This is a genomic window from Tateyamaria sp. LSS28 (assembly GCF_059611725.1).
In genome coordinates this window covers 574008-630672 of the sequence record NZ_JCAPFI010000002.1, presented here as the reverse complement: position 1 = coordinate 630672, position 56665 = coordinate 574008, and the positions used below count along the sequence as shown (strand labels likewise).

Genomic DNA, 56665 nt, shown 5'->3' with positions numbered 1-56665 from the left:
GGGGCAAACCCCGCCGACACCAGCATGACATCATGTTCCGCCGCCGGCATCTCAAGGGCTTCACAAATCTGCCTGACTGCATACCGACTGGGCTTGGAGCGGCCGGTTTCGAGAAAGCTGATATGGCGTTGTGACATGCCAGCATCCATCGCCAGATCAAGTTGACTTACGTGCCGTCTGTTCCGCCAGGATTTGAGCAGCGGTCCAAAGGCATCCTGTGGTCTGTTCATCAGAATTGTCATGCCTCCTTTTCGCAGAACGCTTCCGTCTTTCCTATTACCTGGGGCGTAATTGAGACGCATGCAGCGTGGTGGGAAGGATGGTCCCAACTATGGACCATCAGAGGTAAAATTATGCCACGTTCCGCCACTGCCCGCATATTTCTCAAACTAAACAGTCAATTCTCTGCCCTGAACGGTGTCGCCCTGTTGGTTGCCGCCGGTTTGATCGCCCCGATCCTGATTGCCAATCCGGTCGACTGGGCCGCTTTGGGGCTACGCGGCCTCGGGCTCGGGCTTCTTGGGTTTGCACTGGTTTTGTACCTGTTATCGAAGAACAAATTTTTGTCTCGCTCTGCGGTCAGTGAGATCGTCTTTCTTGATGCACTCTGGGTTCTGGGGAGCGTGGTGCTGATCGCATTTTTTGGGGACATCCTCACGACGAACGGGATCACCGTGGTAACGATTGTTGCGATGGTCGTGGCATTCTTTGCCATTGCGCAGTTTGCCGCCGCCGCCAAGATTAAGAAACCTCTGCCAGAAGCCTCTGTGGAAACACGCGATGGAAAGCTTTATGCGACCGTCAAGCGCAGTGTGAGGGCACCCAAAGAAACTGTTTGGGACGTGATGACGGACCACCCTGCCTATGCAGATGTTGCGGATAACATCTCAAAGGTCGAAGTTCTGTCCGGTGATGGCTTGGGGATGAAGCGCCGGTGCTATGGGCCCAAAGGTGAAAGCTGGGAGGAAACATGTGACCGCTTCGAGCCCGGACACTCCTACGGGTTTCGCATTCACACGGAAGCAGATGATTACCCCTATCCGTTTGCAGATCTCACCGGTCGCTGGACGGTCAATGAGCATTCCGTCGGATCGGAGTTCGACATCGAGATTGTCGCGACCTTGAAGGGCAGTGCCGCGTCGAAATGGCTGTTCGCGACGATGGCAAAACCGCAGTTCAAGGCCATTCTGATCGACCTCGCAGATGCCTGGGCGGACCGTATGGAGCGCGAAGCGAAATGAGCGTCCTTTGGTGCCACTTAAGCAAGGCACACCGCCAACATGGTTTGGGAGTCTGACATGTCGTCCAAAAACTCAAACGTCGGGCCCGACGTGATCCTCAATGAACTGGCCTATCTATCCCCATCGGCGCAGCTCTTTGGAAAAATCACCGTTGAACACCAATCTTCCATTTGGTCAAACGTTGTGATGCGTGCTGAGGCTCAAGAGATCCGCATTGGCCAACGCACGAATATTCAGGACTTTGTCATGATACATGTGGGCGAACAGACGCCAACGATTGTAGGGGATGATTGTTCCATCACACACCACGCAACACTTCATGGCTGCACGATCGGGGACCGGTGTTTGATTGGCATCAACGCGACCATCATGGATGGCGCAGTGATCGGTGAGAACTCAATTGTCGCGGGCCACTCTATCGTTACGGAACTCAGTGTCTTCCCTGAGAACTCTGTGATCGCGGGTGTTCCGGCAAAACTGGTGAAGCGGAACGACAATTCCGAAGCAAACCGTTTCAATGCACGGATGTATGAAATGAACGCAGAGAACTATGCGGCCGGTATCTACCGGATTGACCCTCAAAAACTTGCGAGCCTTAAAGGCTGAATTCGAACAGGGGGAGCCAGTCTTCCGACGTTTCAGTCTGGGTCCAACTCAGCTTTGAGTTTGCCAAAGGGATCATAACACCGGGATATTGCCCAAATCGAGGAAGCAATTCTCCAACACTTTGGAGCCGAAACGGAGCGTAAACACGATGCCCATGCCCTGGACTTACCGCCACGCAACCAAGGAATGGCGTGCCTTCCTTGCCGATGCAAAGGACCAAATGGCATTGGAGTCAGACAATATGGCCTACACAGCTGTCGATGCCGTCTTGCAAGTGTTTCGCCGTCGCTTGTCAGCGCAACAGGGTTTGCTCTTTGCCAGCGTTCTGCCTTGCGTTTTGCGAGCGATCTTTGTGAAAGACTGGGATGTATCCGCACCTCCCCTGGCCTTTGCTGATCGAGACGATCTCATCCGAGAGGTCAAACGCATTCGGCCCGATCACAACCTTACGCCTATCAATGCGATTGAAGCCACAGCCTGGGCTGTCCGCAGATGCACGAACAAGTTGGATTTTGACCGCGTATTGGAAGAGATGCCTGAAGGCGCTCGCGAGTACTGGCATGTCGAAGTGGCGGATCCTAAGGAACTGGAACAGCGGATCATCTAACCCCGATCGACCGGTCCACGGATGCAATCGCTGCAACCCGCAAGAATAAGCTCAGCCAGCGTGAACCATCCCGCGTCTGACTAGTGCGAGACGTTGCGTCTCGATTAGCGAACAACAAGTTAGCAGATGGAAAGGCTCCTTGACATGTCTCAAAAAGCGCATATGTAAAGCAAGCTTTCCATATTCAAGGAGAAACAAGGTGACAACAGAACTGGCAACCCGCCGCTATTTCAAGGTATTTTTCCCCTCTATCGTCGCGTACCTGGTAGGTTCGGTGGGCACAATATGGGCTTCCGAAAACCTGGTCCTGTCTCCACATGCGCTCTATGGTTTTGCCGTCGTTCCCATTGTTGCAATGGTTGCGATTTTTTGGGCCCACTGGCGCTTCATCAATGAGATTGACGAATTCTTGCGCCTTATCCAGATCAAGGCTGTTCTTTTCGGCATTGCCGGTGTCATGGTTGTGGCTACGGGATGGGGAACATTGGAGATGTTGGCTGACGCGCCAAAGCTACAGGTATTTTGGTTGATGCCCATCTTCTGGACCACTTACTCCGCTGCGGTGGGCCTCATATCCAAAAAAGAAGGCACGTTCTGATGAAGAACGTTTTGAAAGCTCTCCGTTCGGAGTTTGGTTGGTCACAAGCTGTACTAGGAGAGAAACTCGACGTGTCTCGCCAGACCATCAATGCAATTGAGGCGGGACGCTACGATCCATCGCTACCGTTGGCATTCAAGATTGCCAATCTGTTTGAAAGACAGATCGAGGATATCTTCGACGGAAGTCCCGATCGCGGCCAAGATCACCGTTTGGACGCTTGATGCATTGTGTTTGCGCAGGCTCAACTGCGCTGCTTGAAACAGCGACGTTGTCATGACGCTAAGGGCTCACCGAAAAGTCTGACATTGATCGCGTCTTCCAGGGCTCTTGCAATTCCAAAACCGGTAGTCTCGCGCCACTGAATGAGGTCCAGACGCCTCTTGGCCCGCTCTGACGCAAGTTTTCGCCGAATTCACATTGCAGTCTCTGGATGGATTGCCTTCCACGCAATCAGGCAAAATATGCTCGCCACTGCCAAACAAGAACAGATAGGAGCTTTGATTGGAAGATAACAAGCACTTGCTGGACGGCATGGTGCTGTTCTGCGCAGTTGTCGAGTCGGAAAGCCTTACTGCAGCAGCAAGCCGTCTGGGGCACACAACCTCCCATGTAAGCAAGGAGCTTACGCGCCTTGAGACAAGGTTGCGCTCCCGGCTGCTTCACAGAACCACGCGTAAAATTGGTCTGACTGAGACAGGCCGGGTCTACTATGAAACCGCGCGACGCATCTTGTTGGACGCGAGGATCATAGAGACCAAACTTCAAACCCTCGGCGACCGCCCCTACGGCGAGTTGAAAGTGAGTGTTCCGGTGATCTTTGCGCAAGGGTGTTTCAGTGCCTGGATGCCAGAATTTTTGGAGAAATTCCCAGACATCACACTCAATGTCGACGTATCAGACCGGCATGTCGACATGGTGGCCGAAAGCTATGATCTGATCGTGCGAATTGGCCAGCTGCCCGACTCAAGTTTGATCGCGCGCGAGCTTTTTAGGACTTCGTTGCCGACAGTCGCCACGCCGGGTTACCTGGCCGAACATGGGGTGCCCCAGCACCCGTCTGATCTGTCCGAGCACCATTTGATCACGTTCGCCAGCCACGACATTGCGAATAACTGGGACTACTCGCAAGTCGATGGCCGGTCGATCAAAGTCGACGCCCCGATGAAGGTGAGATGCAATGAAGCACATATGGAAAGAATGCTGGTCATGGGTGGACGGGGCATTACGCGGATACCGGAATTCGCTTATGTCGCCGAACTGAACTCCGGTGAGCTTGTCCGCGTCTTGGAAGAGTTCGAGGTGCCCCCACTTAGTGTCCATGCGATGTACCCAAATCGGGAGTACCTTCCACCTAAAACACGCGTGATGAAGGACTTCCTTGTGAATAAAGCAAAGTCGGCGTTTCAGACGTGACAAGTTGATGCGGATTTTCGTCAGATATATCCTCGAAGAAGCCCGCATCGGGTCATTTGCGGGAGAGAGTGAAATCCTCCGTAGTGCCATAACTTCCGTCTATACGACGCCCAGTTAAGGTTCTGGAGAGCCCAGATTGACAGATGCTGCGCTGCGCACCAGTGTCGGCAATCGGTTCCTATTCTATGATTCTATGGGCTGTGATGCAAAACGGCTTTGCGCTCTTCGCCTTTGATGTCCCGTAGAGCATAGAGCGTAATTTTACTACTCACACCCATCCTTCTGAGATCAACGACATAGGGCAGAATTTCTTCTCTATGCCATCGCATAAGATCACGCAGGCACCAACCAACGCCGGTTTGCACCAAGTGTTCAGCATCATGGATCAAGACATCGCAGTGGCGAAGCGCGACGTCTTTGAACAAGCCCGATTTCGCTACTTTGCGCGTGAATAAAACGACGCTCGCTCGGCGTAACCATCGGTCACCGTGGGCATTCCAGTTGCTCAAGAGTTCGATCATTTCACGCTCATGCCGTTGTAAAATACTTGGCAAAAACAACTTGGTAACACCGTCGATTTTGCTCCAGCCATGAAGGCCGCTCACGAGGTCTTCCAACTGATCAAATCGCCCCGGTGTAAAGTATTCAGGCACCTCCTCAAGGAGAGCCAAAGCTACACTCTTTTGTTCGCCATACCCCGAAGCTATGAGGTTCGTGGCCAAATTAACCTTCTGTTCTGTGTCCAAGGCGGCAAAGTCAGACTTCAGACTGGTCAAGAAACGCTTCATCTCGGGCGCCCTAACGCCGTATCCAAGATAGCGCGGGTCAGGTTCATTCGCATCGGCGGCATAGGGCGTTGTCTCTCCCAAACAACTCAGTTTGGAAGAGATCGCATGTTGCAGTGCATCGATGTTTACCAATGGCGGGCGGCTCATGATTTCCCAAAGTTGATTTCAGAGTAGATCTGGTCTTCTTCGACCTGTGCCAAGACCGGGGCATTCCCTTGCAAGTCGATAGACTGGCAGCCATCAGCTTTCGAGACGCGGCCGCACCCGATCAACATGTTTCACAAACGGTCAACCAAGTGACAACGAACATGCTGCCCACCGCAGGATTTCACGTTCTCCTGCATTCGACTCCCTAGCGCTCCTTGCTGTACGGGATCCCTCCGGCAGCAGGCGGAGTTGCCTTGCCAACGAACCCTGCAAGCACAATGACCGTCATGATGTAAGGAAACGAGGCTTCCAGGAACTCAACAAGTGTTGTGAGCCAACGATTATCGAATTCCACGACTCCTTGAATTTGGAAGCCGGTTGCCTGGACAAGTCCGAACAACAGGCAAGTGAACAGCGCAGCAAAGGGGCGCCATTTCGCAAAGATCAGCGCGGCCAGCGCAATAAATCCTCGGTCTGCAGTCATGGCTTCCGTATAGCCGGCTGATAGAGCGATCGATAGATAAGCTCCCGCGATACCGCAGAGAACACCAGCAATTGCGACCGCAGAGTATCGAACGCGAGCAACGCTGATGCCCGCTGTCTCGACCGCATCGGGAGCCTCGCCAACGGCCCGCAGGCGCAAGCCAAACCTTGTTTTATGAATTAGCCACCAGGTTCCCAAGACGCATCCAAAAGCGAAGTAAACAATGAAACTATGGCCCGAAATGACATCTCGATAGATGACGCCAAGGTCATTGTGAAATGGCAGATTGAGGTTCTTAAAGCGCTGTTCGCTGGCAAGGCTCGGTGTGTGGCCGCCCAAGTCGAAAAGAGCTGAGCCAATCAAGCCCGCGGTGCCAAGAGCAAGTATGTTGATCGAAACCCCTGATATCAGCTGATTTCCTCGTAGCGAGATCGAGGTGAACCCATGTAATAACGCGAAGGCGAGAGATGCAGATATCGCTGCGCACAGGCCAAGCATTGCGCTTCCAGTCAGGCTCGCAATTGCGGCAGCGGCGAATGCCGCAATCATCATTTTCCCTTCAAGGCCAATATCAAGAATGCCCGCCCGTTCCGAAAACAATCCAGCAAGGCACGCGAGCAGGATTGGAGTTGACAGGCGCGTTGCCGATCCAAACACTTGCGCGATCAGATCTAGATCCATCGACCGTTCCCGGTTCTGAACATCGTAAACACCGCGACCGTCGGAAAACGGATGAGGTTTTCCATTGCGCCAACAAACAGGATCACCAAGGCCTGAATCACAATAATCATTTTGGTCGGGATGGCCGGTATCTCGAAGGAAAGCTCTGCTCCTCCCTGGAACAGGGCACCGAACAACAATGCCGCAAAAACGATACCCAAGGGATGCGACCGCCCGATCAAGGAAACCGCGATGCCCGTGAAACCGGCCCCGCCGACAAACCCCAGCGAGAGTTGATGCTGTTGACCCAAAACGGCATTGGTTGCCATCAGACCTGCCAGACCACCTGAGATCGCCATCACGATCATTGTGATCTTGAATCTTGATTGTCCCGAATAATCGCTGACGGTGTTACTATGCCCAAACACACGGACCTCGTAGCCGAGCCGAGATCGCCAGAGAAACAGCCAAACTCCCACTGCTGCAAAAAGCGCAACCAGGAAGATGACATTGGCCTCTATGCGGGCAATGTCAAACCCCCACCAGTTAATAACCTGGTCCAGGCGCGGAACGTGGGATTCTTGGGCAAACTGGCGTGTTCGAGGAGCATCCAAACCCGTAGGTTTCAGGACATTGCTCAGCAGAGCGACCAACAGGCCTGCAGCAATGTAGTTGAACATGATCGTCGTGATGACAAGGTTCGATCCGCGCTTTGCCAAAAGGAACGCCGGAACAGCCGCCCAAAGAGAACCGAAGGCAATTGAGGCTCCCAGGCCAAAAATAAGAACGATGATCCAGTTCGTGCTGTCGAGCCAAAGACCAGCCAAGGCCGCCCCAACGCCTGCCAACAAGGCTTGGCCTTCTCCGCCGATGTTGAACAAACCGGCGTGAAAAGCGACTGACACAGCCAGTCCCGTAAAGATGAAATTCGTAGTATAGTAGAGCGTAAAGCCAAAATTGTATGGATTGCCAAACGCTCCATAGGACAGGATCTGCACAGCTTGCAAAGGCGACTCTCCAATTGAAAGAACCGCCAGAGCCGAGAATAGAACTGCCAACCCGACGCTCAGGATTGGTACGAGGACGTTTTCAGCCCATCTCGGTAAATGCAGCATGCCCGCCCTCGCGATTGTCAACGCCGCCCATCAATTGCCCAAGATCGCTCTCGTCAGTTTCGCCTGCCAGTCTGGTGCCGGAAATCCGACCATCGAACATCACAGAAATTCGATCTGACAGGGCGAGGATTTCATCTAGCTCGACTGAGACCAGCAAGATTGCCTTTCCTGCGGCCCTCAGCCCCAAGATCTGGTTGTGAATGAACTCGATTGCACCGATGTCGACACCTCGTGTTGGTTGGCCAACCAGCAGCAAATCTGGATTTTCGGCAATCTCTCTCGCAACAACTATTTTCTGCTGGTTGCCGCCGGAAAAATTTGCAGTCTTGAGAAATATGTCGCGAGGACGAACATCAAAAGCCTCAAACTTGACCCGTGCATCCGCCTGCATTGAGGTGATGTTCATCAAGGGTCCGTGTCTGAACTCTGATTTGCGGTGATGACCAAGCGCACAATTTTCCCAAGCCATGAATGGCGTCACCAGTCCATGCTTGTGTCGGTCTTCGGGAATGTGGCCGACACCAGATGTTCTAAGAATTCGGACGAGAGAAGCCCCGGTCGCATCAAGCGGTTGTCCGCCCAGCATGATGGAACCATCATCCAAAGCCCTCATACCAGAAAGGCATTCCAGGAGTTCCGTCTGGCCATTTCCGGCAACGCCAGCGATCCCCAGAACCTCACCGGCTCTCACTTCGAGATCGATATTCTTGAGGCGTGCAACACCATCCACTTTCACTGAAGCGTTGCGAACGCTTAGGACGGTCTTCCCAATGTGAGCTGGGTCCTTTTTGCGTTCAAATTGAACAGCACGGCCGACCATCCGCTCGGCTAGTTCGGGAATGCTGGTTCTTGACGTTTGAATGACTTCCGACATCTCGCCAGCGCGCATGACTGAAACGGTATCAGTTAGTTCTATAATTTCCCGCAGCTTGTGGGTGATGAATATGATCGTCTTTCCGCTGTTGCGCAGGCCGTTCAACAAGCGAAACAGATGGTCCGCTTCTGAGGGGGTCAAAACACTGGTTGGTTCATCGAGGATCAACAGATCCGCTTTGCGATAGAGGGCCTTGAGGATTTCTATTCTTTGCTGCGCACCGACGGGTAAATCTTCAACAACAGCATCCGGATCAACATCCAAACCGTACTCCGCTGCAATCTCTTTCAATAGTGTCCGGGCCTGCTTAAGAGCATGACCTAGAAGTGGCCCGCCCTCGGCCCCCAGAATAATGTTTTCAAGTGCGGTGAACGGTCTGACCAACATAAAGTGCTGGTGGACCATACCGATGCCAGCGTTGATCGCGTCAGTTGACGAAACAATGCGACGCTCCCTTCCATTGATGAAAATGGATCCGCTGTCGGCTTGATAAAATCCGTATAAAATGGACATCAGCGTCGATTTGCCTGCACCGTTCTCGCCGACGATCCCGTGAATGGTGCCGGGCGCGACGCTCAGGCTGACATTCCTATTGGCTTGTACAAGGCCGAACGCCTTGTTTATGCCCTCAAGCAAAATTGCCGGAGCGGTTGGTTGCAACCGCTCCTTTGTCGAAGATATTTGATCCATTGAACTGGGGTCAGGAAGAACAGCTGTCGTCTGTGCGATAGTCATGGACAACGATTTCGCCAGAAATGATAGCCTCTTTTGCCTCTGTAACGGCGGCTCTCATCTCGTCAGAAATGAGCGATCTGTTGTTTTCGTCGTCTGCCCAGTCGATGCCGCCTTCAGCAAGTCCGAGAGAACTCACGCCCGCCTCAAAAGCATCCTGATCAGCGGCCATCAAAGCCGAGTAGACGGCCACATCGACCCTTTTCAGCATTGAGGTGAGAACCTGCCCTGGATGGAGGCCGTTCTGATTGCTGTCGGTGCCAATTCCCAGAATGCCTCCATCTGCCGCCGCTTGAAGCACGCCAACACCAGTTCCGCCAGCGGCTTGAAAAATCACGTCTGCGCCGCGTCCGATTTGGGCTCTTGCCAATTCGCCACCCTTGACTGGGTCTGACCATGCGGCACCAGTAGTCCCGGTCATATTTTCGAGAATTGATATATTCTCATCGCCTTCGAGCGCACCCTGGCGATAGCCACAGGCGAACGCTCTGATCAGTGGGATGTCCATTCCGCCCACAAAGCCAATGGAACCGGTTTCGGACGCCATGGCCGCAAGCAATCCGACGAGAAATGACCCTTCATGTTCTTTGAATACAAGTGACCTGACATTTGGTAGTTCTACGACGGAGTCGATGATCACAAAACTTGTATCTGGATATTCTTGAGCTACCGTGTTGACCGGTTGTGCAAATGCAAATCCTGCTACGACAATTGGGCTTCTTCCCTCCTGCGCAAAGCGTCGTAAAACCTGCTCGCGTTGGGCATCCGACTGAAGCTCGAACTCCCGATAGCCGGTACCTGTCTCCGATGTGAATCTCTGCGCCCCATTATAGGTGGATTCGTTAAATGAGCGGTCGAACTTGCCACCCAAGCCGTAAATGACAGCCGGTTTGCTTTCAGCCAAGGCCGCACCGCCAACTGACGTGCAAAGCAACAAGCTCATGAAGGTACTCGAACAGTTCATACTTTCTTCCTTTCGGGTTTCCAACGCGGGTCGGGCCTAGGTCATAAGCCGAAGCAAGAAACGTCGCGCAAAAGCATCCGTTCACGCAGCCTAGCGCTGGCCGCGCAATCCAAATTTAGACGGTTGTTTCAATCTCTGACGTCGGAATTACCGCCCATCAGAGCAGACCTTAATCATTCATTTAGAAAGAGATTTGTTCCTCTGGGATCACAATCGGTTTATTGTAAACTGAGCGATCAGACGCCAAGGCTTTCCCCATTGAACAAAGGCGTCACGTACTCAAACTTCGCGGTGTTCATGCTGAACGAGCTGACATGCCTATCACGGCAGCGATCCGAACATTTGCGCTGCCAAAAACGAATTTTTGACGGATGATGGGTATCTGGAATTCCATCGAGAGTGCGTTGATAACGCCTCAAGTCATAAGTAGCTTCGGAGCCAGTTCTTCGATGTAGAAAGACAGGATATCTCCAGTCGATTCCAAAGGATTGGGGCCACCCGAGGAACTACTGGAAAGCATTTCTGAGAGTGTACTCTCAGATCCGCCGTTCGGCTGACTGTCTATGACATCAGACACCACACCGCACTGAGCTGTCTTGATCTTTCGGGCAGCGCTGTTGATGCGCGAGACGGCATAAAGATGTGCAGAGTCGAGGTTGACGACATCGCATCCGGCGTCGCCAAACTGTTCCAACATCCGATCATCTTCGCGATAAATCGCGTCACCAGTCGCCGCTGACACACATTTCAGAGCCTGTGGTCGGGTTGCTTGCCACAGATCAACGATCTGCTGCATCAGCTCCGCATCAGGTTTGACGGTGGGACTGGTGGTGTAATGCGGTGTGGTTCCGTCGGCGACGAAGGCTTCTTCGACAAGATAATATGAACCCATAGCCGATCCGGCTGTGCCAAGTCCCCCGGCAAGACCGTAAGCAAGAATGTAGTCGATGCCGTAATAGGCCAGTTCTTCCACAGTCGAAGATGCCACCGGCCCGCCATAGACATGCGATATGGAAAGAAAGGATCGTCCTTCATGCTTCAAGAGCCTTACACTGTCTGGTGAAACATGAATGAAATGCTGATCATGCACCCGTTTTGGAGCGTAATTCAACAAATGGGCCGGGGGAGGGCAAAAGCCCATCAGCGCGATTTTCACGTCACCAAAGATGTCGGACGCAAATCTGGTGCCAACGAGGTTCTCAGGAACTAGATGGTATTTATGGGCCAAAACAGGAATGAACCTCCGCATGCGGCGTGTAGAGTAGTTGAGGCAGACCACCGTCTATCGATCCACTTCCGTTGAATTCAGACACGTTCGCCACGCAACGGCTCATCGAGGTAGAAAAGGATCGACCAAGGGCGATTGCGACAGGTCCTGATCCATAGCCTCACCTGACGTCCATGATTGCTGTATGCACAATAAGCCAGGTGTCGTTCACACGTTCGACAACTAAATGAATGTGAGTTCTTCGGTTTTCTTGATCATCGCTTCGAGGCGAGCCGCGATCGCTGTCAGTGTAGAGATGTAAAACAGCACCGTCTGCTCCGACATAGCGCCTAGAAATTCTTCTCATGTCGCTGACTTCGCGCCTTGAAACATCGTCATCAAACTGCGGGAAAAGTCTGACTGTAAGAAAGCTACCTAAGGCAACCTGTCCCCGAATTATCCTACCATAGGCGTTGATCCATTCCGCATCCGGCGAATGTAGCGCCAACAATGCGTCGGTGTCTTGATCGTACCAAGCTGCCTTGTAAGCCTCCAACAAACGGGTGATCGCCACTTCGTCCTGTGCGGCTTCTGCGGCACCAATTGTGATGTTTTCGGGGATTTCCCGTCGCTCTTGTGCGAGCAAATCTTGGCAAAGAAACACTGTAAGAATATTTGCTGTGACAATCTGCCAGAACATCCAGTATGCACCTCACCTGCCGGTCAACCGCCGGAACGTGATGCCGTACCACGAAACCTGACCGTGAAAGGGAGTCTACACGAGTAAGGCTCTTGATTTCTGATCCATTTGGAAAAGGTCATTTTCTGGAAGTCAGTTGGTGGACTTGCGGTAGCCCAGGCGGAAATAAGGGCTCTCTTCCATTTCGCCGATTGCGGCGCGAACGTCGGCTTCTGAAAAGCGAACGACCGCGCTTTAAGCGAGACGGCGCAGGATCAAGGATTGATCCGGTTTGCAGATGGCCGGTACTACTCAGCTCAACCCAAGTTGCGTATACATGAGCGTTGGACGGCTGTGAGCGCAACTTGATCATTCGACGGACTGCGACGAAGGACCGAGTTTGTCTTCAGCAGCATCTGTTGAAGAGGGCTCCTGCGCGGGCTTGTGGACCGCCACGCCGATCATCACGAGAGCCACACCGAGCACGTCGATAGCGCTCGGAATCTGGTGTAGGACAATAGCTCCGATGATAGTCGCCGTTGCGGGCAGAAGGGCTAGTAGGAACGCAAAGCTGGCCCTTGGTAGTCGCGCCATGGCGAGTTGATCGCAGACATAGGGTATGACTGACGAACAGATGCCGACGCCAATCCCGGCCAGGACCAGCAGGGGCGCACCGAATGCGTCCAACGCTTGTAGGAACCCGATTGGCATAACGAAGATGAAAGCCGCTGTCATGGCCGCACCCAGACGCTCCACGCCGCCTGATGCGCCGCCTTCGGAAATTCTGTGACCTAGGATGATGTAGAGAACGAACAGCGCCCCGTTCAGCACCGCCCAGGTCAGGCCCAGAAAATCGGAGGTCAGCTTAGAACCGTCCGCAGCCAAAAGTGACGGCACGTCGATGAGCAGGGCAACGCCGATGATGGCGAAGGCAAAGGCCAGATAGTTGCGTCCGGTGCGCAGACCCCAAAGCGCAATCCCGATAGAGGGCAAAAATTTCGACACCATCCGCCAAAATCGGAGTTTTTCAACACTATCCGCCCCGTGCGGAAATCCAATGTCTCCTTTTGGGCTGCGACTGCAGCATCTTGACTGGTCAATGAAAGGCAGGTTTGGGCTGGCAGCATTGAAAAACCCCTCACAGAGCTAAGTAACCAAGCGGCTTGGCGAGCAGACCCAGCGCCTGTGAGGTCGCGCGAAATTACCTCGGTGCGCGGCCTCACTTCTTCGCCGCCTTCATTCGCGCGTACCTGGCCAAAACCCGCCTCGGCTACACTTCTGTCATTGACCCCTACTGGCGCGAAGGTCCGCACGGCGGACAAAACGGACCTGCAAACGGTACGCGCCAAGGTCCGCTTACTCACGTCGGTTGTTTTCAATCACTATCCACCTGAGAGAACTTGGAGGATCCATGTCGCAAGAAGGCTTCCAGAAGCACCAGCGGCTGACTGCTGCGCTATGTTTGAAATAGAATGCAGAATCTGACGATCTTTTTTTTCTACCTTTACGAGCGCAGTCTTTATTTCGTCCTCGTCGTCTTCCGTTAATCCGATTTCTAGTTTTGAAACAATATTGTCGAATTCAGATTGGAGTTCATTGTAGTGCTGAGACATTCGAAATGCATCTTTCACCGAGGAATGCATAGATGAATTCAGACTCAGTGACGATGCTAACAGAGTGTGGAGCCCAGAAACCTGTTCTTCCAAACTTGCTATCCTACTTTCACTTTCGCTACGGGAAAGGTCAAGCATATCGCGGGTCATTCGCAACTCCATTGAAGAAAGATCCAGCTTATTCTGCAATTGCATCGCAGAAACCCTGTCTAACATATACTCTTCCGGCGCTGTGGCCCCCGATATCACGCCGCCATAGGCATCGAGTTCGGCAGAAATTCTGTCAATGTTCCCATCTATAGTCTCTACCACTAAAGTTACTTCCAAGCCGTTTTGGACAATCTTCACTTTACTGCTCTCTTCTGGGTATTTTGTTTCCAAAACATTTGAAAAGTAGTTTAGGATCGATATCCCTGCTTGCTTATATTCTGGAGGAAATGTGATTGATCGTTTTACTTGATGCACGACGTAACCGTGTTTTAACGCCCTTTCAGCCGTCGCTTCCAAGCTGATGTCCATACATTCGTCGCAGATTGCGGTAGACCTGCCTGCTTCATCCCTGTCATTACTAACAACGATGTATTTGACGTCGTCCTTATTCTTTCCACAAAAAGAGCAATCATATACCGCCATTAGGGTAACCCATCAATCTTACGTTTGGTCATGGCTTAATGACTGGGCAGGGTCTTGTACAGTTTTTCTGCCTCGCAACGGCATGTGAGAGAAAGCCGACCTTGGCCGCACTGCGGCATTTGGTGACTAAGGGCTCGAAGCGGACCTTGCTGGTGTTCGCTAGTATTTACCATAATGAACCCTACGCGCGGCTATCCATAGCTTCGACTCCATAAAGGGATATCTTGCTGTCGGACGTCAGTACCGGCACATCCTCAGATATACTTTGAGCGACGAGCATCCGATCGAACGGATCTCGGTGGTGGAGATCCAGCCTCGAAAGAGCGATCATGTGACTGTCCGCGAAGCCGATCCTTTCAAAACCAGCTTCCGCCACGGCGAGACAGACCTTCGAAACGTCAGCGTCGAGTTTACCGAGGTTGGCCTTGATCGCGATCTCCCAAATGATAACCGGGCTAATGATCGGCTCTTCGGACAGGAAAATGCGACGAGCTTTTTCACCCAGTTGATCAGAGTCGATCAGCCACCAAAGCAGGGCCTGCGTGTCAATCAGGACGCGCACTTACGATTGGCTTTCAAAGTCTGCCACGATGTCGGGATCCTCATCGTCGAAGTTGTCCGGGATCGTCAACTGCCCCTTAAGGGCGCCTGGTGCGCGCTTTCCGAACTCGCCATCACTAGGTATCAGTTTGAAACGACCCTGTTTCGCACCTTGGCGCGTGATCTCGACTTGAACACCGGCGGCTACCATATCAAGAATCTCGGACAGGCGGGACTTGGCTTCGCGAAGAGTGAATTGCTTTGACATTTCCAACCTCCCAGTGTGACTACATATAGCCAAAGAGGCCGCAATCGTCAAGAGCGGCATAATCTAGGTTATGTTAAATAAGTCAGTATTGCTGACATTGTTTGATCGTTTTCATACTCGATGTTTCGAGAACTCTACGCAATTGATAGCGCGCTTTCGCTGCATCCCCAACGGACAACTCAGACGCGGACAATGCACCAATTCACCGCGACCGCACGAATGTCCGCAAAGCCACCGCTTCGTGGCATCCGGCAAGCCAATTAGTGAAGAAACATACGGACGAGTTGGGAGGAAACCTTCCGCCGAACCTAGACAATCAAGAAAAGATGGCTTGTCAGGACTCACCCAGGCGCGGCTAATGAGGGCATCGTAGGCTTTCTGGAGATAATGCGTGTCTAGCCGGAAGTACCGCTTTGCAGCTCTGTTAGTCTCCGTAATGGGTTTGGCTAGCATTCTGGTCGCCACGGATAGTCCACTCGCCGGCCGGATTCTGACACGGATCGAAGCGCACCGTCTGATGGATCGCTTTGACGAGACTGCTCTTGAGCTTCACTCCATTGAGGGACGTGGCGAAGAAACTCGGGTCATCTTTTCGCGTGCCGGTGACCCAGTTCAGCTGGAACCTATTTTTGTTAGTGGATGTAACAAACTCCAGTGTGTACAAGATCTCGCGGCTGCACTCTGGTCACGAGATGTGCAATACGAAATCGCTGATTACCTTTTCAGCAGTTTCGACAAATGCGACCTGCCGCCGATTGCCATCCCCGAGATCATTTTGCCTTGGCCCAAAGCGCAATCCTATGATCAACGCCCGGTTGGCAGGATCTTCAACCTCCGAGCAGAAATATTTCTAGACACGGCGGACATTAGCGATGACGTTTCACGGTTTCAGAAGACCGCAGAAGCGTGCATCAGATCCCTTATGCAGGAGCCGACAGAAAACCCGGGTTGGGCGCTTGTCACGGACAATGTGGGATTTGAGATAATATCCGTGCCCTTGTTTAGCGGACTGAAGCGGCCTGCGGTTCGACCAGTATTGGAGCATGGGCCTTACATACTCAAAAGAGATGGCGGTTCCGCGATCAAACATTACGGCAGAACAGTTCATTACCGCCTCGTTATTGAAGGAGAACAAACGATCAAATCTCTCCTGACGGTAGCGGAACATCCTGCCATTGCGGAAAACGACATACGCATGGCGTTGAAACAACCTCTTACCGCCTGGCTGAGAGAGGTCGAACCAAATCGCAAAACCGGCGATCTCTCATTTAAGGCCAGCGATGTGCAAGACGTTCCAGGGTCAGACGTGATGGGCCGCATGTTCATTGAAATTACCGATCCTGCAACATCTGAGAAGGCGGTTGTGGCCGCGAGCATTGATCTTGAGGCAGTGGAACAAGAGGCTTGGCAACCCTCCGGTTTTGATTTTGTTGCGGAGTTTGGCCGAGAGACTGTTATGGATACACCGCCCACGCACTACGATCTCGAAGAGCTGCCCAACGAGTAGTTGAATCAGTGACGACCCCGGTCTCGGCGAAGTTACGCCGTTGTGTCGCGCCATCAACCAACCGTTCTTGACCATCCAACCGTGCCGCGAGTGAATGCTTTCATGCAAGCTACGATCAGTCTGCCCCTGTTTGACGGTGCATCGGTTACGCTTTTGAGTGATTTGACAGCGATGCCATCCGCTGCCGGAGACGCGTTGCACAATCTGGAGCAACTGACACCGGCTGACCGGTTATCAATCACACAGCATGTCTACGCCTACTACCTGGACATGCTCAGCCATGCCGACACGCGTTGGGTCGATGAGGCAATGCCGCGCCCCGATCAACCCTATGACATCTGGCAACACGTTCGACCACTGTCGATAACGATCAAATCCCGACCTGCGAAGCCAGGCGTTGCTGCGAAGGCTGATCCGCTGTTCTACGTGATTTTGGAAGCGAATTGTGATTGGGAAGATGAGCACGGACTGTTGCTGTCCTGGAAGGACGGCCGAGAGCTGGTGAAAGTCAGCGACTACGATGACAAACCCGTACATGCCGACACTGTGACTTCCGAGGTCATCTATCACTCCACTTACGATGACAGCTTCAGCACATACCGCACGGCCTAGATGATCACCGTGCTCCTAAAAAGCTGGAATTTTGGACTTTCAAACAAGGAATTCTGGAAGATGAGACGTTTTTTAACCTACCTGTTTGCCTTGACGCTTATCACAAGTCTTTTGCCGCATGTCGCGGGCGCTCAGGGCTTAACCATGCAGATTGCCCCAGACTTCGCTATGTCCAATCTGAACAGAGAGCTTTTGGACAGGCGTAACAAAAACCAAAATCCCAATGTTCAGGCACCAGCACTAGCCGATGACTCCGTCCTGAGATTTGACGTCGATCGGGCCCGCCGTGCTGAAAACCTTCGCGGTTTTGTTGATCGGATGAATGAAACCGATCCGGAAGGGGCAGCGCGGCTTGGCACGATTTTGGCTTCCGCAGATGTGATGGGCATGATCTCGAACGCCATGACATCAGTGGGTCTTGAGGCCAACAATGTTGCGGACGCCTATGCGGTTTGGTGGATCAGCGCCTATCAAGCCAGCCAGGGTGTGACAAACACGCCTTCCCGTCAGAGCTATCAGGCTGTTCGCCGGCAATCTGCAAACATATTGTTGTCTGCGCCTTCGTTGGTGAACGCAACGCAGGCAGAGAAACAGCAATTCGCGGAAGCGTATCTGATCCAAGCTGCATTGATCGACTCTGCTATTGGGGAGCTGCAGTCAAATCCCGGTCATTTGAACGCCCTGAAAGCTGCCGTAGCTGAAGGCGCAATGGCATCTGGATTGGACCTTGAACAGATGGAGCTGACGACGGAGGGGTTTAGGTTGCGCTAGACACCAGCGTGCCGACCCTCGTCCTGGAAAGCGATGAAAGACCTTTTGAGAAGAATTGCTGATGAACAGGCGGCCGCCTCAGACGTCCTTCAAGGCGCTGCCGAGCCGCAGCGTATCGAGACCTTGAAATTGGAAGCTGAATCCCGACTGGCAGCAAAGCTCCCAGATGATTTCCAAACCTACCTGTCTCTTTCGAACGGCACGGACTTCAATGGGTTGGTACTATATGGGTGTAACCAGTCTCCCGATGCACCGGGTCCGGGCGGCTTCTGGCAGGGCCTGATCGCGGCCAATCTGGCATGGCGTGAAGGTGGGGACCATCGAGATTGCGTTATTCTGGGAGAAACCGGAATGGATCTTTTGACAGCAGATTTGGACGGGGAGAAACCCGCCAGTCTCGATCGAATATCAGGCGACATAGTAGAGGAGTTTCCATCCGTCGCGGCGATGATCGAGGCCTATCTCTTGTCTCACTATGAGTAGCAATCGCAAGTCTTTTTTGCTGTCCCTGATTGTCCGCTCTGAGGGCGGATTTACCAAATCGGTAGAAGATCACAGAGCAGTTAAAAAGAGATCTGATAGCTTGCCGGCGATCTAAGCTGACGAAACAGCAGAACTGACATCAAATCCGACGTTCGTACACAGCGCAGAATTATGCACTTTGGGCTCGTTGCAGCCGTTCCCGCAAAATGTACACATGATTGCAAACCGCTAGGCCCTCGGCCTCAAAGGCCCAAGTACATTTTGCAACGCCAAGCATAAGGATCAGACGCTCGGGTATCTGCCCTGCGCGGATTGAGCGTTACGCTTAATCGTCGTGCCACCGAATGTGCGGGGGACAAGCAGGGTCGTATGCAAGGGTTTTTACAGCGTCATCCCATCTGGTCGATCATCATCGCGCTGGTCGTGGCGGTGTTCCTTTGGCTGGTTTTTTCAAACTGGTCCGAAGAAATGGTCGACGTTATGGGGCGCAAACGCGTCTTTCTGAACGCTATCTTTGGCGGCATTACATTGGGCGCTTTGTACTTCCTGGTGGCCTCGGGCTTTACGTTGATCTTCGGCCTGATGCGCAACGTGAACCTTGCGCACGGCTCGCTTTATCTGCTGGGGGGGTATCTCGGCTTTGAAGTATCCGAGCTGACGGGGTCTTGGCTGCTGGCTTTTCCGGTGGTGTTCATCATCGTCGCAATTGTGGGGATTATTCTGCAAAATCAGGTATTTCGCCGTATGGAGGGCGAGGAGCTTCGCCAGACGATGGTGACCATTGGTCTGTCGGTGGTGATCGCTGATCTCTTGCTGTGGACCTGGGGTGGGCAATCCTACACAATTTATTCCCCGGATTGGCTGTCAGGGCCGATGACATTGCCCATTGTGTCGTCGATCCGCGACTCCGGTGAGGTGGTTTACCTTCGCTACCCGGCTGTGCGTATGGCGATCCTCTTTGCGGCTATCGTGATTGGCATTGCAATGTGGCTGGTGCTCAACAAGACAAAGCTGGGCATGCTGGTGCGCGCAGGTGTCGATGACCGTGAAATGCTGGCAGCATCGGGCGTGCGCATACAATACGTGTTCCTCGCCGTGTTTGCCTTTGGTGCGGGCCTTGCGGGTATGGCCGGGATCGTTGGCGGCACCTTCCAATCGCTGTCACCGGGCGAGGATACGCGATTTCTGCTGGCCAGTCTGGTCGTGGTGATCGTCGGCGGCATGGGCTCTATCCCCGGCGCGGCGATCGGAGCACTGATCATCGGCCTGTCCGAGCAGCTGGGTCTTGTTTACGCGCCGACCTATTCGGTGGTGTTTACCTTCCTGATCATGGCCGCTGTGCTCGCATTTCGCCCGCAGGGCCTTTTGGGAGAGACACGCTAGATGTCCATCGTCGAACCCAGAAGAGCGGCCGTCCAGCCGATGTGGTTCGAAAAGATTCCTGCGGGCTGGTGGGCGCTGGTTCTCATTCTCTTGACGATGCCCGCGTGGGCCAATGACTTTGTTCTTTTTCAGGTCATGGGCTGGACTTTCATCCTTGGGATGATCGCGCTCTCGTTGATGTTCCTTGCGGGCTATGGAGGCATGGTCAGTCTCATCCAGATGTCCGTCGCCGCAATGGCAGGGTATATGGTGGCGATCTTTGGCAATTCCGGTATGGGCGAGATCAGTATGGGGCTGCCATGGTGGCTCTATCTGCCAATTGCCGTTGCTATTGCGGCACTGTTCGGAACGCTGGTGGGCGCGTTGGCCGTGCGGACCGAGGGCATCTACACGATTATGATCACCCTCGCGATTGCGGCCGCGTTTTTCTATTTCACCCGGCAGAACTACACGATTTTCAACGGGTATTCCGGATTTAACCTGGTCGTGCCGCCGCCCTTGTTCGGCGTCGACTGGCGCGCGCCGATGCCATTCTATTACTTGACGCTGGGGTGTGCCGCGATCTGTTACTTGGTGGTCGTCTACGTGTCGCGCTCGCCGTTTGGACTGTCCCTGCAAGGGGTGCGTGACAACCCGCGCCGGATGGCGGCGCTGGGGTTCAACGTGACCGCGCACAGGGTTGCGGCCTACACATTTGCCAGTGTGATCGCGGCGATTGGCGGTATCCTTTTGGCCTGGCAGAACGCGCAGATCGCGCCGGGGACGGCGGGTATTCCTGCGGTGATTGATATTCTCGTGATCGCGGTCGTCGGCGGTATTACACGCCCGATTGGCCCGTTTATCGGAGCGCTGATCTATGTGTTGCTGCGCACGTTTTCACCCGATGTGCTGCTGGCATTCGGCCTGTCTGGCGAGCGTTTCAAGCTGTTGATCGGGTTGGGCTTTCTCGCCATCGTCTTTTTCTCACCTGACGGCGTGCTTGGCTTGTGGGAGCGGTGGCGCAATCGTCGCGCGCGCGGGCAGGACCCTCTGACGGGGGAAGACCCATGAGCCTGATGGAACAGACAGGTGCGGCAGAACGTCTGGGGTCGGTCAGTTCCGGCAATGCGCTTGAGCTGCGCGGCGTCACCAAGATGTTCGGCGCTTTGGCTGCAATCCGGGATATCACGTTGACGGTGGGATCGGGCGAACGCCGCGCGGTGCTGGGGTCAAATGGTGCGGGCAAGACGACGCTCTTCAACTGCGTGACCGGAGACTTTTTGCCGACAAGCGGTACCATCCGCCTTTTCGGAGAAGACGTGACCCGGTTTCCCGCCCACGAACGCATCCGCCGGGGCCTGCGCCGCACCTACCAGATCAGCCTTTTGTTCAACGGCCTGACCGTGGCCGACAATGTCTACCTGGCCTGCCGGGGCGTGTCGCGGGGGCGGTTCTCGTTTCTGCGCCCGCGCGAGAATGATACGTTACTCGGCCGCGCTGACGAACTGATCGAGGCAGTGCACCTGGCGCCATGGCGCGACACATCCGTCGCCAACCTGAGCTATGGGCAGCAACGCCAGCTGGAGATTGCACTCGCCCTTGCCGGTGCCCCGCGGATCATTCTTTTTGATGAGCCCGCGGCAGGCCTTTCGCCAACTGAACGGGCCGAACTGGTGTCGATCCTCAACGGTCTGCCGGGTCATATCGGTTACATTATCATCGAGCATGACATGGACGTCGCGCTGCGCGTCGCGGAAAGCGTGACGATGATGCACAACGGCATGATCTTCAAGGAAGGCACACCCGAAGAAATCGAGAACGACCAAGAGGTGCAGGAGCTGTATCTGGGGGATGGTCATGGCTGAGCGTCGCAATCAGCACCGTGCAACCCCGGCGGCCCTCGAAGTGCGGGGGCTCAATGTTTACTACGGCGCATCCCACGCGCTGCAAGGCGTCGATCTTCGGCTGGAAACCGGCGTTTTGTCGGTTGTAGGCCGCAATGGCATGGGAAAGACGACGCTTTGCCAGACGATCATGGGTCTGGTGCCTGCCGCCTCGGGCGGGATCAGCGCATGGGGGCAGCCGCTTTTGGGCCTGACCTCTGCCGACATTGCGCGCATGGGCATTGGCTACGTGCCGCAGGGTCGGCGGCTTTGGCGCTCTTTGACGGTGGATGAACACCTCAAGATGGTCGAGCAAAAGAACGGCGCCTGGAGCAGCGAGCGTATCTACACGACATTCCCCCGTCTCGCCGAGCGGCGCCGCAACGGCGGGGCTCAGCTGTCTGGTGGTGAGCAACAGATGCTCGCCATCGCGCGCGCGCTTTTGTCGAACCCGCGCCTGCTGATCATGGACGAACCGACGGAGGGTCTGGCCCCTGTGATTGTCAGCCAAGTCGAAGAGATGCTTTTGCGACTGGCCGACGATGGCGAGATGGACGTGCTTGTGATCGAGCAGAATATCGGGGTCGCCTGTGCGGTGGCTGACCGTGTCGCGATCATGATCAACGGGCAGATCAACCGCATGGTGCCCGCGCGCGAGCTCGCGGCCGACCGCGATCTGCAACAGCGGCTTTTGGGCGTTGGCCGTCATGCGCATGACGACACACCCGAGGTCGAACCGACACCTCATGCAAGCGCCACCGGCGATGGGCCGCCTGCCAAGCCGCACGCCACCAAGATCTATATGTCGAACCCAAACGTGCCGACGCGGTGGACCAAACCCGTTCCGGTGCCGCAGATCGAACGCGCAGCACGCGTGGTGACTGCGGCCTTGCCAACCATGTCGTCGGCACAGGCCGAGATTCGCCCCCTTGCAGCACCAGGCGAACAGGTGGTGTTGGTCGCAGGCACGCTTGACACGAAAGGGGTCGAGCTGCGGTTCATGCGCGACCAGATCCGCGCTGCCGGATTGCCCGTACGGCTGGTCGATTTGTCGACCAGCGGTGGCCATTCCGGGGCCGAGATACCCGCCCACCAGATCGCTGCATTCCATCCGCGCGGGTCCGCTGGCGTATTCACCGGCGATCGCGGCAAATCTGTTGCTGGAATGACCGACGCATTCGCCCGCTGGATGCAGCGACAAGATGGCGTTATGGGCGTGCTCTCGGCCGGTGGGTCTGGCGGTACGGCGATCGTGTCGCCCGCGATGCGCAGCTTGCCCGTTGGAGTTCCCAAACTGATCGTCTCGACCGTGGCTTCCGGTGAAGTGGCAAAATACGTCGGTGCTGCAGACATCACAATGATGCACTCAGTCGCCGATGTGCAGGGGTTGAACGCCATCACCGAAGAGGTGCTGTCGAATGCCGCTCAGGCGATGATCGGCATGGTCACTGCGCGCCGTTCCGCCCCCCCGAGGCAAGCAACGAAACCGGCGGTTGCCTTGACGATGTTCGGGGTCACAACCCCGGCCGTCAGTCAGGTGACCGCCGCGTTGGACGAAGACTACGACTGCCTTGTTTTCCATGCCACCGGCATTGGCGGGCAGTCGATGGAAAAGCTCATCGACTCGGGAAAAGTGGACGGGGTCATTGACCTGACCACGACCGAGGTCTGCGACATGCTGTTTGGGGGCGTGTTCCCGGCCACCGAAGACCGCTTTGGCGCGGTGATCCGGCGGCGCATGCCATACATCGGATCAGTTGGTGCGCTTGATATGGTGAATTTTGGCGCCCCCGACACGGTGCCGGAAAAGTACCAGATCCGCACGTTCTATGAACACAACCCGCAAGTCACGCTCATGCGCACCACGCCCGAGGAAAGCACGGCGATGGGCCGTTGGATTGGTGGCAGGCTGAACGAGATGGAAGCGCCTGTGCGCTTCTTCCTGCCCGAAGGCGGCGTGTCTGCACTCGACACGGCAGGTCAGCCGTTTGACGACCCGGCAGCGCGCCACGCCCTTTTTACCGCGCTCGAAGACACCGTGCGGCAAACCTCGACGCGCCAACTTATCCGGGTGCCGCACAACATCAACGATCCTGAATTTGCTGCCCTTGTGATCGACGCGTTCCGCGACTTTCACGGTGGGCGGCCCCCAAGACGCAAAGAGGCCCGCCGATGATCGACCGAGATACCATCCTTGCCAAGTTCCGCGACATGGTTGCGCGCGGTGAACCCATTGTCGGCGGCGGTGCCGGTACCGGGCTTTCGGCAAAATGCGAAGAGGCGGGCGGTATTGATCTGATCGTGATCTACAATTCGGGCCGCTACCGCATGGCCGGGCGCGGCAGCCTTGCGGGGTTGATGCCCTACGGCGATGCCAACGCGATTGTGGTCGAGATGGCGTCCGAAGTGCTGCCGGTGGTCAAACACACGCCGGTCCTGGCCGGGGTCTGTGCGACCGATCCGTTCCGCCTCATGGACAAGTTTCTTGATCAACTGAAGGACATCGGCTTTTCCGGCGTGCAGAATTTTCCGACTGTCGGGCTTATCGACGGCTCGTTCCGTGCAAACCTCGAAGAGACGGGCATGGGCTTTGGGCTTGAGGTTGACATGATCGCCAAGGCGCATGCCAAGGGGATGCTCACGACGCCCTATGTCTTTGACGAGGACAGCGCGGTCGAGATGGCCAAGGCAGGCGCAGATATCATCGTGTGCCATTTGGGCCTCACGACCGGCGGCGCCATTGGCGCAGAGACAGCCGTCACGCTGCAAGACTGCCCAGCACTTGTCGACGCATGGGCCGGGGCGGCGCTGACAGTGAACAAAGACGCCATCGTGCTGGTCCATGGCGGACCTGTTGCGATGCCGGACGATGCTGAATTCGTCCTGAAGAACACGTCAAATTGCCATGGGTTTTACGGCGCGTCCTCGATGGAACGTTTGCCGACCGAGGTGGCACTGACGGAGCAAACGCGCGCCTTCAAGGCCATCAAAGGCCAGTAACGCGCAACGCGGGGAGGATAAGACATGACCGGACAACTTATCGGACAGTTGATCTTGTGGCTGATTGTGGCGGTGGTCGTCATTGCGATCATTTACTGGGTGATGCAGTGGCTCTATCGGCGCTCGACCAAGGAAATCGCTTTTGTCAGAACGGGTTTTCTGGGTGAGAAAGTTGTGATCGACGGGGGCGCGTTTGTCTGGCCCATCATCCATGACATCACACCGGTGAACATGAATACGCTGCCGCTGGCCGTTGGGCGGACCCGCGAACAGGCATTGATTACCAAAGACCGGATGCGTGTCGATGTCGAAGCCGAGTTCTACGTCCGTGTGCGATCTGACCAAACCTCGGTTGCGATGGCTGCCTCGACGCTGGGGCGGCGCACGCTTGAGGCGGAAAACCTGCATGGCCTTCTTGCTGGCAAGTTCGAAAGCGCCTTGCGCGCCGTCGCTGCCGAAATGGCGATGGGCGAGATGCACGAGAACCGCAACGCCTATGTCAGCCGCGTCAAGGAATTGTCCCAGGACGATCTGGAGAAGAACGGGCTTGAGTTGGAAAGCGTCGCGATCATCGACATCGACCAGACCGCACTTGAATTTTTCAACCCCTCCAACCGCTTTGACGCCGAGGGTTTGACTTCGCTCATCAAGGACATCGAGGAGCGGCGCAAATTGCGCAATGACATTGAGCAGGACTCGATGATCAAGATCCGTTCGCGCAACCTGGAGGCCGAGAAGCAGGTGCTCAACATTGAACGGGAGAGCGAGGAAGCCCGACTGGAACAGGAGCGCGACGTTGAGACCCGCCGTGCGCAGCAGCGCGCAGACTTGACCCGTGAACGGGCCGAACGCGAGACCGAGGCCGAATCCGCCCAGATCACTGCCCGCGAGGCGATAGAAAAAGCGCGTATCTCCAATGAGCAGGCAGTCTCTGAAGCCCGGATATTATCCGAACGGGCGGTACGTGCCCGCGAGATTGCGCGGCAAAAAGAGATCGACGCCGAAGAAATTGCTGCACAAGAAGCAACCGAGACTGCGCGCATCCTGCAGGAACGCAAGGTGCGCGAGACCCGCATTCAGAACGAGCAGGACACGCAAGCCAAAGAGATTGAGCGCCAGCGCAGCATCGAAGAGGCCGAGATCACCGCGCGAGAGGCGACCGAACGCGCCCGTATTGCGCAGGAAAAGGCCGTCGCCGAGGCACGTATCGCCAAGGAAGGCGAAACCCAAGCGCTTGAAATCGAACGGCAGAAGAGCACCCGAGACGCTGAAATCGCCGCCAACGAAGCCAACGAAAAACGACGGATGGCGCAGGATCTGTTGCTGGCCCAGACTCGGATCAAAGGTGAAGAGGATATTCGCCAGCGCGAGATAGCGCGTCAGAAGTCGCTGGATGAGGCCGAGATCGGCTCGAAAGAGGCGATTGAACGGATGCGCATCCTTCAGGACTCGCAGATCAGCGAGGCGCGGATTGCGGAGGACAAACGTATTCGCGCGCTTGAGATTGAGCGCACGCAAGCCGTGGATGCTGCCGAGATCGCCGCCAGCGAAGCGATTGAAGCTGCACGGATCGCCCGCGAAAAGCAGATCGCCGCGAGCCGGATCGAGGCTGATGGCGAGACCAGCACGCGCGAGATTGCGCGCAATCAAGCCATCGACGAGGCGCGCGTCGCCGCAGACGAGGCTGTCGAACAGGCGCGCATCGCGCAGCATCGTGCGCTTGAGGCGGAACGGATTGCCGCTGACCAAGACGTCCGCGCGCAGGAAATTGCAAAAGAGCGCGAGATTGAATCCGCCGAGATTTCGCGTCGCGAAGCCGTGGAAAAAGCCCGTGTCGCTTCTGAATTGGCGCTGGAACAAGAACGCATCGCCAGCCAGAAAACCCGCGAGGTGACCGATATCGAACGCCGCCGCGCGGTCGAGCAAGCAGACGAAAAACGCATTGTCGAACTGGCCGAGACCAAGGCCGAACGATCTTCCGCCGAGGCCAGTATCCGCAAGGCCGAGATCACTGCGCAGCGCGCCATCGAGGTGGCCGAGGTCGAACGCGACAAAGCGCTTGAAGCGGCCAAGTTGGAAAGCCGCCGTGCGCTTGAACAACTTGAAATTGCCCGTGTGCAAACCCTTCGTGAGGCCGAGATCGCCTCACAGGAAGAAGTCGAACGCGCCCGAGTGGCGTCCGAGCGCGGCTTGGATGAGATACGCATCAGTCACGAGACCGTACGTCGTCAGCTTGAGGTGGACCGCGAGAAAAACGTAGAGACCGCGCAGATGGACAAGGCCATCGTACTCTACCAGAAATCGCTTGAGGAAAGTGCGGCGCGGGCCAAGGCGGACGCCGCCCGTGCGCTGGCCGCAGAGGCGGAGGAAAAGGTCAAGACCGTTCGCGAAACCGAAGAGGCGAACCGTCGCAAGTCCATCGACGTGACAATGGCGGAAAAGCAGGCCGAAGAGGCCAAGCTGAACGCCGAAGCCGAAAAGGTCCGTGCAGTGGTCGAGGCCGAGGCGCAGCGTCTTATCAATGAGGCCGAAAACGTGCTTACCGATCCGGCACGTGCCTCACTCTTCCGTCGCAAACTCCTGGAGCATGTCGAGGGCATCGTCACGGCCTCGGTCAAGCCGCTTGAGAAGATCAACGACATCCGCATCATGCAACTTGATGGCGTCACTGGCGGGACCGGTGGCGGCAAGGGTGGCAGTCCCACGGATGAGGTCATCAATTCGGCCCTGCGCTACCGTGTGCAGGCGCCACTGATCGACTCGCTTCTCGATGATATCGGCATTGAGGGAGGCGGGATCGCCAAGCAGGGGGGCCTGATCCGCGAGGCATCAGACATGCAGCGCATCAGCGACGCTGTACAGAAAGCCGCAGGTGCCAAGGGAGATGACAAGGACACACCTCCGCCCACCGATGACAGCAAGGGGTCCAATTAAGTGCCCCGCGTCTACGTCTCATCGGTTATCGAAGCGCCCATTGCCAAGGTTTGGGACAAGATACGCGATTTCAACGCGCTTCCGCGTTGGCATCCCCGCATTCGCGACAGCAGGATCGAAAACGGAGAACCATCGGACAAGGTGGGCTGCGTGCGCGACTTCAATCTTCAAAACGGAGACCGCATTCGCGAGAAGCTTTTGGGGATGAGCGATTACGACATGTTCTGCACCTATGCGATCCTCGAAAGCCCCATGCCGCTAACGGACTACGTGGCGACGTTGCGTCTGACGCCGGTCACCGACGGGAACGTGACCTTTGCCGAATGGACCGCCGAATTCGAATGCGCAGATGAGGTCGCGGACGAGTTGGTCGACGGTATCAGCACAAATGTATTTCAGGCGGGGTTTTCCGCGCTGCAACGGAATCTGGTGGTCTGAATCATGGTCGAGGTCGTCAAAAGCACCATTCTGGACGCCCCGGTTGAGGACGTGTGGGCGGTGCTGCGCGACTTTAACGGGCATGACGGGTGGCATCCCGCCATTGCCGACAGCGCCATTGATCGCGGCCAACCGTCGGACAAGGTGGGCTGTGTGCGGCGCTTTCACCTGAATGATGGTTCGGAACTGCGGGAACAGCTTTTGACGCTGTCGGATGCCGACATGGCCTTCAGCTATTGCCTGCTTGAGACGCCCGTGCCGCTGTTGAACTACGTCGCACATGTGCGGCTTGCGCCGGTGACGGACGGCGATCGGACGTTTTGGGCGTGGGAAAGCCGCTTTGACACGCCGAAGGGACAGGAAAGTGAGCTAAAGACCCTCGTTTCCGAAGGCATTTACCAGAGCGGTTTTGATGCGATCCGCGCGCATATGGAACTGGAGGGCGCATGACAACCCTTGAAACCTATCCAACGATGGAAGACGCCGCCCGCGCGATGGGTGCCGATGCGACCTTTCTTGGGGGCGGCACTGTGGTCATGCGCGCTGTGAACGAAGGCGTCGCAACCCCAAGGCTGATCCGGGTCACCGATCCGGGGCTCGCGCATATCTCGACGGTGGGAGAGATCCTCCGTCTGGGTGCCAGCGTCACGATGGCAGATGTGTTGGCCCATCGCGATCTGGCCTTTCTTCACCCCGTTGCGCGTCAGATAGGTGGGCCGCAGGTGCGCAATATGGCAACTTTAGCTGGCAATCTGTTTGCCGAGCATCCTTACGGAGACTTTGCCACTGCACTTCTCGCGCTTGGCGCGCATGTCACAATGACGGGGCAGGGCGGTCCGCGTGCTATCGACGACGTGCTGCGGGACCGCGACCGTGCCGGGCTGGTCTCTGCGGTTGAAATCCCAAGGCCGCGCGACGTGCGGTCGTTTGGCTTTCGCAAGGTCAGCCGGGTCAAACCCAAGGGCGTCTCGGTCCTGTGCATTGCGGCCTACCTGCCGCGCGAAAGCGGACGCATCCGCGGCGCGCGGGTGGCGTTTGGCGCGATGGGACCAACGCCTTTGCGGTCCTTGGGCGCGGAACGGGCGCTTGAGGGGCAAACGCTGGACGGCGCCACTGCCGACCAGGCGGCGGCTGCGGCGACAGAAGGGCTCAGCCCCGCGACCGACCAGATCGCAACGGAATGGTATCGGCGCGAGGTCGCGGGCGTGCATCTGAAACGACTTCTGACAGAGATGGAGCGCGGATAATGGTCAAAAAACCGGTCAATCTGACGCTCAACGACAGCCCGCGCGCGGCGTTTGCCGATCCAGGACAGAACCTGCTTGATTTCCTGAGGCGCGAGATCGGGGATCTGTCCCCGAAATTTGGTTGCGGGCAGGGGGCCTGTGGTGCCTGCACCGTGACCATTGACGGCGAGACGCATTTGTCCTGCCTTGTACTTGCCGAAACCGTCGATGGCAAAGAGGTGCGCACTGCGTCTGGCCTTGCCAATGGCGCCACGCTTGATCCGCTGCAGGACGCGTTCATGGACCATTTCGCGGCGCAATGCGGATACTGCACACCCGGCATGCTGGTGTCGGCCCGCACGCTTTTGGACCGTAATCCACGCCCGACGCGGGACGAGGTGATCGAGGCGATCTCGGGCAACCTTTGCCGCTGCACCGGGTATGAGCCGATTATCACCGCCATCCTGTCCGTCGCTGAAGGGAGGGCGCGCGCATGAAGGATATGACCACATCCGGTCCAATGATCGAGTTCCGTAAGGATTTGTTTGCGGACGAACGCGACGACAACCTGAACGAGGTTGGAAAACCAACGCGCCGTCAGGACATTCTGGGGCATGTGACCGGGCGGTCTCCGTTCTTTGATGATCACCTCTTTGACGGGCTCTTGCACCTGCGGTGCAAACGTTCGCCGCATCACCATGCCCGTATCCGACGGATTGACACGTCAACTGCCGACCGGATGCCCGGTGTTGTTCGGGTGCTCACTGGCAAGGACGTGCCGACGAACCTCAACACGCTTTTGTCGCTCCTGGATTTCGGGCTGGACGATGAACCGATCCTGACCGACACCAAAGTGGCGTATATGGGCGAGCCCGTTGCCGCCGTGATCGCCGAGACCGAAGCGCAGGCACGCGCAGCCGCTGCTGCGGTTGTGGTCGAGTGGGACGTCCTGCCGCATGTCCTCGACGTGGAAGAGGCGATCAAGCCCGGCGCACCTGCGGTCCTCGACATTTATCCAAACAACCTCTTTGTCTATCATGGAAAATACGACCATCAGAAACTGCGCTTTGGTGATGCAGACCGCGCCTTGGCCGAGGCTGACCATATCGTCGAAGGCCGCTACCAGATGTCTCCGATTGAGCAGGCACCGATCGAGACCTGCGGCACCATCGCAGCGCCCGAACAAAATGACCGGTTTGTCTGTTATACCTCGACCCAAGCGCTGTTCTTTTCGCTGGGCACTGCGGCCAAGGTGCTGAACATCCCGTCGTCCCGCTTGCACTTTATCGGTGGCACCGTGGGGGGTGGTTTTGGCGGCAAGGTGGATTCGATTCACGAGCCTTTGGCGATCCTGGGGGCCATGCTCACCGGGCGTCCTGTGAAATACGCCTGGGACCGGGCCGAGGAAATGCAGGTCGGTGCCCCGCGCGGGGCCGAGCGGTGGTACGTCACCGACGGCGTGATGAACGACGGTCGCATCGTCGCGCGCAAATTCACCGGGTATTTCGATGCTGGGGCTTACACGCGGCTTTCGTCCTACGCGATCATCAAAGGCGTCGGTCACCTGCCAGGGCCGTACACGATCCCTAATGTTTCGGCGAATGTCTATTGCGTCTACACCAACCGCACGCCCGCCACAGCGATGCGCGGCTTTGGCATCACCGGTGTCGATTTCGCAATCGAGGCGCATATGGACAAGGTGGCCGAGACGGTCGGCATGAACCCCATCGAGCTGCGCATTCTCAACGCCTACCGCGACGGTGACATGAAGGCCCACCGCCGAGAGGCCAAGAACTGCGCGTTGATCGAATGCGCGCAGGTAGTGGCGGAAAAGGCAGGCGTCACCCTGTCGCCCGAGTTGAAAGCGGCCACGTCTGTGACAGGTGGCGGTGGCGCACGTGGCGCATTGCCCGCCCATACCGCAACCGACGAGGATGGTCAGGTCGAAGGGTTCAAGGCGACCAGCTATGCCAATACGAGTGCGGCGTCTTCTGCGCCTAGCCCCGTGCCGACGACCAGCGCACCGGCACCGAAGCCCATAACCTCTGCACCTGCGCCGCGACCTGCAACGCCGCCCGCCCCGCCGCCCTCGGCACCTGCGCCGTCACCAACACCACAGGCCGCTGCCGATAAAAAGCCAGCGCGCTCGGGCGCGATGCGCTTTTCCTCTCTCTCCGGGTTCAGGAGACGCTGATGACCATCCACACAGGCCGCGGTTTTGCGGCGATCAACTATCCGATTGGCATGAACCTTGGCGGCGACCCGTCGCAGGCGCTGGTGCACTCGAACCCCGACGGCAAGTTCACCGTCGCCTTGTCCGCGATTGATCTGGGGCAGGGGATGAAATCCGTTACGCGCCAGATCGCGGCAGAGACCCTCGGCGTGCCCATCGAGGATGTCTATGTCGACACCGCCGACAGCGACACCGGCCCGCATGACATGGGATCTTTCGCCAGCCGGGGCACGCACCGCATGGGCAACGCGGTCATCCGGGCCTCTGAAGAGGCGCGCGAGGTCATGCTGGAGGCCGCCGCCGAAGAGCTTGAAGTCGACGCGAGCGATCTCGTGACCGATGGGCAAGGCAACATCCAAGTGCGCGGCGCGCCATCCCGGTCCATCACCACGATGGCCGCGTCTCAGGCCGCGCAGTTCAAGCAGGGACGCACCATCGCAGGACGCGGCATTTTCCTTGTGCCTTTGTCGGATGTGAGCCCCGAGACAGGCGAAATGTCCCCCGTGACCACGTTCGCCCATGCCGCCATGCTGGTCACGGTCGAGGTGGATGACGAGACCGGAGAGGTCACGGTCACCGACATGCAATCCGCCTACGAGGTCGGACGTGCGCTCAACCCCAAGCTGGTGGAACAACAGCTGCGCGGTGGTGCGTGGATGGGCATGAGCCATGCCGCATGGGAAACGACCGAGCCGCACTACCCCGAGCGCGACCACCGGCCAGAGGACTTCAACAGCTACCTGATGCCCGGCCCCGGGGACCTTGCGCCGCACCATATAAGCGTGCTCGAACGCCCTGCCGCCGATGGTCCCTATGGCGGCAAGGGACCAGGCGAGATGTGCGCCAATCCGGTGCTGCCCGCCGTGGTGAATGCCGTTTATGACGCGGTCGGTGTGCGCATCGATGATCTGCCAGTGACGCCCGAAAAGGTGCTGCGCGGGTTGCAGTCCAATGGGGGCGCAAAGCCCCGCAAGGCGCTCTGATGTCGGTGCGTGCCTCCATACAGGGGATCGACGGGCCAGCCCCGTTGGCCGATGCATTGGGGCAGGCGCAATATATTGCGGATGACGGTCTTGCCACAGCGGCCTATCTGGCCTTGGCGCTTGGCAAACCTTTGCTGCTGGAAGGCGCGCCCGGCGTTGGCAAGACCGAAGCGGCCAAGGCCCTCGCGTCGGTTCTGGGTCGCGAACTGGTGCGGCTGCAATGCTTTGAGGGCATCGACGCTGCGACCGCGATGTATGAATGGAACTTCCCTGCGCAGATGCTGGCCATCCGGCAGGCGGGCGATGACTACGTGAACCTTTACGAAGACAAATTCCTTATTGCGCGCCCCATTCTGCAGGCGCTGGAAGCCCCGCAAGACCGCGTTCTGCTGATCGACGAGATTGACCGCGCCGATCACGAGTTCGAGGCGTTCCTGTTGGAGTTTTTGTCAGACTTCACCGTGTCGATCCCCGAACGCGGCACCATGCGTGCCGGGACGCCGCCTGTCGTTGTCCTGACCTCAAACCGCACGCGCGAGTTGCACGAAGCGTTGCGCAGGCGCTGCATCTACCATTGGATTGGCTACCCTGACCCTGCACTTGAGGCGCAGATTGTCACGATGCGGGCGTCGACCGTGATGGCCGATACGGCGCGGCGGGTTGTTGCGGCGGTCAATGCGCTGCGGGCCGAGCCTTTGGCGAAACCTCCGGGTGTGGCCGAAACCGTTGAATGGGCCGAAGCGGCCACGCTGCTGAACAGTCAGGGCACGCCCTGGCCTGCAGCATTTGCGCGGGCCATCGGTGTTGTGCTCAAGGATCAGGATGACCTTGACTATATCGGCGAGCGCATGGGTGCGATCCTGTCGGAGACTGCGGCATGATCCCGCGCGCGCTTGATCCGTTCTTTGCCTTTCCGCAGGCGTTGCGTGCGGCGGGCTATCCGGCGTCGCCTGACCGGACCGAGAGGTTCATCACCGCAGTTGGCCTTCTGGGGCCAAAAGGTATGACCGACATCCGCCGTGCGGCGCACGCCGTCTATGGCCCCGGACCAGAACGCGCGCAGATGTTTGATGCGGTGTTCGACAGCATATTTCTGGGCCGGTCCATCGCTGCTCCCGCGATGGGCGATCCAGAGGACCTGCCGCAAAGCTACGACGCGGGTGCTGTGGAAGAGATGCTCATGCCGGAAAACGAAGAGTCGTCTGGCGGCGATGCCACTGCTGCTGAGCGCCTTTTTCAGCGGGCCGTGACGGCCGGAGACGAGGGAGCCGCCTTGCGCGCGTTCCGGCGGGCGCTGCCGAAAAGCTTGCCGCGCCGGCGATCGCGCAGGCAGGCTCCGGGCAAAGGGCGGCTGGCCGATGCCCGCCGCACCTTCCGCGAGATGCTGCGCCGGGACGGAGAGATCATCCGCCTGCCGACCCGTCGCCGCCTGTTGCGCCAGCGGCGGGTGCTGATGCTGCTCGATGTATCGGGAAGTATGAAAGAGGGCACCGATGGCGCTCTGCGACTGGCCCATGCGCTGCAACAGGGCGGGGAGCGGGTCGAGTGCTTTACCCTTGGCACCCGCCTCACACGGGTCACCCGTGCGCTGCGGCACCGCAGTGCGGATCAGGCGCTGATGTTGGCCTCCGGTCTGGTTGCGGATTGGGACGGTGGCACGCGTCTGGGCGAAGCGTTGCAGGTGTTCCTGTCCGTTCCACGCTTTGCCGCCCACGCGCGCGGCGCGCTTGTCATCATCGTGTCTGACGGGTTGGAACGCGGCGGACCCGAGGCGCTTGTCTCGGCGATGGAACGGATGGACGCGCTCGCGTGGTCAACACTCTGGTTGTCTCCGCTGGCGGCCGATCCGACTTACCGACCCGAGACCGGCGCGATGCAGGCGATACTGCCGCTGCTCGACCACATTGGTGACGGCAGCACGCCACCTGCGATTGCATCGGAAATTCTTCAATTCTCAAAGGGGGCACGACGATGACCGTGGTGGACGCGCATTTCCACGTCTGGCGACAGGCCGATCTGCCGTGGCTGAGCGGCCCCATGCAACCGCGCATTTTCGGCCCTTACGAGCCGATCCGCCGCGACTATCCAATGTCCGAATACCTAGCGGATGTCGCACCGAGTGGGGTGACCAAATCCGTCTATGTCCAGGCCAACTGGCCCACCCACCGTGCCGAAGACGAAGCGGCATGGATCGAGACGCTGGCCCGGGACACTGGCTGGCCGCATGGGCTGGTCGCATACGCCGACATGACCGTGCCCGACGTGCGCCCTGCACTGGACCAGCTTATGCGCTTTCCACATCTGCGCGGCATCCGGCAGCAGTTTCATTGGCACGAAACGCCGACCTACCGCTTTGCCACAGATCCCGATCTGTGTCGTAACCACGTGGTGCAACGCAACATCGCACGGCTCGCGGACTACAACCTAGTCTTTGACCTTCAGGTGTTTGAAGCCCAGATGGCCGGGGCCTGTGCGCTTGCCAAGGCGTGCCCGGATGTGACCTTTGTCTTGCAACACGCAGGCATGCTTGAGGACCTGTCCGAGATGGGGCGCAGCGCGTGGCGCAGGTCGATGGCGTCGCTGGCACAATGCCCGAATGTGGTCAGCAAACTGTCGGGCTTTGGCACATTTCAGCACCGTCTGGACCCGGAGCTGATCGCATGGATCACGACCGAGACCGTTTCACTCTTTGGCGCGGACCGCTGCCTTTGGGGATCAAACTTCCCAATCGAGAAGCTTTGGACGGATTACACATCGCTGTTCGAGGCGCATCGCACCGCCACGGGCGGCCTCAGCACTGCCGAGCAAAACGCGATTTTCAACGAAACAGCATGCCGGGTCTACCGGCTGACCTGAACGGGAGGAGATGACAGATGGGTTTGGAAATCAGGATACTCGACTACGGGGACATCGAACTGGAATCGAGCTTTCTCGTTCTCGGGCGGGATTGCGGACGCACGCGGCGTGTGCCCGTCTATGGCTTTCTGATCCTGGGCGGGCAAGTGCCCATCGTGGTCGATACCGGATATCGCGACAACGCCATCATGGAAACGCTGGGCATGCGTGGGTTGCAGTTCCACGAGAACATGATCGAACGGCAACTGGCCAATCACGGCGTGAAACCGGGCGATGTACGCTATGTTCTGCACACGCATTTGCACATCGATCACGCGGGCAAAGACGACCACTTTTCCATGAACACCACCGTTGTCATCAACCGGCGCGAGTTGGAATACTCCGTCTCTGGGCTCATGCATCCGCAATATCCCAAACCCGACATCATCCACCTTGTCGAACGTCTGCATCATCCGGGTGCCTTGCGGCTTGAAGACCTTGAGATATCGGGGCCTGTGGAGCTTATCCCCGGCGTCTTTCTTGAGGCCGCAGGCGCGCATACCGAAGGGTCGATGAATGTGCATGTCGACACCGACGAAGGCCGTGCGACAATCTGCGGCGACGTCATCTACGACTTCAACGACCAGATCATCAATCCAATGCGCTCGTTTGGGCCTGAGGAGTATCAGGTCACCGGCAATCACGGAAACACCAAGCGACAGGAAAAGGGCGCGATCCGCAAGCTGATGTATTCAGGCGCAAAATTCCTTCTGCCCATCCATGATAAACCCGCCAAGGTGGAGAACGGTCAGGTGGTTGGGCGCCTTGACATGGTGGTGCCCGGGCCGGTCAGCCAGTCCGTGCCACGCCGCGACTGGTTCCCTGCATAAAGGTCTGTTTTTATGGCGCATGACGCTCTTGATCCCGCATTCGATCGCCTGATCGATCAACACGCACCCGTAAGGCAGATTGCGTCAGGCTGCACCTTTACCGAAGGCCCGATCTGGCATCCGGCTGAGCAATATCTGCTGTTCTCCGACATGCCCGGGGACGTACGCCGGCGCTATGACACCGCTGGTGTGCGCGAGGTTTTGCGCCCGTCCAATAAGGGTAATGGCATGACCTATGACGCAAACCTCAATCTTGTGGCCTGCGAACACAGCACGTCGAGCGTTACGCGGATGCGCCCAAGCGGGCAGAAAGAGACGCTTTGTACGCATTTCGAGGGCCGAGAACTGAATTCGCCCAATGACGTCGTGGTCAAATCCGATGGATCGATCTGGTTCACGGACCCCTGGTATGGCCGCATGCCCGGGTTCGGGGTCGAACGCCCGCGCGATCTTGGTTGGCAAGGCGTTTTCCGCCTGCCGCCCGATCACACGCCTGGGGCCGAGCCAGAACTGGTGGTTGACCGCTATCTGCTGACCATGCCCAATGGGCTGTGCTTTTGCCCGGACGAGTCAAAACTCTACATCAACGACACGGAGCAGGCGAATATCCGTGTGTTTGACGTCGAAGGTGGCGGCAGGCTGGTCAATGGCCGCGTTTTTGCCAGTGGCATCCGCGACAGCCTGTTGCCGGGTGTGCCCGATGGCATGAAATGTGACGCCGAGGGCAATGTCTGGGTCACCGCACCCGGTGGCCTTTGGGTCTATGCACCCACTGGCAAGCTGATCGGTAAGGTGTCGATCCCGGAACTTGCGGCAAACTTGCATTGGGGCGGCGTGGACTGGCGCACGCTCTATGTTGCGGCCTCGACCAGCGTTTACGAAATCCCGGTCAAGATCGGCCCCCGCAACGAACCGTTCATGCGCGCGCGCCCCGCAAGTGGTGCCCAACCGGTACCGGCTTCGGGGGATGAACCGCTGCGGCTCGACCCAACGCGCTGTGCGCTCATCATTCAGGACATGCAGAACGACGTTGTGATGGAAGGCGGCGCCTTTGCCGCCTCGGGCAGCCCCCAACACTGCCGCGAGCAGAACGCGATTCCCAACGCTGCCCGACTTGCCGCACATTGCCGCACACTGGGCGTGCCGGTCATCCACGTGCATTTTCTTGTGAGCCCCGGGGCTGCTGGCCTGACGCTCAATGCGCCGCTCTTCGAGGCCACGCTGGATGAAAACGCGCTCGTGCGCGGAACATGGGGCGGAGCGCCCGTGGAGGGGCTGGAGCCAATGCCCGGCGATCACGTGATCGAAAAGATGCGTATGAGCGCGTGGGAAGGCAGTTCGCTTGAAACCATCCTCAAAGCCGAAGGTCGCGACATCCTTATTGAAACAGGCGCGTGGACCAACATGTCCGTCGAACACACAGCCCGCACAGGGGCCGACAAAGGCTATGTCATGGTCATCCCCGAAGACGGATGTTCGACCATGAACGCCGACTGGCATCGGGCAAGTATCGAATACGCGATGACAAACGTGGCCTTGGTGACAAACACCGACGCGGTCATCGCAGCCCTGAGCTAGGCCGAGATACGGAGCATGGATCGCTGACAATTTTACCCGGTGCTTCGAGGCCTGAAGCACCGAGATCTGGACGTATCGAGAAACGCCACGAAACGGGTATTACATGGCTCAGCCAGCAACACGTGTGCTGCCAAGAGCTGCCCTTTGTCGTTCCTGAGTGTAGAACAGGGGACGTTGATCAAAGCCCCACCCAGCCATTGCGCTTCGCTTTTGGGGGGCTGGACTGCCCCAATTCGTGTGCAGTATGTGTGCCGCATGTTGGGAAATATCAAATCGCGGACCGTAGGAGCTTCAGGAATGCCCAACATCGCAGCCACCGAGGCAGCGAGACTGTCTGTCCGTCGCCCCGATGGAGGAATGAGACTGTCCACCTGAATCAAGGTTGTAGCCACAGGGGGGGGTGCAAATCGTGTGCAATCCAAGTTGAAGGTCCGCAAACACCCGAAAGCAGTCATTCGTCTGTAGCACAGCATTCGGTAAAATGGGCTCTCAGGAGGTCTCGCCGTAACTTGCGCCGATGACCGCAAGGCGGACTAGCGTGCTTTCGCTGCGGCTGCGCCAGTGGCCGCTTTTCTAGCGAACTCGACCCATTGTTATGGAACGATCTTTTTTACAGGCACCAAAAAGGTCTGCATTGTGTGTCGGGTGCGAGATGCCTTGTGGGCTGAGCTGAGGCTAGCTGCAGAATTCCAAAAGTCATCAGATTCCGGGACATTCCCCAGCCTGACAAGGAAGCTAGGCGATCCGACTTCGCCACTGTCTGGGTCCTCACAGATCACATAAGCATCAGCCCCCGCGCAATCCTGGGACTGGGCTTCCCGTTTGGCTCTATTTTGGGCTTCTGCTGCCGTTGAATGTTGAAATTGCTTGCCAATTTTCAGGCTTGCTTGCCCGTCACGCCCGGGCTTCTGTTCCATATATGTCTGACAGATATAACGAACTTTTGTTGCGCTCTTGCCTACGTGTGTCATGAGTAAATCCTTCGTGCTTGTCGGGACGTCTCTGAAGCTTAAAAAGAGCGGGCAACGAGTGTGTTAGCGCTTTTTGACGGCTTTGGGTAAACCTGTCTTTTGCACTACCCTGATGGCTTCGTCGGTGTGTTCGCTTCTCGTTCGAGGCGCGCGTTGCGGAAACGGTCGTTCTTGGCTTGTCGCTGCTCGGCCTCTTCTTCGACCATCTTTCGAACGATGCGGGTTGTCTTTTCCAACGGTGTTTCCACATTGGGACCTTGCGCTTTGAACACGCTTGTTTTTGTCAGATTTACAACGTGGCAATCTCCTCTTTGGTTTCACCAAGGCGTGTCTGAACAAGGTCGTTCAAACCAATGCCAGGTGTTTGTTTGGCCATAGGCATCGTGTGCGTTTGGCCCCGGCCGGTCATTGCGTAGATTTGTTTGAATATCCGGGGCGGCCATGGCGCGCATCAAAGTGCTATAAATCATCTGAAACCGCATTCCCGATCCAACACAGAGCGTCGGATCTTTCGTGCCAATGACTAGATGATTGCTTGTTGCACCGATAAGCGTACTTCCAGGAGGCATTTTGAGGCCCGTCGCACCCGCGTCCTGATGCCCAATGGAAAGAAGCAGCCTCGTCGTTTCTGAGTTGTTTGGGACAAGGTAAATTTTTGCAACGGAAGGATCAGTATAGCCGAGGAATGGACGCACAGACTTGGCGTCCATCTCGATAACTTCAGCGAGAAGCGTGAAGGCATCTCGAAACATGCCGCCAATCTGATCCTCTGTGATCGGATCGACGCAAAGCAGTATTGCTTCCCCAAGGCGCAGGTGAGGGTGACAATCGTGCGCGGCAATTACATGCATGGAGATCGGCGCTGGCGGCTGTTGATTTAACCAGTTCTGCAACAGATGCCGAAAAGACGGAACTGCTAGGCAGAGTGGGAAAGATCAGAACGGCGATTGCGATGAACCCAATCGCCTAGGGACTGAACTGAGTGATCATAGTGTGGGTGAACAGTTGCTATGGAAAGATTGGGCCAACTATAAAAGTTCCGCGCTGCCAACTTCCGCAACAGCTGGTATCGCGTGCTTTTGGTGAACGACCGATAAGACCGCCGCAATACAGTATCTTGAACCTGGGTCGAAAGTCCGGTTTGGGCCGTTCCCTTCGTCACCACGGGTATGGGTCTTACAGATACTGCGCCGCATCGGACACGATCTCTAACCTTCGTTTCTGGCTGTGTCCTCCGCAACCAAAGGACCTGCGTTACGCGCCAGTGTACCATCAACAAACGCGTCATTTCTTCTGCATTAGTGGCAAGGAACCCCCATCCGAACGGCAAACCGAACCAGATCACCGCGGGGGCGGTGACGTGGATCGCGACTGACCACTGTGCACTTACATCAGTGACAATGGATGAGATCGAGTTGTCTACAGCGCGCTGCACCCCGATGAAATGGGTCACGTTGATCGGGTGGATGATCAGGACGCGCGCGAGGACCCCAAACACCATTGGCGATGTCCAGAACGGCCGCAACGCCTCCTGCATAAAGCCACATTAAGTCTGGTTTCAGAAACCAATGGGAGGGGCCCATTGGGATGCGAACCGTACGGAAACTGATCACTGGAGCAGTGCGGATACCTCAGACGCAGATCGGTAGGGATTTCAGCATGCTATTTTTGTTGCATTATCTTTCGATGCAGCTTCAACGCATGTCGGATGCGTGAACGTTTTTGGTCCTGACATCACTCCATCTTCATCGCTTCGGTTTCGATGTTGATCCGAACCTCATCGCCAACCAGACCGTTGTCGACGCCGTAGGTCATGCCAAAATCACTGCGCAGGATCGTGGTGGTCATCGACAAGCCCAACACTTCTCTCTTGTGGCCGAAAGGATAGTCGGCGACCTTGTTGAGAGTCACGTCCAGCGTCACGGGTCGAGTCACGCCCAAAATGGTGAGATCCCCCGTCACAGTGCCCGTCGTATCCCCGGCCGGAGTGCCTCCACTGGCGACAAAGGTGATGTCCGGGTGCGCCGACACATGCAGGAAGTCTTTGTTGCGCACATGCCCGTCACGGGCGTCATTGAACGTGTTGACCGAACTCGCGTCGATGGTCACCGCCACGTCACTCAATTCCTGCATATCGACATCATAGTCGAATGCGCCGCTTAGGTCAGTGAAAATCCCCAAGGTACGGGCGTAGCCAATGTGCTCGATGGTAAAGTAGACATTGGTGTGTTCGGTATCCAGTTCATAACGCGCCATGTCGGCGTGCGCCGTGGTGGCAAAGGCCGCTGTCAGGGTTGCGGCGATGAGGGGCATGCGCATCGGGTTGTTCATCCTGTCTGGGGCGCAGGGCGGGTCGTACGTGAAAGAGCTTCGCCACCCGCGTTGCGCGATCTACATGTTGTATCCGATATATAGGGCGTTAGTGCAGCAGGGCAGGTAAATGTAATGCGAGCGGGGCAACTTCGGTGCGCGACATGGAACGTCCACCGCGGCAAGGGCAGTGACGGCAGAGTTGATCCCGCGCGTATTCTGAACGCGATCGACCGGGAACTGGCCCCGCGAGGTCTTGATGTTCTGGCCTTGCAGGAGGCGGACGAAGAATGCCGCCCACACGCGCGCATTTTTCACGTGGATCAAATCGCCAAAAGCACTGGGCTTAGTTACATTCACGAGCCTGCCTTGCGCTGGGGACCGCAGAGCGATGGGTTCCTTGGCACAATCCTATTCCTGTCGCCTGCACTCACTCCCACGCACACCGATGTCATCGACCTTCCGGGTCATTGCCACCGCGGGGCTGTTTCGGTCGAAACCTTGTTCGAGGGCCGTTCAGTCCGCATCATGAGCACGCATCTGTCACTGTTCCAGCCGCTGCGGATCGTGCAAATGCGCATCATTGGACAATACCTGCGTCGCCGACCGCAAATGCAGACCCTTCTTTTGGGGGATCTCAATGAATGGCGACCCTGGGGTGGGTTGATGTTTGACCGTCGTCTGGTCGGCACCCGCCTGCGGGGTCCAGTGCGCCCCACCTTTCCCAGCGCGCAGCCGTTCTTGCCGCTCGACCGTATCCTGACCGAAGCTCCGGGCGAGGTGCAGCAGATCCGGGCCGTGACATCCGCCGAGATGACCGCCGCATCGGATCACCTGCCGCTCGAGGCCGTTGTCACAGTTCCGTGACAGGGCTGAATATTCCACCGGCTCAAGTGTTATTCAAACTGTCAGACGGCAGCCAAAGACCTAGGTATTGCGGCGGAAAGAATGGAAAACCAAATGTTTCTTAGCACCCCACAAATCGTTGCGCAGCGGATCGAAGGGCAGGCGCCCGTCAGCACGTTCCTTGCCGTATCCGCCCTTGTCAGCGCGGCGCTGGCGCTGGCGGCGTTCTACACATTTGGCACGCTGACCGGGCCGGTTCTGGTCTTCGCGGCGATTGTCATGATCGCAACCTACGGTCTGATCCAAAACTACCCGCACCCGGTGCTGGGCCTGTGCAATGTTGTCACTTTGCTGCGGGCTGCGATGGTGGCCTTTCTGATTGGCGCCGTGCTTGTCCCCGGGGTGTCCGTGTGGGTGGTGTTTGGTTTGGCCGTCGCCGCCTTTGCGCTCGACGGGATTGACGGCTGGTTGGCGCGACGCGCGGGCCTTGTGTCCGACTTCGGCGCGCGGTTCGACATGGAAACGGATGCGGGGCTGGGCGCAGTCATCTCCCTGTGGTTGCTCGCGAGCGGCACGACGGGCCCCGAGATACTGCTCCTCGGATTCATGCGCTACGCATTTCTCGGTGCAAGCTTTATCTGGCCGGCGCTCCAAGCCCCTTTGCCCGACGCGTTCCGACGGAAGGCGATCTGCGTGGTTCAAATCACGGCTTTGATCGTTTTGATCTTTCCACTCACGCCGCAGATGCTTGTGCTGCCCGTCACAGTGTGCGCCGTGCTGCTGCTAGGCTGGTCCTTCCTCGTTGACATCCTCTGGCTGGCGAGACGTGCTGCATGATACGGGTGGCGGCGCTTGCACTTGCGGCGGCGATCATCTTCGCCGTTCTGGTCTTGCCGAACCACCCCGGCACGATGAAGTGGAGCGCGCTGAACCGCTGGCCGCTGGAATTGCCCGTCCTGCTGCTGGCGACGGTTGCTTTCGGACGGCGCTTTGGGGCGGCGTATTTTCTGGCACTGCTTCTCGTGGTCTCGGTTGTGATCAAGGTGGCCGATTATGCGATGTTCAGCGCTTTCAACAGAACGTTCAACCCGATCCTCGACACATTCCTGATCTGGGCAGGGCTATCGCTGCTGCGGGACAGTGTCGGTGGCGTGCTGACCGTGCTGGCCGTGATCGGCGTTGTCCTGTTGCTGATCCTGCTTTTTGTCGCGCTCGAACGAAGCCTGCGTATCTGGGCCGGTCTGTCACCCGCCCGACCGTTGCGGATTTCGGCGGCGGTGCTTGCACTCTTTGGTGCAGGTTGGGCGGCGGCGGATGCGGGCCACCACCTTGAATATTGGCGGTTCGACAAAAGCCCCCCGGGCACGGCGTGGACGACGCGTCTCACCCTTAAACGCGGGATCGAAGTGCAGCAAACCGCCGTCGAACTGGCCCGCTTTGCGCAAGACGCGCGCGTTGACGCCTATGCCGATGCAACCGGGATTCTTGATCGGCTCGAGGGCCGCGATGTCATCCTGATCTGGATCGAAAGCTATGGCCGCGCGAGCTTTGACAACCCGCTTTACGCACCGACGCATCTTGCAACGCTGCGCGCGGCACAGGCCGAAATCGCCCAGACCGGCATGGCCATGAAAAGCAGCTGGCTGACCTCGCCCACGTCTGGCGGTCAAAGCTGGCTTGCCCACGGTGCACTCGCCAGCGGGCTCTGGACGTCAGACAACGGGCGCTACAACGCGATGCTCGCCAGCGGTCACAAGTGGCTCTTTCACTTCGCACAGGACGCAGGCTACCGCACGTCCGCCATCATGCCGGCAATCACGGTGGGGTGGCCCGAAAGCCTTGTTATGGGGTTTGATCAGGTCTTTCCCGCAGCCGACATTCCCTACAAGGGGGACAAGTTTCGCTGGGTGACGATGCCCGACCAGTTCACACTGGCCGCATATCCGGACCTGTTGCCCGGCGACCCGGGCCCGGATTTCATTCAGATCGCCCTGATCTCCTCTCACGCCCCGTGGACCCCGATCCCGGACATGGTGCCGTGGGCAGCGATCGGAGACGGAACGATCTTCAACGACATGGCGGCGCGCGGTCCCGCACCCAAAGAGCTGTGGCGCGACCGGGATGCCGTGCGCGACGCCTATCGTCGGTCCGTCAACTATGTGTTGCAAGCGACGTTTTCGCATGTGGCCCGTCTTGGCGAAGCCGCGCCACTCGTGATCGTCGCGGGCGATCATCAGGCCGCAGGGTTTGTGGCGGGCAGCGACAATATGGACGTCGCGGTTCACATGATCGGTCCACCTGCGGTTCTGGACCTCATAGCCGATTGGAACTGGACCGACGGCCTGATCCCCGCAGCGGATGGGCCAGTGCGGCGGATGGACAGTTTCAGAAACGACTTTCTTTCCGCGTTTTCCAGAAACATCGTTTCAAAGGTCGTGTCGCGGTGACGGTCCGCTGGCTCAAGCTTGTCGTCTCCACAGCCTGCCTTGCCGTGCTGTTGTGGTGGACCGATGCTGCAGCGGTGGTGGAACGGTTGCAAAACGCCGACATGATGTGGATCACGTTGGGACTGCTGGCAATCACGGCGTCCACGTTCGCAATGGCAAGCCGTTGGAAAATCGCGGCAAGCGAAATCGGCGTCCAGATCACCTATCCGGTGGCCGTGCGCGAATATTATCTCGCTCAACTCATCAACACGGTGCTTCCCGGCGGCGTCGCAGGCGACGTCACGCGAGCCGTCCGCGCGCGGCACACGGCGGACCTGAACCGCGCCGCACAATCGGTCATGGCCGAGCGCCTGCTGGGCCAGATTGCGGTCCTCGCGTTTATGTTCGTTGGCTTTGCTGTGGCGCTTTTGGTGACGGGTGGCCTTGAATTTGGCCAACTGGGGCGGGTGGTGATGACCGCCCTCGCAGGTTGCATCATCGTTGCCGTAGCGGTGTCGAGATTGCAAAACGCAACCGGCCGATTTCTCCGCATGACCTTTCAGCTGACGCGCCGCCCTGTGGTGATCCTGCATGGCCTGATCACGACGCTTTGTCTCGTTTTTGGCTTTTACGCCTGCGCGCGCGCAACCGGCGTCATCATGCCAGCCGAAGCACTGGCAACCTTGATCCCGCTGATCCTCTGCGCGATGCTGATCCCTCTATCGGTCGGCGGTTGGGGATGGCGTGAAGGGGCGGCCGCCGCTCTTTTTCCGATCATCGGAGCCCCTGCCAGCGCGGGTGTCGCGACCGGCATCACCTACGGCGTTGTCCTGCTTGCCGCAGCACTGCCCGCAGCGGTTATACTCGTCGCACAGCCCCCTCTCGACACTGCCTCATCCAAAGGGAAACCTGACCTACCATGACACAACCCGCTCATCTCACCCGCCGCTTTTTTCTGCAAACCAGTGCCGCAGGCGTCGCCACCGCCGCCGCGGGCGTGCCCGCCTTTGCGGCGCGTGACGTCAATTTCCAGCTGTCGTGGCTCCATTCCGTCCAATTCGGCGGCAGCTACATCGCCGCCAACAAGGGATATTGGAGCGACCTCGGCCTCAATGTCGCGCTCAGCCAAGGCGGACCCAACGCGCCGGTTGAGCCGCCCGTGGTCTCGGGCGCGGCACTGGTTGGCATCTCGGCTGCCGACTACACCGCCGCCGCGGTGGCCCAGGGCGCGCCTTTCAAGATCATCGCCGTGGCCATGCAGAAAAACCCCTTCGCCATCGCGTCACTGGCGAGCAACCCGGTGAACACGCCCGATGATCTGGTCGGCAAGCGGATCGGCATGGCCGTGGCCAATACGCCTGTACTACAGGCGCTGTGCACGCTGAATAACGTGGACATCAACGACATCGAAATTGTCCCGACCCAGTATGATCCGGCCCCACTTGTCATTGGTCAGGTCGACTGTCTGCTGTGCTGGGAGACGGACCTGCCCGTGGCAATGACCGTGCAGGGCGTCGACAATACCACCATGCTGATGGCCGACCACGGCTACGCCCTGCATTCGCAGACGTACATCACGACCGAAGACACGTTGGCCAACCGACGCGCCGATCTCGTGGCCCTGCTCAAGGGCGAGGTCATGGGGTGGAATGACTACCTTACCGACACCGACGCCGCCGCCGCACTGACGGTCGAGATGTTCCCCGATGCGGGCCTCGATCTCGAAGCGCAAAAGCTACAGGCCGCGCGTCAGGTGCCCCTTATGTTCAGCGACCTGACCGAAGAGAGCGGGTTCGGCTGGTTCACCGACCACACCGTCGCTTCAAATATCGAGACGCTTGCCTTGCTGGGGCAGGATGTGCCGGCAGACCTGTGGGATCGGTCCCTGCTCGAAGAGGTGCACGGCTGACTGAAAACCAAGGTCTGTTCGGGCATGGCCAGCGTCGACATCCATTGCAATGACGTCAGCAAGAGCTTTGGCGCGACGGCCGCGGTCGCGCCATTCTCTGTCACACTTGCTGCCGGGCAGACCACGGCGCTTGTGGGCCCCTCGGGCTGTGGCAAGTCGACGATCCTGCGGATGATCGCGGGGCTCGAGGCTCCGGACACCGGCACCATCCTGTTGGGCGCGGAAATACCCCGCGCCGTGGCCCGGCGGGGCGGAGTGGCAATGGCCTTTCAGGACCCGACGCTTTTGCCTTGGCGCACCGTGCGCGCCAACGTTGCATTGGGCGCGGAACTGGCGCGCAAACCTGCTGGCGACATTGATGCGCTGATCGACCTTGTTGGATTGAAGGGATTTGCCAACCACCGTCCGGCAGAGCTGTCAGGTGGGATGCGCCAGCGCGCCGCAATTGCGCGCAGCCTCGTCTCGACACCGGAGGTTCTGCTGCTCGATGAACCCTTTGGCGCGGTCGACGCGATGACGCGCAGGCGGTTGAACGCAGAGCTCCCGCCGCTCTGGCGGTCGCGCGGGGCTACGGTGGTGCTGGTCACCCACTCCGTTCAAGAGGCGGTCCTGTTGTCCGACCGTGTGCTGGTCTTGTCGCCACGGCCTGCGCGGCTCGTCGCAGACATTCCAATCGACCTAACGGGTGCACGTGACAGCGAGTTGTTCGATACGCCTGCGTTTCTGGCCCTGTCACGCGCAGTCTTTTCCGCGTTGGAGCAGCCATGACCGCCGCGCTGCGCCATACCGCGTCAATCCTCCTCGCCCTGGCGATTTGGGAGGGCATTGCTCGCATCAGTTCAGGTGGCTTTCTCGTCAGCGGTCCAACAGCGATTGCACGTTACATGGTCGACAATGCCGCGCTGCTTGCCCGTGCCATGGCCGAGACGTCGATCAACGCGGCGTGGGGCTTTCTTTGGGGCAATCTTGGCGCGATGGTGCTGGCCGCTGCGATCATGTTGGTGCCGCGCAGCGAACGCGCGCTGTCCGCGCTGGCCCTGCTGGTCTTCTGCGTACCGCTGATTGCCAGTGGCCCGATCCTGCGGGTGCTGTTCGGGCCGGGGCAGGGGCCCCAGATCACGCTGGCCGCGCTCGCCGTGTACTACACAACGCTGCTGGCGCTGCTCGTTGGTTTGCGTGCTGTTTCGCAGAATTGGACTGACCTCATGCAGGTCTACGGGCACGGTGCGGTCTCAACGCTCGTTCGGGTGCGCGCCCGTGCAAGCCTACCTTACCTGTTTGTCGGACTTCAGATCAGCGCACCCGCCGCTTTCCTCGGCGCGATGATCGGGGAGTTCACCGGGGCCGAACGTGGGCTCGGCGTGCTGACGCTGCGTGCCATGCGCGGGCTGGATACCGACGCGACGTGGACGCTCGCGCTGCTCGCGGCGCTTATCGCGCTGGCCGCCTACGCGCTGATCGGAAAACTGGGCGAACGGATGGTCGGCTACAAACCGGTCATTCTTTTGTCTGCGCCCGCCGCGTCCATGCCCAAACCACCCTGGGCGCGCCTTGCTGAAGTGGCACTCATCGCGGCCCTGGTCCTTGCCCTGTGGCAACTGTCGATGGACGCGTTCGGCCTCAACCGTTTCTTCGCAAAACGGCCCGGCGATGTGTGGGCATTCCTGACGGACCCCCAGAACCGCGACACCCTGCTGGCGGCGCTGTCCGAAACCCTGTCCTTTGCACTGCCGGGTTATCTTGCGGGACTGGCCTTGGGGGCCGGGCTGGCGGCTGTACTGGTCCTGTGGCCGCCCTTGTCCCGCGCGGCCCTGCCCGTTGCGGTCGCCCTGCGCGCCGTGCCGACTATCACCACAGCGCCACTCTTGGTGTTGGCATTCGGACGCGGTTTGATCGGAACTATCTTTGTTGTTGTGGTAATGATCTTCTTCCCTACGTTTGTCGCTTGCCTCCAGGGGCTGCGCCAGACACCGGGTCAGACCGTCGATCTGTTCAAGAGCTATGGGGCTGGGCGCTGGCATCTGCTGCGTGCGGCCCAGATCCCCGCCATGCTTCCCGCCTTCTTCGCCTCTGCCCGCATGGCTGTCCCGTCGGCCCTTCTGGCGGTCACGACGGTGGAGTGGCTGGCGACGGGCAAGGGGATCGGTGTCCTGATGGCCATGACGGCCAGCACGTCCAACTATAACATGCTGTGGGCCTGCGTTGCGGTGCTGGCGGTCGTCGCGGTGGGGTTTTATGCGCTTGTTGCCGCACTGGAACGCGCCGTCCTTCGGACCTATGCAAGCGAGCAGGTGACATGACACAGGCTGTTTTCGCCATCCCTGGCGACAAGGATCGCCGCACCGGCGGGTTCATTTACGAAGCGCGCGTGCTGAAAGAGCTGAACGACATCGGTTGCGCCACGCAGCATCTGCAATTGCCCGACAGCTTCCCGGATCCAACCCCGTCCGATATGGTCGCCACCCTCGCGGCCCTGCGCGCCGTCCCTGATCACCGCCCCATCATCCTCGACGGCCTCGTCTTTGGCGCCATCGACCCGGACGGTTTGGCCAAGGTAAGCGCGCCGGTCATCGCCATGGCGCACCATCCGCTCGGGCTCGAAACCGGGCTGCCTGCTGCGCGTGCGGCTTTTCTATTGCAGAACGAGGCAGCGGCCTTGCGTCACGTCGACCATGTCATCGTTCCAAGTGAGGAAACCGCCCGCGTCCTCTGCCGTGACTTCGATGCCGATGCAAACAGGGTCACAATTGCACCACCCGGCTTCGACAGGCCCGTCGTCAACCGAAGCCCGACGGATCCACCGCTTGTCCTGTCGGTCGGACTGCTCGCCCCGCGCAAGGGCCACGACGTCCTGCTGACCGCACTGGGTCACCTGCGCGATATGCCATGGCAGGCCAGCATCGTGGGCAAAGCCCATGATCCCGTCTATGCAGCCGCGCTTCGCGGTCAGTGCCGCGATCTCGGGATCGATGAACGCGTGCACTTCGCGGGAGAGATCGACCAAAACGCTCTGTCATCGCTGTTCAATGCGGCATCCGTCTTCGTCCTCGCGACCCGCTACGAAGGCTACGGCATGGTTTTGAGCGAGGCGATGCAATTCGGGCTTCCGGTGGTGTCGTGTCGCGTCGGTGCTGTGCCCGATACTGTTTGGGATGCTGGCGTTCTGGTTCCGCCCAATGATCCGAAAGCCCTCGCACACGCAACGCAACTGATACTGCAAGACCGCAAGAGAGCCGAAGAGTTGTCCCGCCTCTCCACCCAAAGATCCGATGCTCTTCCGCGATGGAGGCATACCGCACGCATATTCGCAGACGTCATCGCGAAGGTGAAGTCCGCGTGACCGTCAGCCCGACTACCAGCGCTGTCGCTGGCGGTCGGAGATGCCAACATGTGTCAGACTTTTTGGAAGCGGCGTGTCCGTCGTCAGATGTTTTGGGACAGATGGCTGCCTGATCCAAGAGAGGGTCTGGCACATCTGGTTCACGTGATTGTCTGACGTCAGCGCCATTGGAACAGTTTAGGGCGATTTGATAAGGGAGGGTTTCTGGCACGTCGTAACCACCAAGGAGTGGAGATGAGACGGAAATCCGGAGCCAAACAGAGCCACGGCGACGTCGGGTTTTTCAAATTCCTTGGTAGAGCCTATTCAAACCCGGTCAGCCTTGTGCACGATGCAACGCGGAGACTGTTTTGTTTGAGTCAAGGTCCGGACGATGGTTCGGGAAGTTTGGGCATCACCGGCCACATGATCGTTGGGTTGTGTATGCCCTTGAACGTCTTGGCCTCCTTGGTGACCCCGTGCTCGGCACTTAGTTTTTTTGCACCCTTGACCGTGCCGTCCTTATTGAACGTAAGGAATCCTCCGAACTGATCCAGAAAATAAAACTGGGGCGCGTCGACGACATTGCGGTCCACCATGATCATCACCATGTGGTGCGCGTGGAGCGACACCAGGAAAAAGTAGACACCCGGTTCGGGATCTTTTGAGGTCTCGGCCAGCAGGGTATCCTCGAAGTCGGGGCTCCAACCCTTGGTCTTAGCCTGATAGGAAAAGACCAACCGCTCTCCCACCGCACCGTGGCGTCGTAGCAGGTGGGCCAGCCGAGTAACATTGGCCCCTTCTTTGGACCTTGCGTTGGCTGCCTTGGCCGGACCGATGACCTCGGGCTCGATCAATGCGCTCATTCCTTGGTTGCCAGCGTTCATGCACTGCGGACGGCTCATGGGACCCGCTTCGGCTTTCTTATCCCAGCGCTTGTAGGTGCGCTTCATCTTGTCTGACGGCTTGAGGCCACCTTCCTTGGGTGCTTCATCGATCCAGCGCGCGGATCCCGCGGCGCGCTGCTGCGCTTCCTCGCCAATCGGCTCATGGTCGGCCTTCCGGTCATACATAGTCTTCCAGATGAGTTCGCCGACATTCCTGCGGCCCACCTTTGCGTCGGGAAAATCGACAGTGAAGAACTCGACGAGGTCTCGCTTAGACAGTTCTGAAAGTGGCGCGATGTCCGCCGATAGTTCGCTGGGTTTCCGATATCCGCCTGCCAACACCTTCTTCAGGATGAAGTGAGGTGAGAGATGAGTCTCGTCTGTTTCTGCCTCGCCGGTGGGCGGCGCGCACTGCACAAGGCCGGGCGCTGTGCGCTGAACGGTATGGACCAGTTCGTGGGCAATGAGCCGCTTGCCCGTCAGCGTGTCGGGACGGTACTCGCCATTCGCGAAGCCGATGTGATTTCCAAGTGTGTAGGCGCGTGCATTGATGCCACTGGCGGCGGTGCCGGTGCGGGTGTCGTCATGGATGCGTATCTTGGAAAAGTCCTGGCCCAGGCGCGGCTCGAAATAGGACCGCTCGTATTGCGGGAGGGGACGTCCCCCGGAGGAGATCGCTGCCGCCGCTTGCGTGACGTTGCCCGCGTTTGACGGGGCAGCCCCAGACGGTTTTGCCCGGATCTCCTCCGCGTCTTTGCCCTTGTCATCCAAGACCTGACGTCGAAGCGCGACCGCCGGGGCAGGGGTGGAAGGGTTCGCGGCCATTTCGTCCGGGACTGCCTGATCGGCGACGCGGTCGGCCTCCTGTTCGTACCTGTCTCCGGGCGTATTGAGGGTGAGATTTGGTCTGATACCGCGTTTCTCCTGCGCCTCGCGCTCCAGGAGCCCCTCTCTCCCTGAAAGACCCACCGCTTCCCCGGGGGCGCGCTGAAAAACACTTGCCTGTCGAGGCGTGACATCCGGTTCTGGCGGGGCGTACACGCGGGTCATAGGAAAAATCTCCTAACGATTGCGGCGTCATTCAAAGTCTAACCGACAAGTCCCCGTTTGATTGGGATCGTAGCACTGAGGGGGTAAGAAAGCGAGGCAGAACTAAAGAGCACAGTAACGTCTGCACCTTGCAGAGCACTCCGGAAGCCTGCGGCAGCGTCCATTCGTGGGCCGTCTGGCGGCGTGCCGAAAACAGTGTGAAAAGAGATGATTACGCAGATTTGAAAACGCTTTGGGTTGACAGCTCTTACTGATTCCCCAGAGCGGCACTTGACTCGAATCGTTAATTTCCGCCTCCTAAAGGGGTGCAGCGATGCACAGCCGGGGGGCTACGGACAGACTAACAGTGAATCCATGCTTTGCTGCTCGCGAAGCAACTTGTTTATTGCGCTTTTATTTCTTTGCAGGCCACGCGTGCCTCTGATGTCCTTAATACAATAATACAACCAAAAGTAGCGCCAAGTTTTATTGGATTTAACTGCCGCATAGTTAAAGCAAGGGAGTTGTCCATGCCTGTCAACGTGTCCTATCCCGGAGTTTATATTCAGGAGGTACCAAGCGGTTCCCGCGCCATTGCTGGCGTGCCAACCTCCATAGCAGCGTTCATCGGCTATACAGTGCGCGGCCCGGTGAGTGAGCCGGTCCAGATTTTCTCTTACGCGGATTTCGAGCGGCAGTTCGGAGGGTTCGATGCCGATAGCGATCTCAGCTATGCGGTGAACCACTTCTTTCTCAACGGCGGCGGCACGGCATGGATCGTGCGGGTGGCGGCGAATGCGGAAGCGGCCACTGTGGGACTGCTGGATTTCGACGGCAACCCGAGCCTGACGGTGGAGGCGTCCTCTGAGGGTGCTTGGGGGAACAATCTGCAAATCACGGTGGATCACGACACTTCCGATCCCTTGAACACGTTCAACCTCACGATCGTCGAATTGGGGGAGCGGAACGGGAATCCGGTTGAGCTGCGGCGGGAGGTACATCGCAATCTTTCGATGAACGACAGAGCCGCAACCTATGCCGTGGATACGGTGAATGCCGCGTCCGATCTGGTGGAGCTGACGGATGACAGCGCGGGTGGCGGCGCCGGTTTTGCACGGAGCCGGGATATTCCCCAGGCGGTGATAGACGATCTTAATGCGGATCTACGGCGGATGGTTGTTTCCGTCGATGGGAGCCTGCCAACAGAGATCACGCTCTTTGACGAGGGCGACGCGCCGCCTGTGACGCGCGCGGCGATTGAGACGCGGATCGTGGCGCAGATCGGGGCGATGCTGCCAGGGGTTGCCGCTGTATCGAGTGTGATCGAGGGCGACCAGATCGTGATTACCTCGGGCACGAGCGACCGGCGCTCGGCCGTGGTGTTCCGCAACGCGTCGCAGCAGAATGCAGCGGCGCATCTGGGCTTTGGGGCTGCCAATGGTGGTGTAGAGGTGTCCGGCGCAGCAGAGTTGCGACCGGCGCTGCCCCATACGACGATTGCGGATTTCGCGGCGCTGACGGGCGCGATCGAGGCCAATGACGAGTTGCAGTTCGATCTGGTGGATCTGACGGATCCAGGAACGTCGCTCGCGGATGTGACGGTTGTGTTTGCGGTGGTGCCAGCCGATGAAGAGGAGGTGCGCGCCGCGATCGAGGCGGCGCTGCAGGCGGATGTGACACCGGCGCTGGCGGGTGCAACGGCGACGATTGTGAACGGCGCGTTGCGGATCGTGCCGGGCGCGGCGAACCCGGTTACGGGCATCCTGATCTCGGATGCGGTGGGTGATGCGCTCGGCTCGTCGGGCGTGGATGTGCTGGCCAATGTTGGCTTCTATCAGCCTGGTGTTGGCCCGACTGTAGGTGCACAGGTGTCGGGCATCACCGGCGCAGATGGGGACCCACCAACGCTGACTGCCGAAATCGTGGGCGACCGGATTCAGAAAACGGGGATATTCGCGCTCGAGGATGCAGACATATTCAACATCATGTGCCTGCCGGGCATTCAGGATGAGCCTGCGCTGACAGCGGCGGTCGCTTATGCAGAAGAGCGGCGTTCGATGATCATCATCGACATCGATCCCAATGTGGATACGCTTGAGGAGGCGCGCACTTGGATTGAGGGTGGACCCTTCCCCTCGAACAACGCGATGGCTTATTTCCCTCGCATTCGCATGGCGGACCCGTTGCAACAGAACCGGCCGCGACCTTTCCCGAATTCGGGGGCAATGGCTGGGGTTATGGCACGCACGGACAATGCGCGCGGAATCTGGAAGGCTCCGGCAGGCATTGAGGCTGGGCTGCGAGGTGTTCAGGAGCTCGACTATGCGCTCAGTGATCCGGAGAATGGCGTGTTGAACCCATTGGGGTTGAACTGCCTCCGGAATTTTCCCGTTTACGGCACGGTAGCTTGGGGTGCGCGCACGCTTGTCGGGGCGAACGCAAGGGCGAGCGAATGGAAGTACATCCCGGTGCGGCGCACGGCGCTTTTCATCGAAGAGAGCCTCTACCGTGGCACGCAATTCGCCGTTTTTGAGCCGAATGACGAGCCTTTGTGGGCAGAGATCCGGCTTTCGGTTGGATCCTTTATGAACAACCTCTTTCGGCAGGGCGCGTTCCAGGGATCGACGCCGCAGGAGGCGTATTTCGTGCGATGCGACAGCACGACGACGACGCAAGCGGATATCGATCTTGGCATCCTGAACGTCCTCGTTGGTTTCGCGCCGCTGAAGCCAGCCGAGTTTGTCATCATTTCGCTCCAGCAGATCGCTGGACAGGGCCAGTAAGCGCAAAGGAGAAAGACTATGGCTGAATTCAGTGTGAATCCGCAGCGCTTCGATCCCTACAAGAACTTCAAGTTCCGTGTGCGTTGGGACGGGCGCTTTGTGGCGGGTGTTTCCAAGGTAGGGGCACTCAAGCGGTCCACCGAGGTGGTCGAGCATCGCGTCGGCGGGGACAGCTCGACCGGGCGCAAATCGCCGGGACGTACGAAATTCGAAGCGATCATGTTGGAGCGCGGCGTGACCCATGACGAGGATTTCGAACGCTGGGCGAACCTTGTGTGGAACGTCGAGGCGGGGTTGGGAGCGGAAGTGTCCCTCTCCGACTTTCGCAAGGACATCATCCTCGAGATGTACAACGAAGCTGGGCAGTTGGCGATTGCCTACAAGGTGTTCCGTTGCTGGGTGTCGGAGTTCCAGGCGTTGCCGGAACTGGACAGCAACGCCAACGCCGTCGCCATCCAATCCATCAAGCTGGAGAACGAAGGCTGGATCCGCGATGTGGAGGTGCAGGAGCCGACCGAGCCCTCCTTCGCCTGATCTGAAATGAGAGTCTGATGGCACAGCATCTGACATCCACCAGCATCCTGCAGGCGTGGGAGGCCGGGGTGGGCCGCCGCCCACTGGATCGCGGTTTGGCACTGCTTTGGGCGGCTGGTGTATCCGGAGATTTGGCAGCGTTGCCATTGGCTGAGCGGGATCGCGGACTGTTACTGTTGCGGGCAGCGACGTTTGGGCGCGACCTGGAGGCGCAAGCGGTTTGCCCGGACTGCGGTGAGGTGTTGGAGCTGGCATTGGATGCAGAGGCTTTGGCTGGCGCGTTGCCGGAGATGGCCAAAGAGGTTGTTGGGGTCGGCGACGAAGAGATTTGTCTGCGACCGTTGACGAGCCGCGATTTGGCCGCCGTGGTAACCGTGCCGGATGCAGACCTGCCAGACGCTTTGCGGGCCCGGGCGACAGGAGGTGAATCTATTCCACCAACGTTGGTGGCAGAGATCGACGCCCGGCTTGAAGCGCGGGAGGCCGAGGGGGAGCTGACGACGCGGTTGTCCTGCACAGCCTGCTCTGCCGTGTGGACAGAGGTGCTCGATGTTGTAGCACTTGTCTGGGCCGAGGTGGAAGCAACGGCGCTGCGGCTTTTTGGTGAGGTTGCAGAATTGGCAGCCGCGTTCGGCTGGGCCGAGCGGGATATTCTGGCACTTTCAGCTGTGCGGCGGCAGACATACCTGCGGATTGCGAGAGGCGGATGAGCAGTGTGTTGCAGCGGCTGGTCGCGCGCGCCGCCGGGAAACAGAAGCCCGGATTGCAGGCGCGTCTGCCAGCACGGTTCGAAGCTGGCGGCATGACGGAGGACGGATTTTCCGAGCGGGTGGAGGAAGTTGCGGCCGAGCCTCGGCACGCGCGGGAGGAATCTTCGCCGCGACCTGTCAGGGAGGTGCCTGCCAGCGAGAGTATGACCGAGGACGTGCGCGCCGAGTCCGTAGAAGCACGTTTTTCACCCGACATGCCATCTCCGGCGGTGCCGAAGCGACGGACCGAGCCGGAGCGTGAGGATCGGCAGGACGATGGGCCGCTATTCGTAGAAGTTCGAGAGGGTTCCGATGGCACATCAGTTGGGCCAGCACCTCTTTTCACCGCCGAGGAGCGCGTGATGGAACGCGTTGTTAAGGAGGAGCGGCTGGTAGCGGAAAGCGCGCCACCCAGTGCATTCCTTGCAGGGGATGAACCTCCTGAGCCACTGTTGCCGACTGAGCCCGCTGAGCGCGAGGTCGGATCTTTGCCCGTTGCGCCGATGCCCGCGCAACGTGTTGAGCGAGGGACGCCGTTGGGCGAACCGCTGGACACGCAACCGCCCGAGATTTCCATCCATATCGGGCGGATCGAGGTACGAGGTGAGACCGAGAAAGCGGTGCCGCGGAAACGGGCGCAGCGGGACCTGAAGCTGTCCTCACTGTCCGACTTTCTTGGTGGGGGTGCCTCGTGAGCAATGTGCTGGCCATCTCCGCGGTGACGCAGTTGATGAAGGACCTCATCAATGATGCGATGATCAACGGAAATATCAGCCAGGTGCTGGGCTCGGATTTCACCGTGACGGCATTGCCGCCGAACCGCGTGGTTTCGGAGAATTCGGCGGACCAAGCGACGCAGTTGAACCTTTTCTTGTACCGCGTCTCGCCGAATGCGGCGTTGCGGAACTCGGATATGCCGACACGGAACCGGGCGGGTGATTTGGTATGCCGGCCGCGTCTCGCGCTCGATCTGCACTACATCCTGACTGCAGTTT

Annotated in this window: 57 protein-coding genes (2 of these 57 only partly in view); 40 read left to right on the top strand and 17 right to left on the bottom strand. The window is 58.2% G+C overall.

From position 1 onward, the window contains the following. A protein-coding gene (locus tag AC53L6_RS07670; RefSeq protein ID WP_496907415.1) for a helix-turn-helix domain-containing protein crosses the window boundary here: on the bottom strand, nt 1-230 show its beginning. The gene continues 553 nt to the left of window position 1, outside the view; only the first 230 of its 783 coding nucleotides appear in the window; the start codon lies at nt 228-230; the stop codon falls past the left edge of the window. A 123-nt stretch (nt 231-353) separates the two neighbouring features. Between AC53L6_RS07670 and AC53L6_RS07665 the strand changes: the two genes are divergently transcribed. The 6 genes from AC53L6_RS07665 (at nt 354) to AC53L6_RS07640 (ending at nt 4468) form a co-directional block, all read left to right on the top strand. After that, entirely contained in the window at nt 354-1241 is an 888-nt protein-coding gene (locus AC53L6_RS07665; RefSeq protein ID WP_496907414.1) for an SRPBCC family protein, read from the top strand. 90 nt (nt 1242-1331) lie between these two features. Beyond that, nucleotides 1332-1847, top strand: coding sequence for a gamma carbonic anhydrase family protein (locus AC53L6_RS07660; RefSeq protein WP_496907413.1), 516 nt, complete (start codon nt 1332-1334; stop codon nt 1845-1847). Between the two features lie 154 nt (nt 1848-2001). Then, nucleotides 2002-2454 (top strand): DUF2267 domain-containing protein, encoded by a 453-nt coding sequence (locus AC53L6_RS07655; RefSeq protein ID WP_496907412.1) that lies wholly within the window; start codon nt 2002-2004, stop codon nt 2452-2454. Between the two features lie 199 nt (nt 2455-2653). Next, nucleotides 2654-3052 carry a hypothetical protein gene (locus tag AC53L6_RS07650; protein ID WP_496907411.1) on the top strand — a complete coding sequence of 133 codons (399 nt, stop codon included), beginning with the start codon at nt 2654-2656 and terminating at the stop codon, nt 3050-3052. Further along, nucleotides 3052-3276, top strand: coding sequence for a helix-turn-helix transcriptional regulator (locus AC53L6_RS07645; protein WP_496907410.1), 225 nt, complete (start codon nt 3052-3054; stop codon nt 3274-3276). The genes AC53L6_RS07650 and AC53L6_RS07645 overlap by 1 nt, the downstream gene beginning before the upstream one ends. Before the next feature lie 298 nt (nt 3277-3574). After that, nucleotides 3575-4468 (top strand): LysR family transcriptional regulator, encoded by an 894-nt coding sequence (locus AC53L6_RS07640; protein WP_496907409.1) that lies wholly within the window; start codon nt 3575-3577, stop codon nt 4466-4468. Between the two features lie 191 nt (nt 4469-4659). Here the strand turns inward: AC53L6_RS07640 and AC53L6_RS07635 are convergent, their stop codons facing one another. From AC53L6_RS07635 to AC53L6_RS07585, 11 genes are all read right to left on the bottom strand, one after another. Beyond that, entirely contained in the window at nt 4660-5403 is a 744-nt protein-coding gene (locus AC53L6_RS07635) for a DNA alkylation repair protein (RefSeq protein ID WP_496907408.1), read from the bottom strand. Between the two features lie 205 nt (nt 5404-5608). After that, nucleotides 5609-6568: an ABC transporter permease gene (locus tag AC53L6_RS07630; protein WP_496907407.1), complete on the bottom strand. Its 960-nt coding sequence runs from the start codon at nt 6566-6568 to the stop codon at nt 5609-5611. Beyond that, nucleotides 6559-7662, bottom strand: a complete 1104-nt coding sequence (locus tag AC53L6_RS07625; protein ID WP_496907406.1) for an ABC transporter permease — start codon at nt 7660-7662, stop codon at nt 6559-6561. The genes AC53L6_RS07630 and AC53L6_RS07625 overlap by 10 nt, the downstream gene beginning before the upstream one ends. Next, complete coding sequence (locus AC53L6_RS07620; RefSeq protein ID WP_496907546.1) at nt 7637-9226, bottom strand: ABC transporter ATP-binding protein; 1590 nt, start codon at nt 9224-9226, stop codon at nt 7637-7639. Before AC53L6_RS07620 ends, AC53L6_RS07625 begins: the two co-directional genes overlap by 26 nt. Before the next feature lie 10 nt (nt 9227-9236). After that, nucleotides 9237-10232 (bottom strand): BMP family lipoprotein, encoded by a 996-nt coding sequence (locus tag AC53L6_RS07615; protein WP_496907405.1) that lies wholly within the window; start codon nt 10230-10232, stop codon nt 9237-9239. Nucleotides 10233-10647: 415 nt separating this feature from the next. Next, entirely contained in the window at nt 10648-11388 is a 741-nt protein-coding gene (locus AC53L6_RS07610) for a phosphorylase family protein (protein WP_496907404.1), read from the bottom strand. A 232-nt stretch (nt 11389-11620) separates the two neighbouring features. Beyond that, nucleotides 11621-12139: a YybH family protein gene (locus AC53L6_RS07605; RefSeq protein ID WP_496907403.1), complete on the bottom strand. Its 519-nt coding sequence runs from the start codon at nt 12137-12139 to the stop codon at nt 11621-11623. A gap of 348 nt (nt 12140-12487) precedes the next feature. Further along, nucleotides 12488-13126, bottom strand: a complete 639-nt coding sequence (locus AC53L6_RS07600; RefSeq protein WP_496907402.1) for an EamA family transporter — start codon at nt 13124-13126, stop codon at nt 12488-12490. A gap of 374 nt (nt 13127-13500) precedes the next feature. After that, nucleotides 13501-14364, bottom strand: coding sequence for a ClpX C4-type zinc finger protein (locus tag AC53L6_RS07595; protein WP_496907401.1), 864 nt, complete (start codon nt 14362-14364; stop codon nt 13501-13503). A 181-nt stretch (nt 14365-14545) separates the two neighbouring features. Next, on the bottom strand, nt 14546-14926 hold the full coding sequence (locus tag AC53L6_RS07590) for a type II toxin-antitoxin system VapC family toxin (protein ID WP_496907400.1): 381 nt from the start codon (nt 14924-14926) through the stop codon (nt 14546-14548). Next, nucleotides 14927-15172 (bottom strand): type II toxin-antitoxin system Phd/YefM family antitoxin, encoded by a 246-nt coding sequence (locus AC53L6_RS07585; RefSeq protein ID WP_496907399.1) that lies wholly within the window; start codon nt 15170-15172, stop codon nt 14927-14929. It lies immediately after the preceding gene. 436 nt (nt 15173-15608) lie between these two features. On the opposite strand from AC53L6_RS07585, the gene AC53L6_RS07580 reads away from it, so the two are divergent. The 21 genes from AC53L6_RS07580 (at nt 15609) to AC53L6_RS07480 (ending at nt 37907) form a co-directional block, all read left to right on the top strand. After that, nucleotides 15609-16679: a hypothetical protein gene (locus AC53L6_RS07580; RefSeq protein ID WP_496907193.1), complete on the top strand. Its 1071-nt coding sequence runs from the start codon at nt 15609-15611 to the stop codon at nt 16677-16679. 102 nt (nt 16680-16781) lie between these two features. Then, the gene (locus AC53L6_RS07575; RefSeq protein WP_496907192.1) at nt 16782-17291 is read left to right on the top strand and encodes a DUF6985 domain-containing protein; all 510 of its coding nucleotides are present in this window, start codon (nt 16782-16784) and stop codon (nt 17289-17291) included. After that, entirely contained in the window at nt 17292-18062 is a 771-nt protein-coding gene (locus tag AC53L6_RS07570) for a DUF6683 family protein (RefSeq protein WP_496907191.1), read from the top strand. Nucleotides 18063-18095: 33 nt separating this feature from the next. Further along, the gene (locus AC53L6_RS07565) at nt 18096-18545 is read left to right on the top strand and encodes a YrhA family protein (protein ID WP_496907190.1); all 450 of its coding nucleotides are present in this window, start codon (nt 18096-18098) and stop codon (nt 18543-18545) included. Nucleotides 18546-18914: 369 nt separating this feature from the next. Beyond that, nucleotides 18915-19928, top strand: a complete 1014-nt coding sequence (locus AC53L6_RS07560) for a branched-chain amino acid ABC transporter permease (RefSeq protein WP_496907398.1) — start codon at nt 18915-18917, stop codon at nt 19926-19928. Next, nucleotides 19929-20978: a branched-chain amino acid ABC transporter permease gene (locus tag AC53L6_RS07555; protein ID WP_496907397.1), complete on the top strand. Its 1050-nt coding sequence runs from the start codon at nt 19929-19931 to the stop codon at nt 20976-20978. It abuts the gene before it with no gap. Further along, nucleotides 20975-21772, top strand: a complete 798-nt coding sequence (locus AC53L6_RS07550; protein WP_299706925.1) for an ABC transporter ATP-binding protein — start codon at nt 20975-20977, stop codon at nt 21770-21772. The genes AC53L6_RS07555 and AC53L6_RS07550 overlap by 4 nt, the downstream gene beginning before the upstream one ends. Next, a complete protein-coding gene (locus tag AC53L6_RS07545; RefSeq protein WP_496907396.1) occupies nt 21765-23966 on the top strand; it encodes an ABC transporter permease in 2202 nt (733 codons plus the stop codon). The genes AC53L6_RS07550 and AC53L6_RS07545 overlap by 8 nt, the downstream gene beginning before the upstream one ends. After that, nucleotides 23963-24790, top strand: a complete 828-nt coding sequence (locus tag AC53L6_RS07540; protein WP_496907395.1) for a phosphoenolpyruvate hydrolase family protein — start codon at nt 23963-23965, stop codon at nt 24788-24790. Before AC53L6_RS07545 ends, AC53L6_RS07540 begins: the two co-directional genes overlap by 4 nt. Nucleotides 24791-24814: 24 nt before the next feature. Then, nucleotides 24815-27724 (top strand): flotillin family protein, encoded by a 2910-nt coding sequence (locus AC53L6_RS07535; RefSeq protein WP_496907394.1) that lies wholly within the window; start codon nt 24815-24817, stop codon nt 27722-27724. After that, complete coding sequence (locus AC53L6_RS07530) at nt 27725-28162, top strand: SRPBCC family protein (protein ID WP_299773957.1); 438 nt, start codon at nt 27725-27727, stop codon at nt 28160-28162. 3 nt (nt 28163-28165) lie between these two features. Then, nucleotides 28166-28612: an SRPBCC family protein gene (locus AC53L6_RS07525; RefSeq protein ID WP_496907393.1), complete on the top strand. Its 447-nt coding sequence runs from the start codon at nt 28166-28168 to the stop codon at nt 28610-28612. Further along, nucleotides 28609-29409, top strand: coding sequence for an FAD binding domain-containing protein (locus AC53L6_RS07520; protein WP_496907392.1), 801 nt, complete (start codon nt 28609-28611; stop codon nt 29407-29409). Before AC53L6_RS07525 ends, AC53L6_RS07520 begins: the two co-directional genes overlap by 4 nt. Next, complete coding sequence (locus AC53L6_RS07515) at nt 29409-29885, top strand: (2Fe-2S)-binding protein (RefSeq protein WP_496907391.1); 477 nt, start codon at nt 29409-29411, stop codon at nt 29883-29885. Before AC53L6_RS07520 ends, AC53L6_RS07515 begins: the two co-directional genes overlap by 1 nt. Beyond that, nucleotides 29882-31582 (top strand): xanthine dehydrogenase family protein molybdopterin-binding subunit, encoded by a 1701-nt coding sequence (locus AC53L6_RS07510; RefSeq protein ID WP_496907390.1) that lies wholly within the window; start codon nt 29882-29884, stop codon nt 31580-31582. The genes AC53L6_RS07515 and AC53L6_RS07510 overlap by 4 nt, the downstream gene beginning before the upstream one ends. Beyond that, the gene (locus tag AC53L6_RS07505; protein WP_496907389.1) at nt 31582-32604 is read left to right on the top strand and encodes a xanthine dehydrogenase family protein molybdopterin-binding subunit; all 1023 of its coding nucleotides are present in this window, start codon (nt 31582-31584) and stop codon (nt 32602-32604) included. Before AC53L6_RS07510 ends, AC53L6_RS07505 begins: the two co-directional genes overlap by 1 nt. Continuing rightward, nucleotides 32604-33485 (top strand): AAA family ATPase, encoded by an 882-nt coding sequence (locus AC53L6_RS07500; protein ID WP_496907388.1) that lies wholly within the window; start codon nt 32604-32606, stop codon nt 33483-33485. Before AC53L6_RS07505 ends, AC53L6_RS07500 begins: the two co-directional genes overlap by 1 nt. Continuing rightward, nucleotides 33482-34579 (top strand): vWA domain-containing protein, encoded by a 1098-nt coding sequence (locus AC53L6_RS07495; protein ID WP_496907387.1) that lies wholly within the window; start codon nt 33482-33484, stop codon nt 34577-34579. Before AC53L6_RS07500 ends, AC53L6_RS07495 begins: the two co-directional genes overlap by 4 nt. Further along, nucleotides 34576-35460 (top strand): amidohydrolase family protein, encoded by an 885-nt coding sequence (locus AC53L6_RS07490; RefSeq protein WP_496907386.1) that lies wholly within the window; start codon nt 34576-34578, stop codon nt 35458-35460. The genes AC53L6_RS07495 and AC53L6_RS07490 overlap by 4 nt, the downstream gene beginning before the upstream one ends. A 17-nt stretch (nt 35461-35477) precedes the next feature. After that, the gene (locus AC53L6_RS07485; RefSeq protein ID WP_299747527.1) at nt 35478-36329 is read left to right on the top strand and encodes an N-acyl homoserine lactonase family protein; all 852 of its coding nucleotides are present in this window, start codon (nt 35478-35480) and stop codon (nt 36327-36329) included. 12 nt (nt 36330-36341) lie between these two features. Then, on the top strand, nt 36342-37907 hold the full coding sequence (locus AC53L6_RS07480; RefSeq protein ID WP_496907385.1) for an isochorismatase family protein: 1566 nt from the start codon (nt 36342-36344) through the stop codon (nt 37905-37907). A 593-nt stretch (nt 37908-38500) separates the two neighbouring features. On the opposite strand, the gene AC53L6_RS07475 is transcribed toward AC53L6_RS07480, so the two are convergent. The 4 genes from AC53L6_RS07475 to AC53L6_RS07460 form a co-directional block, all read right to left on the bottom strand. Next, the gene (locus AC53L6_RS07475; RefSeq protein WP_299210410.1) at nt 38501-38878 is read right to left on the bottom strand and encodes a hypothetical protein; all 378 of its coding nucleotides are present in this window, start codon (nt 38876-38878) and stop codon (nt 38501-38503) included. Nucleotides 38879-38982: 104 nt separating this feature from the next. Then, nucleotides 38983-39150, bottom strand: a complete 168-nt coding sequence (locus AC53L6_RS07470) for a hypothetical protein (RefSeq protein ID WP_496907384.1) — start codon at nt 39148-39150, stop codon at nt 38983-38985. 45 nt (nt 39151-39195) lie between these two features. Further along, entirely contained in the window at nt 39196-39771 is a 576-nt protein-coding gene (locus tag AC53L6_RS07465; protein ID WP_496907383.1) for a type III PLP-dependent enzyme domain-containing protein, read from the bottom strand. Nucleotides 39772-40612: 841 nt separating this feature from the next. After that, nucleotides 40613-41191, bottom strand: a complete 579-nt coding sequence (locus AC53L6_RS07460) for a YceI family protein (protein WP_496907382.1) — start codon at nt 41189-41191, stop codon at nt 40613-40615. Nucleotides 41192-41323: 132 nt separating this feature from the next. On the opposite strand from AC53L6_RS07460, the gene AC53L6_RS07455 reads away from it, so the two are divergent. The 8 genes from AC53L6_RS07455 (at nt 41324) to AC53L6_RS07420 (ending at nt 49709) form a co-directional block, all read left to right on the top strand. Next, nucleotides 41324-42055, top strand: a complete 732-nt coding sequence (locus AC53L6_RS07455) for an endonuclease/exonuclease/phosphatase family protein (RefSeq protein ID WP_496907381.1) — start codon at nt 41324-41326, stop codon at nt 42053-42055. 93 nt (nt 42056-42148) lie between these two features. Further along, entirely contained in the window at nt 42149-42871 is a 723-nt protein-coding gene (locus AC53L6_RS07450) for a CDP-alcohol phosphatidyltransferase family protein (RefSeq protein WP_496907380.1), read from the top strand. Next, nucleotides 42868-44481, top strand: coding sequence for a sulfatase-like hydrolase/transferase (locus AC53L6_RS07445; protein ID WP_496907379.1), 1614 nt, complete (start codon nt 42868-42870; stop codon nt 44479-44481). Before AC53L6_RS07450 ends, AC53L6_RS07445 begins: the two co-directional genes overlap by 4 nt. After that, nucleotides 44478-45383, top strand: coding sequence for a lysylphosphatidylglycerol synthase transmembrane domain-containing protein (locus AC53L6_RS07440; protein ID WP_496907378.1), 906 nt, complete (start codon nt 44478-44480; stop codon nt 45381-45383). The genes AC53L6_RS07445 and AC53L6_RS07440 overlap by 4 nt, the downstream gene beginning before the upstream one ends. Further along, the gene (locus AC53L6_RS07435; protein ID WP_496907377.1) at nt 45380-46369 is read left to right on the top strand and encodes an ABC transporter substrate-binding protein; all 990 of its coding nucleotides are present in this window, start codon (nt 45380-45382) and stop codon (nt 46367-46369) included. Before AC53L6_RS07440 ends, AC53L6_RS07435 begins: the two co-directional genes overlap by 4 nt. Before the next feature lie 24 nt (nt 46370-46393). Then, the gene (locus AC53L6_RS07430) at nt 46394-47137 is read left to right on the top strand and encodes an ABC transporter ATP-binding protein (protein ID WP_299605126.1); all 744 of its coding nucleotides are present in this window, start codon (nt 46394-46396) and stop codon (nt 47135-47137) included. Further along, the gene (locus AC53L6_RS07425) at nt 47134-48669 is read left to right on the top strand and encodes an ABC transporter permease (RefSeq protein ID WP_496907376.1); all 1536 of its coding nucleotides are present in this window, start codon (nt 47134-47136) and stop codon (nt 48667-48669) included. Before AC53L6_RS07430 ends, AC53L6_RS07425 begins: the two co-directional genes overlap by 4 nt. Then, entirely contained in the window at nt 48666-49709 is a 1044-nt protein-coding gene (locus AC53L6_RS07420) for a glycosyltransferase family 4 protein (protein WP_496907375.1), read from the top strand. The genes AC53L6_RS07425 and AC53L6_RS07420 overlap by 4 nt, the downstream gene beginning before the upstream one ends. Before the next feature lie 359 nt (nt 49710-50068). Here the strand turns inward: AC53L6_RS07420 and AC53L6_RS07415 are convergent, their stop codons facing one another. Continuing rightward, nucleotides 50069-51625, bottom strand: coding sequence for an eCIS core domain-containing protein (locus tag AC53L6_RS07415; protein ID WP_496907374.1), 1557 nt, complete (start codon nt 51623-51625; stop codon nt 50069-50071). A 509-nt stretch (nt 51626-52134) separates the two neighbouring features. Between AC53L6_RS07415 and AC53L6_RS07410 the strand changes: the two genes are divergently transcribed. The 5 genes in view from AC53L6_RS07410 to AC53L6_RS07390 are tightly spaced (at most 18 nt apart) and all read left to right on the top strand, a layout consistent with a single transcriptional unit that may run on beyond the window. Continuing rightward, the gene (locus AC53L6_RS07410; protein ID WP_496907373.1) at nt 52135-54387 is read left to right on the top strand and encodes a phage tail sheath family protein; all 2253 of its coding nucleotides are present in this window, start codon (nt 52135-52137) and stop codon (nt 54385-54387) included. 18 nt (nt 54388-54405) lie between these two features. After that, nucleotides 54406-54921: a phage tail protein gene (locus AC53L6_RS07405; protein WP_496907372.1), complete on the top strand. Its 516-nt coding sequence runs from the start codon at nt 54406-54408 to the stop codon at nt 54919-54921. A 17-nt stretch (nt 54922-54938) separates the two neighbouring features. Continuing rightward, complete coding sequence (locus AC53L6_RS07400; RefSeq protein ID WP_496907371.1) at nt 54939-55631, top strand: hypothetical protein; 693 nt, start codon at nt 54939-54941, stop codon at nt 55629-55631. Next, entirely contained in the window at nt 55628-56365 is a 738-nt protein-coding gene (locus tag AC53L6_RS07395) for a hypothetical protein (protein WP_496907370.1), read from the top strand. Before AC53L6_RS07400 ends, AC53L6_RS07395 begins: the two co-directional genes overlap by 4 nt. Further along, nucleotides 56362-56665, top strand: partial view of a Pvc16 family protein gene (locus AC53L6_RS07390; protein WP_496907369.1) — the beginning only. It continues 1034 nt past the right edge of the window; the window shows 304 of its 1338 coding nt (coding positions 1-304); its start codon is at nt 56362-56364; its stop codon lies off the right edge, out of view. Before AC53L6_RS07395 ends, AC53L6_RS07390 begins: the two co-directional genes overlap by 4 nt.

Excerpts from the sequence above, each read along its gene's own strand:
- AC53L6_RS07665 (WP_496907414.1), top strand. The coding sequence starts at position 354 with ATGCCACGTTCCGCCACTGCCCGCATATTTCTCAAACTAAACAGTCAA.
- AC53L6_RS07655 (WP_496907412.1), top strand. The coding sequence starts at position 2,002 with ATGCCCTGGACTTACCGCCACGCAACCAAGGAATGGCGTGCCTTCCTT.
- AC53L6_RS07645 (WP_496907410.1), top strand. The coding sequence starts at position 3,052 with ATGAAGAACGTTTTGAAAGCTCTCCGTTCGGAGTTTGGTTGGTCACAA.
- AC53L6_RS07635 (WP_496907408.1), bottom strand. The coding sequence starts at position 5,403 with ATGAGCCGCCCGCCATTGGTAAACATCGATGCACTGCAACATGCGATC.
- AC53L6_RS07630 (WP_496907407.1), bottom strand. The coding sequence starts at position 6,568 with ATGGATCTAGATCTGATCGCGCAAGTGTTTGGATCGGCAACGCGCCTG.
- AC53L6_RS07625 (WP_496907406.1), bottom strand. The coding sequence starts at position 7,662 with ATGCTGCATTTACCGAGATGGGCTGAAAACGTCCTCGTACCAATCCTG.
- AC53L6_RS07620 (WP_496907546.1), bottom strand. The coding sequence starts at position 9,226 with ATGGATCAAATATCTTCGACAAAGGAGCGGTTGCAACCAACCGCTCCG.
- AC53L6_RS07615 (WP_496907405.1), bottom strand. The coding sequence starts at position 10,232 with ATGAACTGTTCGAGTACCTTCATGAGCTTGTTGCTTTGCACGTCAGTT.
- AC53L6_RS07605 (WP_496907403.1), bottom strand. The coding sequence starts at position 12,139 with ATGTTCTGGCAGATTGTCACAGCAAATATTCTTACAGTGTTTCTTTGC.
- AC53L6_RS07600 (WP_496907402.1), bottom strand. The coding sequence starts at position 13,126 with ATGGTGTCGAAATTTTTGCCCTCTATCGGGATTGCGCTTTGGGGTCTG.
- AC53L6_RS07595 (WP_496907401.1), bottom strand. The coding sequence starts at position 14,364 with ATGGCGGTATATGATTGCTCTTTTTGTGGAAAGAATAAGGACGACGTC.
- AC53L6_RS07585 (WP_496907399.1), bottom strand. The coding sequence starts at position 15,172 with ATGTCAAAGCAATTCACTCTTCGCGAAGCCAAGTCCCGCCTGTCCGAG.
- AC53L6_RS07580 (WP_496907193.1), top strand. The coding sequence starts at position 15,609 with ATGGGTTTGGCTAGCATTCTGGTCGCCACGGATAGTCCACTCGCCGGC.
- AC53L6_RS07575 (WP_496907192.1), top strand. The coding sequence starts at position 16,782 with ATGCAAGCTACGATCAGTCTGCCCCTGTTTGACGGTGCATCGGTTACG.
- AC53L6_RS07570 (WP_496907191.1), top strand. The coding sequence starts at position 17,292 with ATGATCACCGTGCTCCTAAAAAGCTGGAATTTTGGACTTTCAAACAAG.
- AC53L6_RS07565 (WP_496907190.1), top strand. The coding sequence starts at position 18,096 with ATGAAAGACCTTTTGAGAAGAATTGCTGATGAACAGGCGGCCGCCTCA.
- AC53L6_RS07560 (WP_496907398.1), top strand. The coding sequence starts at position 18,915 with ATGCAAGGGTTTTTACAGCGTCATCCCATCTGGTCGATCATCATCGCG.
- AC53L6_RS07555 (WP_496907397.1), top strand. The coding sequence starts at position 19,929 with ATGTCCATCGTCGAACCCAGAAGAGCGGCCGTCCAGCCGATGTGGTTC.
- AC53L6_RS07550 (WP_299706925.1), top strand. The coding sequence starts at position 20,975 with ATGAGCCTGATGGAACAGACAGGTGCGGCAGAACGTCTGGGGTCGGTC.
- AC53L6_RS07545 (WP_496907396.1), top strand. The coding sequence starts at position 21,765 with ATGGCTGAGCGTCGCAATCAGCACCGTGCAACCCCGGCGGCCCTCGAA.
- AC53L6_RS07540 (WP_496907395.1), top strand. The coding sequence starts at position 23,963 with ATGATCGACCGAGATACCATCCTTGCCAAGTTCCGCGACATGGTTGCG.
- AC53L6_RS07535 (WP_496907394.1), top strand. The coding sequence starts at position 24,815 with ATGACCGGACAACTTATCGGACAGTTGATCTTGTGGCTGATTGTGGCG.
- AC53L6_RS07525 (WP_496907393.1), top strand. The coding sequence starts at position 28,166 with ATGGTCGAGGTCGTCAAAAGCACCATTCTGGACGCCCCGGTTGAGGAC.
- AC53L6_RS07520 (WP_496907392.1), top strand. The coding sequence starts at position 28,609 with ATGACAACCCTTGAAACCTATCCAACGATGGAAGACGCCGCCCGCGCG.
- AC53L6_RS07515 (WP_496907391.1), top strand. The coding sequence starts at position 29,409 with ATGGTCAAAAAACCGGTCAATCTGACGCTCAACGACAGCCCGCGCGCG.
- AC53L6_RS07510 (WP_496907390.1), top strand. The coding sequence starts at position 29,882 with ATGAAGGATATGACCACATCCGGTCCAATGATCGAGTTCCGTAAGGAT.
- AC53L6_RS07505 (WP_496907389.1), top strand. The coding sequence starts at position 31,582 with ATGACCATCCACACAGGCCGCGGTTTTGCGGCGATCAACTATCCGATT.
- AC53L6_RS07500 (WP_496907388.1), top strand. The coding sequence starts at position 32,604 with ATGTCGGTGCGTGCCTCCATACAGGGGATCGACGGGCCAGCCCCGTTG.
- AC53L6_RS07495 (WP_496907387.1), top strand. The coding sequence starts at position 33,482 with ATGATCCCGCGCGCGCTTGATCCGTTCTTTGCCTTTCCGCAGGCGTTG.
- AC53L6_RS07490 (WP_496907386.1), top strand. The coding sequence starts at position 34,576 with ATGACCGTGGTGGACGCGCATTTCCACGTCTGGCGACAGGCCGATCTG.
- AC53L6_RS07485 (WP_299747527.1), top strand. The coding sequence starts at position 35,478 with ATGGGTTTGGAAATCAGGATACTCGACTACGGGGACATCGAACTGGAA.
- AC53L6_RS07480 (WP_496907385.1), top strand. The coding sequence starts at position 36,342 with ATGGCGCATGACGCTCTTGATCCCGCATTCGATCGCCTGATCGATCAA.
- AC53L6_RS07475 (WP_299210410.1), bottom strand. The coding sequence starts at position 38,878 with ATGACACACGTAGGCAAGAGCGCAACAAAAGTTCGTTATATCTGTCAG.
- AC53L6_RS07460 (WP_496907382.1), bottom strand. The coding sequence starts at position 41,191 with ATGCCCCTCATCGCCGCAACCCTGACAGCGGCCTTTGCCACCACGGCG.
- AC53L6_RS07455 (WP_496907381.1), top strand. The coding sequence starts at position 41,324 with ATGCGAGCGGGGCAACTTCGGTGCGCGACATGGAACGTCCACCGCGGC.
- AC53L6_RS07450 (WP_496907380.1), top strand. The coding sequence starts at position 42,149 with ATGTTTCTTAGCACCCCACAAATCGTTGCGCAGCGGATCGAAGGGCAG.
- AC53L6_RS07445 (WP_496907379.1), top strand. The coding sequence starts at position 42,868 with ATGATACGGGTGGCGGCGCTTGCACTTGCGGCGGCGATCATCTTCGCC.
- AC53L6_RS07435 (WP_496907377.1), top strand. The coding sequence starts at position 45,380 with ATGACACAACCCGCTCATCTCACCCGCCGCTTTTTTCTGCAAACCAGT.
- AC53L6_RS07430 (WP_299605126.1), top strand. The coding sequence starts at position 46,394 with ATGGCCAGCGTCGACATCCATTGCAATGACGTCAGCAAGAGCTTTGGC.
- AC53L6_RS07425 (WP_496907376.1), top strand. The coding sequence starts at position 47,134 with ATGACCGCCGCGCTGCGCCATACCGCGTCAATCCTCCTCGCCCTGGCG.
- AC53L6_RS07420 (WP_496907375.1), top strand. The coding sequence starts at position 48,666 with ATGACACAGGCTGTTTTCGCCATCCCTGGCGACAAGGATCGCCGCACC.
- AC53L6_RS07415 (WP_496907374.1), bottom strand. The coding sequence starts at position 51,625 with ATGACCCGCGTGTACGCCCCGCCAGAACCGGATGTCACGCCTCGACAG.
- AC53L6_RS07410 (WP_496907373.1), top strand. The coding sequence starts at position 52,135 with ATGCCTGTCAACGTGTCCTATCCCGGAGTTTATATTCAGGAGGTACCA.
- AC53L6_RS07405 (WP_496907372.1), top strand. The coding sequence starts at position 54,406 with ATGGCTGAATTCAGTGTGAATCCGCAGCGCTTCGATCCCTACAAGAAC.
- AC53L6_RS07400 (WP_496907371.1), top strand. The coding sequence starts at position 54,939 with ATGGCACAGCATCTGACATCCACCAGCATCCTGCAGGCGTGGGAGGCC.
- AC53L6_RS07395 (WP_496907370.1), top strand. The coding sequence starts at position 55,628 with ATGAGCAGTGTGTTGCAGCGGCTGGTCGCGCGCGCCGCCGGGAAACAG.